The sequence below is a fragment of the Alkalicoccus luteus genome (genome assembly GCF_012034335.1).
Taxonomy (GTDB): Bacteria; Bacillota; Bacilli; order Bacillales; family Salisediminibacteriaceae; genus Alkalicoccus; species Alkalicoccus luteus_A.
Map to the genome: position 1 here is coordinate 1 of NZ_JAATHJ010000009.1, position 57671 is coordinate 57671.

General features: G+C 46.4%; 60 protein-coding genes and 2 pseudogenes (1 of these 62 running past the window's edge). 44 read left to right on the top strand and 18 right to left on the bottom strand.

All coding sequences use genetic code 11. The features are described from left to right. A partial coding sequence (locus HCN83_RS07695) for a transposase (protein ID WP_168006037.1) occupies window positions 1-97 on the top strand: 97 nt, incomplete at its 5' end. Window positions 98-114: 17 nt separating this feature from the next. Continuing rightward, window positions 115-699 (top strand): SAVED domain-containing protein, encoded by a 585-nt coding sequence (locus HCN83_RS07700; RefSeq protein ID WP_205774547.1) that lies wholly within the window; start codon window positions 115-117, stop codon window positions 697-699. A 233-nt stretch (window positions 700-932) separates the two neighbouring features. Here HCN83_RS07700 and HCN83_RS07705 read toward each other — a convergent pair whose 3' ends face one another. The 3 genes from HCN83_RS07705 to HCN83_RS07715 all read right to left on the bottom strand — a co-directional run bounded on the left by HCN83_RS07705 (window position 933) and on the right by HCN83_RS07715 (window position 2278). After that, window positions 933-1313 carry a type II toxin-antitoxin system HicB family antitoxin gene (locus HCN83_RS07705; protein ID WP_168006039.1) on the bottom strand — a complete coding sequence of 127 codons (381 nt, stop codon included), beginning with the start codon at window positions 1311-1313 and terminating at the stop codon, window positions 933-935. Further along, the gene (locus tag HCN83_RS18850; RefSeq protein WP_168006297.1) at window positions 1310-1504 is read right to left on the bottom strand and encodes a type II toxin-antitoxin system HicA family toxin; all 195 of its coding nucleotides are present in this window, start codon (window positions 1502-1504) and stop codon (window positions 1310-1312) included. Before HCN83_RS18850 ends, HCN83_RS07705 begins: the two co-directional genes overlap by 4 nt. Before the next feature lie 162 nt (window positions 1505-1666). Further along, a complete protein-coding gene (locus HCN83_RS07715; protein ID WP_168006041.1) occupies window positions 1667-2278 on the bottom strand; it encodes a recombinase family protein in 612 nt (203 codons plus the stop codon). Window positions 2279-2642: 364 nt separating this feature from the next. Here HCN83_RS07715 and HCN83_RS07720 point away from each other — a divergent pair, with 364 nt between their 5' ends. The 6 genes from HCN83_RS07720 to HCN83_RS07745 all read left to right on the top strand — a co-directional run bounded on the left by HCN83_RS07720 (window position 2643) and on the right by HCN83_RS07745 (window position 11082). Then, on the top strand, window positions 2643-3011 hold the full coding sequence (locus HCN83_RS07720; protein ID WP_052256044.1) for an ArsR/SmtB family transcription factor: 369 nt from the start codon (window positions 2643-2645) through the stop codon (window positions 3009-3011). After that, window positions 3004-5238, top strand: coding sequence for a heavy metal translocating P-type ATPase (locus HCN83_RS07725; protein WP_168006043.1), 2235 nt, complete (start codon window positions 3004-3006; stop codon window positions 5236-5238). The genes HCN83_RS07720 and HCN83_RS07725 overlap by 8 nt, the downstream gene beginning before the upstream one ends. After that, entirely contained in the window at window positions 5235-5855 is a 621-nt protein-coding gene (locus tag HCN83_RS07730; RefSeq protein ID WP_168006045.1) for a CadD family cadmium resistance transporter, read from the top strand. Before HCN83_RS07725 ends, HCN83_RS07730 begins: the two co-directional genes overlap by 4 nt. 280 nt (window positions 5856-6135) lie before the next feature. Next, a complete protein-coding gene (locus HCN83_RS07735) occupies window positions 6136-6582 on the top strand; it encodes a CopY/TcrY family copper transport repressor (RefSeq protein WP_168006047.1) in 447 nt (148 codons plus the stop codon). A 120-nt stretch (window positions 6583-6702) separates the two neighbouring features. Beyond that, window positions 6703-8940: a heavy metal translocating P-type ATPase gene (locus HCN83_RS07740; protein ID WP_343033675.1), complete on the top strand. Its 2238-nt coding sequence runs from the start codon at window positions 6703-6705 to the stop codon at window positions 8938-8940. Between the two features lie 129 nt (window positions 8941-9069). Next, window positions 9070-11082 (top strand): copper-translocating P-type ATPase, encoded by a 2013-nt coding sequence (locus HCN83_RS07745; RefSeq protein ID WP_168006049.1) that lies wholly within the window; start codon window positions 9070-9072, stop codon window positions 11080-11082. 970 nt (window positions 11083-12052) lie between these two features. On the opposite strand, the gene HCN83_RS07750 is transcribed toward HCN83_RS07745, so the two are convergent. Together HCN83_RS07750 and HCN83_RS07755 are read right to left on the bottom strand one after the other, a co-directional pair. Continuing rightward, window positions 12053-12745, bottom strand: a complete 693-nt coding sequence (locus HCN83_RS07750) for a sulfite exporter TauE/SafE family protein (protein WP_168006301.1) — start codon at window positions 12743-12745, stop codon at window positions 12053-12055. 367 nt (window positions 12746-13112) lie between these two features. Then, window positions 13113-13790, bottom strand: a complete 678-nt coding sequence (locus tag HCN83_RS07755; RefSeq protein WP_246238148.1) for a TVP38/TMEM64 family protein — start codon at window positions 13788-13790, stop codon at window positions 13113-13115. 809 nt (window positions 13791-14599) lie between these two features. Here HCN83_RS07755 and HCN83_RS07760 point away from each other — a divergent pair. Further along, window positions 14600-15421 (top strand): annotated as a pseudogene (locus HCN83_RS07760) (cytochrome c biogenesis protein ResB); the annotation flags it as partial. Between the two features lies 1 nt (window position 15422). After that, entirely contained in the window at window positions 15423-16607 is a 1185-nt protein-coding gene (ccsB, locus tag HCN83_RS07765) for a c-type cytochrome biogenesis protein CcsB (protein ID WP_168006053.1), read from the top strand. A 1021-nt stretch (window positions 16608-17628) separates the two neighbouring features. On the opposite strand, the gene HCN83_RS07775 is transcribed toward ccsB, so the two are convergent. Next, window positions 17629-18477 (bottom strand): ferric reductase-like transmembrane domain-containing protein, encoded by an 849-nt coding sequence (locus HCN83_RS07775; protein WP_168006055.1) that lies wholly within the window; start codon window positions 18475-18477, stop codon window positions 17629-17631. A 115-nt stretch (window positions 18478-18592) separates the two neighbouring features. Beyond that, window positions 18593-18757 (bottom strand): hypothetical protein, encoded by a 165-nt coding sequence (locus HCN83_RS07780; protein ID WP_168006057.1) that lies wholly within the window; start codon window positions 18755-18757, stop codon window positions 18593-18595. Window positions 18758-19340: 583 nt separating this feature from the next. Here HCN83_RS07780 and HCN83_RS07785 point away from each other — a divergent pair. From HCN83_RS07785 to HCN83_RS07795, 3 genes are all read left to right on the top strand, one after another. Then, window positions 19341-19985: a YdhK family protein gene (locus tag HCN83_RS07785; RefSeq protein ID WP_168006059.1), complete on the top strand. Its 645-nt coding sequence runs from the start codon at window positions 19341-19343 to the stop codon at window positions 19983-19985. Between the two features lie 507 nt (window positions 19986-20492). After that, complete coding sequence (gene lgt, locus HCN83_RS07790) at window positions 20493-21353, top strand: prolipoprotein diacylglyceryl transferase (protein ID WP_168006061.1); 861 nt, start codon at window positions 20493-20495, stop codon at window positions 21351-21353. A 788-nt stretch (window positions 21354-22141) separates the two neighbouring features. Further along, entirely contained in the window at window positions 22142-22330 is a 189-nt protein-coding gene (locus HCN83_RS07795) for a hypothetical protein (RefSeq protein WP_168006063.1), read from the top strand. Here the strand turns inward: HCN83_RS07795 and HCN83_RS07800 are convergent. Next, on the bottom strand, window positions 22327-23241 hold the full coding sequence (locus tag HCN83_RS07800) for a F510_1955 family glycosylhydrolase (RefSeq protein WP_168006065.1): 915 nt from the start codon (window positions 23239-23241) through the stop codon (window positions 22327-22329). The genes HCN83_RS07795 and HCN83_RS07800 overlap by 4 nt on opposite strands. A 480-nt stretch (window positions 23242-23721) precedes the next feature. Between HCN83_RS07800 and HCN83_RS07805 the strand changes: the two genes are divergently transcribed. Continuing rightward, window positions 23722-24972 (top strand): cell wall-binding repeat-containing protein, encoded by a 1251-nt coding sequence (locus tag HCN83_RS07805; protein ID WP_246238149.1) that lies wholly within the window; start codon window positions 23722-23724, stop codon window positions 24970-24972. Between the two features lie 312 nt (window positions 24973-25284). Then, on the top strand, window positions 25285-25611 hold the full coding sequence (locus HCN83_RS07810) for a four-helix bundle copper-binding protein (protein ID WP_168006069.1): 327 nt from the start codon (window positions 25285-25287) through the stop codon (window positions 25609-25611). Window positions 25612-25864: 253 nt separating this feature from the next. Here HCN83_RS07810 and HCN83_RS18600 read toward each other — a convergent pair whose 3' ends face one another. Continuing rightward, the gene (locus HCN83_RS18600; RefSeq protein ID WP_281351703.1) at window positions 25865-25999 is read right to left on the bottom strand and encodes a hypothetical protein; all 135 of its coding nucleotides are present in this window, start codon (window positions 25997-25999) and stop codon (window positions 25865-25867) included. Between the two features lie 36 nt (window positions 26000-26035). Between HCN83_RS18600 and HCN83_RS07815 the strand changes: the two genes are divergently transcribed. Beyond that, complete coding sequence (locus HCN83_RS07815) at window positions 26036-26182, top strand: hypothetical protein (RefSeq protein WP_168006071.1); 147 nt, start codon at window positions 26036-26038, stop codon at window positions 26180-26182. A gap of 201 nt (window positions 26183-26383) precedes the next feature. Here HCN83_RS07815 and HCN83_RS07820 read toward each other — a convergent pair whose 3' ends face one another. Further along, a complete protein-coding gene (locus HCN83_RS07820) occupies window positions 26384-26635 on the bottom strand; it encodes a hypothetical protein (RefSeq protein ID WP_168006073.1) in 252 nt (83 codons plus the stop codon). 201 nt (window positions 26636-26836) lie between these two features. Next, window positions 26837-27703 carry a DMT family transporter gene (locus HCN83_RS07825; RefSeq protein ID WP_168006075.1) on the bottom strand — a complete coding sequence of 289 codons (867 nt, stop codon included), beginning with the start codon at window positions 27701-27703 and terminating at the stop codon, window positions 26837-26839. A gap of 444 nt (window positions 27704-28147) precedes the next feature. On the opposite strand from HCN83_RS07825, the gene HCN83_RS07830 reads away from it, so the two are divergent. The 7 genes from HCN83_RS07830 to HCN83_RS07860 all read left to right on the top strand — a co-directional run bounded on the left by HCN83_RS07830 (window position 28148) and on the right by HCN83_RS07860 (window position 35856). Continuing rightward, complete coding sequence (locus tag HCN83_RS07830; protein WP_425483604.1) at window positions 28148-29689, top strand: AbgT family transporter; 1542 nt, start codon at window positions 28148-28150, stop codon at window positions 29687-29689. A gap of 84 nt (window positions 29690-29773) precedes the next feature. Further along, window positions 29774-30958, top strand: coding sequence for a M20 family metallopeptidase (locus tag HCN83_RS07835; RefSeq protein WP_343033676.1), 1185 nt, complete (start codon window positions 29774-29776; stop codon window positions 30956-30958). Beyond that, on the top strand, window positions 30955-32259 hold the full coding sequence (locus HCN83_RS07840; RefSeq protein ID WP_168006079.1) for an amidohydrolase: 1305 nt from the start codon (window positions 30955-30957) through the stop codon (window positions 32257-32259). The genes HCN83_RS07835 and HCN83_RS07840 overlap by 4 nt, the downstream gene beginning before the upstream one ends. After that, the gene (locus tag HCN83_RS07845; RefSeq protein ID WP_168006081.1) at window positions 32256-33482 is read left to right on the top strand and encodes a M20 family metallo-hydrolase; all 1227 of its coding nucleotides are present in this window, start codon (window positions 32256-32258) and stop codon (window positions 33480-33482) included. The genes HCN83_RS07840 and HCN83_RS07845 overlap by 4 nt, the downstream gene beginning before the upstream one ends. A 5-nt stretch (window positions 33483-33487) precedes the next feature. Then, on the top strand, window positions 33488-34795 hold the full coding sequence (locus HCN83_RS07850) for a hypothetical protein (RefSeq protein WP_168006083.1): 1308 nt from the start codon (window positions 33488-33490) through the stop codon (window positions 34793-34795). A gap of 54 nt (window positions 34796-34849) precedes the next feature. Next, window positions 34850-35554 (top strand): AzlC family ABC transporter permease, encoded by a 705-nt coding sequence (locus HCN83_RS07855; protein WP_246238150.1) that lies wholly within the window; start codon window positions 34850-34852, stop codon window positions 35552-35554. Continuing rightward, the gene (locus HCN83_RS07860; protein WP_168006085.1) at window positions 35551-35856 is read left to right on the top strand and encodes an AzlD domain-containing protein; all 306 of its coding nucleotides are present in this window, start codon (window positions 35551-35553) and stop codon (window positions 35854-35856) included. Before HCN83_RS07855 ends, HCN83_RS07860 begins: the two co-directional genes overlap by 4 nt. Window positions 35857-36202: 346 nt before the next feature. Here the strand turns inward: HCN83_RS07860 and HCN83_RS07865 are convergent, their stop codons facing one another. Then, entirely contained in the window at window positions 36203-36985 is a 783-nt protein-coding gene (locus HCN83_RS07865) for a formate/nitrite transporter family protein (RefSeq protein WP_168006309.1), read from the bottom strand. Between the two features lie 329 nt (window positions 36986-37314). Between HCN83_RS07865 and HCN83_RS07870 the strand changes: the two genes are divergently transcribed. From HCN83_RS07870 to HCN83_RS07880, 3 genes are all read left to right on the top strand, one after another. Beyond that, a complete protein-coding gene (locus HCN83_RS07870; protein WP_168006087.1) occupies window positions 37315-37845 on the top strand; it encodes a thermonuclease family protein in 531 nt (176 codons plus the stop codon). Between the two features lie 224 nt (window positions 37846-38069). Continuing rightward, window positions 38070-38375: a P-II family nitrogen regulator gene (locus HCN83_RS07875; protein ID WP_168006089.1), complete on the top strand. Its 306-nt coding sequence runs from the start codon at window positions 38070-38072 to the stop codon at window positions 38373-38375. A 247-nt stretch (window positions 38376-38622) separates the two neighbouring features. Further along, window positions 38623-40098 (top strand): potassium/proton antiporter, encoded by a 1476-nt coding sequence (locus HCN83_RS07880; RefSeq protein ID WP_168006311.1) that lies wholly within the window; start codon window positions 38623-38625, stop codon window positions 40096-40098. 44 nt (window positions 40099-40142) lie between these two features. Here HCN83_RS07880 and HCN83_RS07885 read toward each other — a convergent pair whose 3' ends face one another. Continuing rightward, a complete protein-coding gene (locus HCN83_RS07885; RefSeq protein ID WP_246238151.1) occupies window positions 40143-41195 on the bottom strand; it encodes a GGDEF domain-containing protein in 1053 nt (350 codons plus the stop codon). A 131-nt stretch (window positions 41196-41326) separates the two neighbouring features. Here HCN83_RS07885 and HCN83_RS07890 point away from each other — a divergent pair, with 131 nt between their 5' ends. The 10 genes from HCN83_RS07890 (at window position 41327) to HCN83_RS07935 (ending at window position 46287) form a co-directional block, all read left to right on the top strand. Beyond that, on the top strand, window positions 41327-41869 hold the full coding sequence (locus tag HCN83_RS07890) for a GNAT family N-acetyltransferase (RefSeq protein ID WP_168006091.1): 543 nt from the start codon (window positions 41327-41329) through the stop codon (window positions 41867-41869). Beyond that, the gene (locus HCN83_RS07895; RefSeq protein WP_168006093.1) at window positions 41866-42786 is read left to right on the top strand and encodes an AEC family transporter; all 921 of its coding nucleotides are present in this window, start codon (window positions 41866-41868) and stop codon (window positions 42784-42786) included. Before HCN83_RS07890 ends, HCN83_RS07895 begins: the two co-directional genes overlap by 4 nt. 10 nt (window positions 42787-42796) lie before the next feature. Next, on the top strand, window positions 42797-43693 hold the full coding sequence (locus HCN83_RS07900) for an arsenic resistance protein (RefSeq protein WP_168006095.1): 897 nt from the start codon (window positions 42797-42799) through the stop codon (window positions 43691-43693). Between the two features lie 5 nt (window positions 43694-43698). Next, entirely contained in the window at window positions 43699-43887 is a 189-nt protein-coding gene (locus HCN83_RS07905) for a hypothetical protein (RefSeq protein ID WP_168006097.1), read from the top strand. 50 nt (window positions 43888-43937) lie between these two features. Beyond that, window positions 43938-44309, top strand: coding sequence for a DUF4181 domain-containing protein (locus HCN83_RS07910; RefSeq protein ID WP_168006099.1), 372 nt, complete (start codon window positions 43938-43940; stop codon window positions 44307-44309). A 214-nt stretch (window positions 44310-44523) separates the two neighbouring features. After that, window positions 44524-44871: a DUF4181 domain-containing protein gene (locus tag HCN83_RS07915; RefSeq protein ID WP_168006101.1), complete on the top strand. Its 348-nt coding sequence runs from the start codon at window positions 44524-44526 to the stop codon at window positions 44869-44871. Window positions 44872-44893: 22 nt separating this feature from the next. Further along, on the top strand, window positions 44894-45280 hold the full coding sequence (locus HCN83_RS07920) for a hypothetical protein (protein ID WP_168006103.1): 387 nt from the start codon (window positions 44894-44896) through the stop codon (window positions 45278-45280). Between the two features lie 21 nt (window positions 45281-45301). Further along, window positions 45302-45763 carry an ASCH domain-containing protein gene (locus HCN83_RS07925; protein ID WP_168006105.1) on the top strand — a complete coding sequence of 154 codons (462 nt, stop codon included), beginning with the start codon at window positions 45302-45304 and terminating at the stop codon, window positions 45761-45763. A gap of 184 nt (window positions 45764-45947) precedes the next feature. Next, window positions 45948-46130, top strand: coding sequence for a DUF2207 domain-containing protein (locus HCN83_RS07930; RefSeq protein ID WP_168006107.1), 183 nt, complete (start codon window positions 45948-45950; stop codon window positions 46128-46130). Window position 46131: 1 nt separating this feature from the next. Then, entirely contained in the window at window positions 46132-46287 is a 156-nt protein-coding gene (locus HCN83_RS07935) for a hypothetical protein (RefSeq protein WP_168006109.1), read from the top strand. Window positions 46288-46384: 97 nt separating this feature from the next. Here the strand turns inward: HCN83_RS07935 and nagE are convergent. Further along, a pseudogene (gene nagE / locus HCN83_RS07940) lies at window positions 46385-47817 on the bottom strand (N-acetylglucosamine-specific PTS transporter subunit IIBC). Window positions 47818-47986: 169 nt separating this feature from the next. Here nagE and HCN83_RS07945 point away from each other — a divergent pair. From HCN83_RS07945 to HCN83_RS07975, 7 genes are all read left to right on the top strand, one after another. After that, window positions 47987-48817 (top strand): MurR/RpiR family transcriptional regulator, encoded by an 831-nt coding sequence (locus tag HCN83_RS07945; RefSeq protein ID WP_168006111.1) that lies wholly within the window; start codon window positions 47987-47989, stop codon window positions 48815-48817. A gap of 15 nt (window positions 48818-48832) precedes the next feature. Further along, a complete protein-coding gene (locus tag HCN83_RS07950) occupies window positions 48833-50215 on the top strand; it encodes a YjiH family protein (RefSeq protein WP_168006113.1) in 1383 nt (460 codons plus the stop codon). Between the two features lie 12 nt (window positions 50216-50227). Then, complete coding sequence (locus HCN83_RS07955) at window positions 50228-51319, top strand: amidohydrolase (RefSeq protein WP_168006115.1); 1092 nt, start codon at window positions 50228-50230, stop codon at window positions 51317-51319. Beyond that, window positions 51316-52107, top strand: a complete 792-nt coding sequence (locus HCN83_RS07960) for a GNAT family N-acetyltransferase (RefSeq protein ID WP_246238152.1) — start codon at window positions 51316-51318, stop codon at window positions 52105-52107. Before HCN83_RS07955 ends, HCN83_RS07960 begins: the two co-directional genes overlap by 4 nt. Next, complete coding sequence (menC, locus tag HCN83_RS07965; RefSeq protein WP_168006119.1) at window positions 52097-53209, top strand: o-succinylbenzoate synthase; 1113 nt, start codon at window positions 52097-52099, stop codon at window positions 53207-53209. Before HCN83_RS07960 ends, menC begins: the two co-directional genes overlap by 11 nt. A 134-nt stretch (window positions 53210-53343) precedes the next feature. After that, on the top strand, window positions 53344-53646 hold the full coding sequence (locus HCN83_RS07970; protein ID WP_168006121.1) for a hypothetical protein: 303 nt from the start codon (window positions 53344-53346) through the stop codon (window positions 53644-53646). A gap of 309 nt (window positions 53647-53955) precedes the next feature. Then, window positions 53956-55458, top strand: coding sequence for a UDP-N-acetylmuramoyl-L-alanyl-D-glutamate--2,6-diaminopimelate ligase (locus HCN83_RS07975; RefSeq protein WP_168006123.1), 1503 nt, complete (start codon window positions 53956-53958; stop codon window positions 55456-55458). A gap of 91 nt (window positions 55459-55549) precedes the next feature. Here the strand turns inward: HCN83_RS07975 and HCN83_RS07980 are convergent, their stop codons facing one another. The 4 genes from HCN83_RS07980 to HCN83_RS07995 all read right to left on the bottom strand — a co-directional run bounded on the left by HCN83_RS07980 (window position 55550) and on the right by HCN83_RS07995 (window position 57553). Beyond that, window positions 55550-56428 (bottom strand): hypothetical protein, encoded by an 879-nt coding sequence (locus tag HCN83_RS07980; protein ID WP_168006125.1) that lies wholly within the window; start codon window positions 56426-56428, stop codon window positions 55550-55552. 84 nt (window positions 56429-56512) lie between these two features. Further along, complete coding sequence (locus tag HCN83_RS07985; protein WP_168006127.1) at window positions 56513-56860, bottom strand: cupin domain-containing protein; 348 nt, start codon at window positions 56858-56860, stop codon at window positions 56513-56515. Next, a complete protein-coding gene (locus HCN83_RS07990; protein ID WP_168006129.1) occupies window positions 56857-57078 on the bottom strand; it encodes a hypothetical protein in 222 nt (73 codons plus the stop codon). Before HCN83_RS07990 ends, HCN83_RS07985 begins: the two co-directional genes overlap by 4 nt. A gap of 19 nt (window positions 57079-57097) precedes the next feature. After that, on the bottom strand, window positions 57098-57553 hold the full coding sequence (locus tag HCN83_RS07995) for a hypothetical protein (protein WP_168006130.1): 456 nt from the start codon (window positions 57551-57553) through the stop codon (window positions 57098-57100). A 104-nt stretch (window positions 57554-57657) separates the two neighbouring features. On the opposite strand from HCN83_RS07995, the gene HCN83_RS08000 reads away from it, so the two are divergent. After that, window positions 57658-57671: the 5' end (the start) of a hypothetical protein gene (locus tag HCN83_RS08000; protein ID WP_168006131.1), read on the top strand. 148 nt of this gene lie beyond the right edge of the window; the window shows 14 of its 162 coding nt (coding positions 1-14); it begins with the start codon at window positions 57658-57660; its stop codon lies off the right edge, out of view.

Sequence of the window (57671 nt, forward strand, 5' to 3'; positions counted from 1 at the left end):
TACGAAGATCAAACTCATTAAGCGCCGCGCTTATGGCTATCGAAACAATGAACACTTTAAAATACGTATCAGTTTAGAAACTGGCCGAGCAAACTAGCTCGTCAACTACACTTTATGGTGAAGAGCCAATTTAATGAAAAAATTAAGAATAGACTCCATTTAGAGCAAAATAAACACCTTTCTATTTTTGCTTTGGCCCCTATTCCTTTGTTAATCTACTTTGGCCATTTATTGTCGGACATTCCGACAGCAGACGTTTATCAGCTGCATCGAGAGCCACAAAGCTGGGAGTGGCAACCACATCCTGAAGAATTTGAATTTACAATAAGAAAGTCTAAAAATTATTCTTCTGTTGTTGCACTGAATATTTCTTTGAGTGCCACCATTAATAATGAAAGAATTACAGATGTTCTTGGAGAGGACATATCAATATGGACCATTACAATCGATCATCCCTATAATGATTTCCTCAAAAGCAAAGAACAACTGCAAATGTTTAGAGAAACTTTTAGGAAAGCATTGAATGAAATAAAAGCTGTTCATGACAGCGCAAAAGAATTACATGTATTTCCGGCATTACCTGTTTCAATTGGCATAGAAATTGGAAGGATACGTATGCCTAAAGCGGATCTGCCATTTGTTATATACGATGAAAATAAGAAAAATGGTGGTTTTAAAAAAACGATAGATTTAGTTTGAAATAAATAGCAGACCTATAGATGGAAGCGTCCATCAATGATTTATGGTTTAATTTTAGTCTTTTATCTTTTGATGCACTAATTTAGTTTAAACTGCTTTTAACGACCGTCTAATTTTAGAGTTTGAGTCTCTTATATTCCAATATTAGTAGATATATTTTTCTAAAACAATAATAGGCTCTAAACTAAACATTCTTAGCTCAGAGCCTACTACCACAAATTTTTCTAATTCAATTACACTTTTTCTAAATCATTTTTCTCGTGTCTCTCTACCTCTTCCAACTCATCGAGTGCAGCTTCCATTAATTTTTTAGATGCCCATACATTTATACTTTCCCCTGAATGTAAGGCCGCTTTATTGATGAACTTGTGGCGTCTTGGGCCTACTCGCAGCATAAAATTACCTGAAAAAGGTTTCTCTGGTTGTACGCCTTCAGATGCACAAAAATCAAGATAATCATCCACAGAATCATGAAACGCTTTTTTCATCTCAGGAATAGTTTCCCCTTGAAAGGTAATGGTATCTTTCAGGTCTACAACTTCTCCATGCAATATGCCTTCATCAACATCAAGGTCAATGACGCCGGTATACCCTTTATAAGTCAATATAGTCATTCTGTTACACCTGCTTCCTCTAAAAATTTCCTCACAGATTTGACGGCACCTTTATCAGTCACTCTTTCCGGATGCGGACGATGGAATACAGCAAATCGCCCATTCAACTTCACGCGAACACGAGAGCCGCGACCTTCGCTGATTTCGCCTCCAGCCGCTCGAAACAACGATTCGATGTCTGACCATGGGATGTCTGATTAGACGGGATCTGTGAAAATTTTTTGGAGTGTTTTCGAGTGTTTGTTATTTAATTTCTTAGGGGCCAGTGATATCACCTCTTGATATCATAATATTGGATCAATCTCTTATTGTCAATTGATCCAATCAAGTTTCCTCTATATAAAGAGAAATCATTATTTGTTTTTTAATTCTTCGATTTGTTTCACTAATTTATAGAATGTGGTCTTCTTTACCCCTGTTTCTCTCATAGCACGGGTAGCAGTCACGTGACCTTGTTTCCAGCTTGCATAAACTTCTAGAAAATCTTCTGAAATTTCGACTGTCGGTCGTCCATAAGGCTTTCCATTATTTAATGCTGCATCAATGCCTTCTCGCTGCCGCTTACGAATACGTTCTCGTTCATCTTGAGCGACCCAGGAAAGAATCTGCAAAACCAAATCCGCAATAAATGTTCCCATGCTGTCTTTATACTGGGTGGTATCCAGAAGAGGCATATCAAGAACTACAATATCTGCTTGAATCTCTTTGGTGATTTCGTTCCATTCCCCTAAAATTTCCTCTTTGTTTCTTCCAAAGCGATCCAAGGAATGAATATAGAGCACATCTTCTTTTCGAAGCACTCGTTTTAATAATTGATACTGTTCTCTTTGGAAATCTTTCCCACTCGCCTTATCAATAAAAATATCTCGACTGTTAATACCTAATTTTTCCATAGAAATTATTTGTCTGCTTTCATTTTGATCTTTACTACTTACTCGTATATATCCAAATTTTCTTTTTTCCATAAATTTCTATCATCTACCTTTTAGTATAGTCTTATTGTTAAATTATACCATAATATGTCCGTAAATATGTTGGTAAAATCGCGAACGTTCATAAAGTCATTTTACACTTTTGCGAACGATAAAACAGGCATATTTTCTATACGGAGTAAGCGTTCGGAAAAGTGTACTTTTAAGAACGAATAAATTATTTATCACAATAAAGTTCACTTACGATATCGTAATTTCTTTCAGCTTTATATCAGAAAATTCTTTCTATGTCGCGAAAAACTTATACAAATTTATTATTATTCAAACATCTGCTTGAATAAAGAAAACAAGATGATATACTATATTCAAACAAATATTTGAATGACGAGGTGTATGTATGAATAAGAAAGAAACATGTGAAGTTTTTTGTTATGACGAAGAAAAGGTTAACCGGATGCAAGAGAATTTACAAACTGTCGATATTGCCGGTATATCACAGATGCTTAAGGCTATTGCCGATGTGAATAGGGCAAAAATCACCTATTCCTTATGCAAGGAAGAGGAATTATGCGTCTGTGACATCGCAAATATACTCGGTGTGACTGTAGCAAATGCATCTCATCATTTACGCACGCTCTACAAAGAAGGCATCGTTACATTCAGGAAAGAAGGGAAACTCGCGTTCTATTCTCTGGAAGATCAGCATATTAAAGAAATCATGACGATTGCATTAATACATAGGAAAGAAGTGATAACCAATGTCTGAAGGGATTGCAGAGCTGACTGAAGAAGAAAAAAAAGTTTACCGTGTTCAAGGGTTTTCCTGTGCGAACTGTGCAGGGAAATTTGAGCGCAATGTGAAGAAACTACCTGAAGTTCAAGATGCGAAGGTGAATTTTGGCGCATCAAAAATTTCTGTATATGGTTCTGCAACAGTTGAGGAACTGGAAGAAGCAGGGGCATTTGAAAACCTCAAAGTGGTGCCTGAAAAATCTCGAGAAGAAAGTGGACAAGACAAAAAAGAAAAGGAAGTAACCGTTCCATTTTATAAAAAGCACAGCACTCTGCTCTATTCGCTACTATTTATCGCTTTTGGCTTCATTTCAATGTTGGTGAATGGTGATGACAATGTTCTTACACCGCTGCTATTCATCACTTCCATGATTGTCGGAGGGGCTTCAATGCTGAAAACGGGTCTCCAGAATTTAGTCCGGTTTGAATTTGATATGCGAACCCTGATGACAGTCGCAGTGATTGGCGGTGTCATCATCGGAGAATGGGCCGAGGTCGCCATTGTTGTCATCTTGTTTGCCATCAGCGAAGCGTTGGAGCGTTTCTCGATGGATCGAGCAAGGCAATCCATCAGTTCATTGATGGATATTGCTCCTAAAGAGGCACTTGTCAGACGCAACGGACAGGAAATGACAGTGCACGTCAATGATATTGCTGTGGGCGATATCATGATTGTTAAGCCTGGACAGAAAATTGCTATGGACGGCGTAATTGTCAATGGCTACTCTGCAATCAACCAGGCAGCAATCACAGGTGAATCAGTGCCGGTTGAAAAATCGCTCGATGATGAAGTATTTGCAGGGACACTGAACGAAGAAGGCTTACTGGAGGTTAAAATCACTAAATTGGTTGAAGATACGACCATTGCCAAAATCATTCATCTGGTGGAAGAAGCACAAGGTGAGCGTGCTCCTGCCCAGGCATTCGTTGATAAATTTGCAAAATATTATACGCCTGCCATTATGGGTGTCGCAGTGCTGGTTGCGATTGTACCCCCGTTATTTTTCGGTGCGAGTTGGTCCACTTGGGTGTATCAAGGGTTAGCGGTTCTCGTTGTAGGGTGTCCATGTGCATTGGTGATTTCCACGCCGATAGCGATTGTTTCAGCAATCGGAAACGCTGCCAAGAAGGGAGTCCTTATAAAAGGCGGGGTCTACCTCGAAGAAATGGGTGGATTAAAAGCCATTGCATTTGATAAGACCGGCACACTCACAAAGGGCGTCCCGGTTGTAACCGATTATCGTTTAATCGACAATGCAATTGATGAAAAGGAAATGCTGGCAGTCATCACAGCATTGGAAGATCGTTCTCAGCATCCATTGGCATCCGCGATTATAAAGAAGGCAGACAGTTATAACCTTCCTTATTCTGATATCTTTGTCGAAGACTTTTTTTCCATTACAGGCAAAGGGATACGGGGCAAAATCAATAATGAAATGTATTACGTTGGCAGCCCGGCATTATTTGAAGAGATAGAGGCAGATAATTTCAATGATGCAATTAAAAGTGATGTCAAAACACTTCAAGAACAAGGTAAGACCGTTATGGTTGCAGGAACGAAAAATACAGTTCAGGCAATTATTGCAGTCGCGGATGAAGTCCGCGAATCAAGTAAAGCGGTAATCCAGAAGCTGCATCAGGTAGGCATCGAAAAAACAGTCATGCTTACGGGGGATAATCATAGTACTGCCCGTGCGATTGGTTCACATGTCGGTGTCACAGATATTCAATCTGAATTACTCCCGCAGGATAAACTAGACGTAATCAAGCAACTAAAAACTGATTATCATCATGTAGGCATGGTCGGCGATGGGGTCAATGACGCCCCGGCGCTGGCAGCTTCCACCGTTGGCATCGCTATGGGTGGCGCCGGTACAGATACCGCTCTTGAAACAGCAGATGTCGCCTTAATGGGCGATGACCTGAAGAAACTGCCTTTTACCATCAAGCTCAGCCGCAAAACATTGAACATCATCAAAGCGAATATCGCTTTTGCCATTGGAATCAAACTGATTGCTCTATTGTTGGTCATCCCAGGATGGCTGACACTATGGATTGCGATTCTCTCGGACATGGGTGCCACTTTAGTGGTGGCCATGAATGGTTTGAGGCTTATGCGTGTGAAGGAAGATGAATTAAGCTTGGGTTCTTCCCAGATAAATAAAAGTACTGATGCTGAAAAATTGGAGTTGGAACTATGATTGTAACGGCATTTACAGCTGCTGCCGTTTATGTAGCGACAGGAATCGACTACCTCGTTATATTGATTCTTCTGTTTTCGCAAATCAAAAAGAGTAATCAAATAAAACATATTTGGATTGGACAATATATAGGGACAGTCATTATTATAGGCGCAAGTCTTCTGGTCGCATTGGGAGTAGCCAATTTTATTCCTCAACAATGGATGATCGGCCTGCTTGGATTGCTGCCACTTTACCTGGGTATCAAAATATGGATCAAAGGTGAAGAAGACGAAGATGAAGGCAACATTCTCTCCCTTTTCTCTTCAGGCAGATTCAATCAATTATTCATAACGGTCACTTTCATTGTACTGGCTTCCAGTGCGGATGATTTCGCTATCTATATACCGTACTTTACGACTTTAAATATGATGGAAATCATTATTGCCGTCATTGTTTTCATGATCATGGTTGGTGTTCTATGTCTAATCAGCTATCGATTGGCTTCCTTGAATTTTGTTTCAGATAAAATCGAAAAATATGAACGTTGGATCGTTCCAATCGTCTTTATAGGATTAGGAATTTATATCCTATTTGAAAATGGCACATTCAACGCTCTGTTCTCATTCCTATTTTAATAGAAAATTTTATAAGCCGATATCTCTCTTTTAATGTGAGATATCGGCTTAATTTTAGTGCAAAATATCACTTAAATAAGTGCAAAATAAAGTCAAAAGTCACAGTTATATCAGGATTTTTAAAATACCTCGACTTGCAGGTTTAGAGTGTACTTTTACGAACGTTTGATTTCTGTCATCCACATTCTTTAGAAACTAGTAAAATACTTTGACATTAATCGTTTACAATTGTAGACTAAATATAACGATTACAAACGTAAACGAAAAGGGGGATGAAAACATGAATACGCAAATAGATTATAATATCACTGATGCAGAATGGGAAGTAATGCGTGTCGCCTGGGCTCACGAAAAAGTCACGAGTAAAGAAATCATCAACGTGCTCCAGCAAAAAATGGATTGGAAACCAGCTACAACGAAAACCTTTATTGGCAGACTTGTAAAGAAAGAAATGCTTCATACGGAAACAGAAGGAAAGAAGTATATATATTCCGCCAATGTCAGTGAAAGCGAAATAACCAAAAAAATGCTTCATGAACTTCTGGAACGTATGTGTGACAAGGAAATTGGCAATACGATTGTGGATGTAATTTCCAAAGCACCTTTAAGCTTCAAGGATATAGAGAATTTGGAAAAAACATTGGAGAGTAAGAAAAAAGATGCTGTAGAGGAGGTCCCGTGCAGCTGTGTTCCAGGACAGTGTAAGTGTCAGAATCATCACTGCTAGACAGAAGGTTATTGATCAATGAGGTTAGCCGCTGTTCAGGAAAAAACAGCCGGCCATCTTTTTTAACTATTTATATACTATACCCAGGTATTGTACAAAACAGGTAGAGGAGGAATTGCTGTGAATAAAATTAATGTCTCTGTGAGTGGTATGACGTGTGCTTCATGCGTCAACCGGGTGGAGAAATCTATTTATAAAGTAGATGGCGTTGAAGAAGCCCAGGTAAACCTTGCTTCGCACAGCGCGCAGGTTTGGGTAGAGGACGATGTGACGAGCGAGCAGATTATTCAAGCCGTCGAAAAGCTTGGATACGGGGCAGAATTGCAAGGAAGTGACGAGGTGAAGGACCGTTCCGGGGAAGAGAAACTGGAGACGGATTCTCTTAAGAAAAGTGTGTTTTGGAGCAGCCTGGTAACAGCCATCGTTCTGATAGGGAGTATTCCGCACATGATGCCGCACTGGGGGGACTGGGTACCGGCGTTTCTTGCAAGCCCGTTCGTGCTTCTTTTGCTTACCTCCTATGTGCAGCTCGGTCCGGGGCGCCGTTTTTACACCAACAGCTATAAAGTATTAAAGAGCGGTTCGGCAGATATGAATGTGCTTGTCGCAATGGGAACGACAGCCGCATGGTTTTACAGTGGGGCACTGACGCTTTTCCCAGCCTATTTAACAGGACTCGGCTTTCCAAATGAGTTGTACTACGATGTCACCACGGTCATCACTACACTTATTCTCGTGGGCCGTTATCTCGAAGCAAAAGCAAAAGGAGAAACGTCGACTGCGATCAAAAAGCTCATGAACATGCAGGCAAAAACGGCGCGCGTAATACGCGGGGGAGAACAAAAAGAAATTCCAGTAGAGGAAGTGCAGATCGACGATGAGATCCAAGTGCGTCCCGGGGAGCGTGTTCCGGTAGACGGTCGGATCATCAAAGGGACCTCCTCTGTCGATGAGTCTATGATTACGGGCGAGTCCCTGCCAGTGGAAAAACAGGTGAAGGATGAGGTGATCGGTGCGATCCTCAATAAATCCGGAAGTTTTACGATGAAGGCTTCCAAAGTCGGAAAGGATACGATGCTTTCGCAGATTATCCGGATGGTGAATGAAGCGCAGGGTTCTAAAGCACCAATCCAGAGAATTGTCGATGTAATTGCTGCTTATTTTGTGCCGGCCGTAGTGCTGATTGCTCTCGGCAGCGCGGTTGTCTGGTTTCTGTTCGGACCGGAGCCGGCTATGATTATGTCGCTTACGACCTTTATCGCTGTGTTGATCATTGCTTGTCCGTGTGCCCTTGGGCTTGCGACACCGACAGCGATTATGGTGGGAACGGAAAAAGGAGCAGAAAACGGCATCCTGATCAAGGACGCGACGAGCCTGGAGCGTATAAAGAAAGTGGATACTGTCGTTTTTGATAAAACAGGTACGATTACGAAAGGAAAGCCTGTCGTCACAGATTTGATACTTTCCGGCATGCTGCCGGAGGAAGAACTGTTGCAGATGGCAGCTTCGGTGGAAAACAGCTCCGAGCATCCATTAGGGGAAGCGATTGTGGAAGCAGCCAAAGAAGAGGGTCTTTCACTGATCGAACCGGAACGTTTTCAATCGATTACCGGTCATGGAATTGAAGCCGTGTGGAATGGAAAAAAAGTTCTGATCGGCAACGAAAAGCTGATGCAGGACCGCGGGGTGGATACAGCTTCTATCAACAGCGAGAGCGTGGAGCTTGCAAAATCTGGCAAGACACCGATGTTTGCGGCAGTGGACGGGCAGATAGCAGGTATTGTTGCCGTAGCAGACACTTTGAAAGAAAATGCAAAACAATCTGTGCGAACGCTCCAGGAAATGGGGCTGGAAGTTCTAATGATCACTGGAGATCATGAAGATACGGCTGCGGCAATCGCGCGAGAAGCCGGAATTGATGATTATATTGCACAAGTGTTACCCGAGCATAAGGCAGAAGCGATTAAAAAGCTGCAGAAAGAAGGAAAAATTGTCGCTATGGTCGGCGACGGAATCAACGATGCCCCGGCACTTGCGCAGGCGGATGTCGGCATGGCGATCGGTACCGGTACAGACGTAGCGATGGAAACCGCAAACATCACTCTGATGAAGGGGGACATTGCAAAAGTCGCTACAGCGATCAAACTTTCCAGAACTACCATGCGTATGATACACCAAAACCTCGGATGGGCATTTGGTTACAATATTGTGCTGATCCCGGTAGCTGCTGGAGCGTTGTTCCCGGTGTTTGGTCTTCTCCTCAATCCTATGCTTGCCGGCTTAGCGATGGCGCTCAGCTCCGTTTCAGTAGTGTTAAACACTTTAAGACTGAGAAAATTTAAGTCAGTTACTGCGTAATTTATAACAAAGTTGATGTTCATGATTTTAACAGGATCTAATTAATAAAAATGTAAATGAAAGAATAAGGAATGTTGCACCTTGTAACGATAATAGAGAAGCAAAACACTTAGAAAGGAGCGGAATTCAATGAATGATCATCAGCACCATCAGCATGAGGCATCAGAAGATCATGCTCACGAAAATCATTCCGAAGGGCACGCACATCACGAAAACGAATTTAAACAGAGATTTTATGTTTCTCTGATCTTTATGGTCCCTATTTTACTTCTTTCTCCCATGATACAGTCCTTTATCGGAGTAGATTGGCGCTTTCAGGGAGACATGTTCATTCTTTTTGCGCTTTCCAGTGTGGTGTACTTTTACGGAGGATGGCCGTTTTTAAAAGGGGTATTCCAGGAAGCGAAACAAAAAGCGCCTGGGATGATGACGCTGATCGCTTTTGCCATTTCCGTCGCGTATTTTTACAGCACAGCGGTTGTATTCGGTGTTCCAGGGCACGAAATGTACTGGGAGCTTTCTACCCTCATCGTGATTATGCTGCTCGGCCATTGGATAGAGATGAAGTCGATTATGGGAGCATCCAATGCTTTGGAAGAATTAGTGAGGTTTATGCCCTCCACCGCTCACTTGTTAGAGCAGGATGGGAGCACGCGGGAAGTAGCCGTTTCTGATCTGCATCCCGGCCAGCAGGTGCTGATTAAACCCGGGGAAAAAGTACCGGTAGATGGAGAAATCATCAAAGGCTCTTCTGAAGTAGACGAATCCAGTCTGACCGGAGAATCTGTTCCTATTCTCAAAGAAATGGAAGATCAGGTCATTGGAGGATCCGTAAACGGAGAAGGATCACTGACAGTTACAGTGAATAAAACGGGAGAAGAAAGCTATCTTTCTCAAGTCATTACCATGGTGCAAGAAGCGCAGGAGTCCAAGTCCCGTGCACAGAACCTGGCGAATCGCGCTGCAAAGCTGTTATTTTATGTAGCAGTGCTTGCTGGCTCCGCTACGCTCGTTATCTGGCTGACTGCCGGATTTTCCGTACAGTTTTCTATTGAACGAATGGTCACCGTGATGGTCATTGCCTGCCCGCATGCATTGGGGCTTGCGACGCCTTTAGTTACGGCAGTATCAACAAGTCTGTCTGCGAAAAAAGGACTGCTGATACGAAATCGCACCAATTTTGAAGAAGGCCGGTATTTAGACGCGGTGGTATTTGATAAAACAGGCACGCTGACCAAAGGGGAATTTGGGATTACAGATTTTCTGACAGCAAACGATGGAGAGAAAGAGGAAATTCTTTCCCTGGCGGCTTCTGTGGAATCACAATCGGCACATCCGATTGCAAAAGGAATTGTCGAAGCAGCAAAAGATAAGCATGTATCGTTTTCTTCTCCTGACGACTTTACTTCTTTGACTGGGAAGGGACTGCAAGGCACGGTGAACGGGAAGAAAGTGATGGTGGTAAGTCCGGGATATATGGAGGAAGCGGACATTACTTATCCAAAGGAAGAATTTGAAGCATTATCCGAGGAAGGAAAGACAGTAGTGTTTGTGCTTATTAATGACAATTACGCTGCCATGATCGCCCTCGCCGATCAAGTACGGGAAAGCTCTAAGAAAGCCGTGGCAGCATTAAAAGACATGGGGATTAAATCAATCATGCTCACCGGAGATAATCAAAAGGTGGCAGAATGGGTAGGAAGACAGCTCGACCTGGAAGAAGTATATGCCGGCGTGCTTCCTCATGAAAAAGCGGAAAAAATCAAAGAAATTCAAGCAAAAGGTTGGAAAGTAGCAATGACAGGAGACGGGGTGAATGATGCACCTGCGCTTGCCAATGCGGATTTAGGCATTGCCATCGGGGCAGGAACCGATGTAGCGATGGAATCGGCAGATGTCATTTTAGTGAGAAGTGATCCGCAGGACGTAGTCGCGTTATTAAAATTGTCTCGCGCCACATATCGCAAAATGATCCAAAACCTCTGGTGGGCTGCGGGATATAATATTGTCGCACTCCCACTGGCAGCGGGTGTTCTCTATACATTTGGCATTCTGCTCACTCCCGCAGCTGGAGCAGTATTAATGTCGCTCAGTACCATCATCGTTGCGATTAATGCAAGATTATTAAAAGTTTCTTCATAAACAAAAGACTTTGCAGATTATGCTGGAACATACTAGTGCACAATTGTTGAATTCCTCCATCACCTCCATGTTACCTCGAATAGAGAATTATCAATATGGGGTGATAAGAATGGTCGTACGACAAGCTGCAACCATTGAATGAAGTGAAAACAGCATTATATTCTTGATGAACTTATGGCAGGGACCAAACCTCACTTCATCTTAAAACCCGTGCATTGATTATCATGAAAGCGGCAGAATGAATAACAAACAAATCGCGTTAAGAAATGGCGTAATCGTTAGGAAGAATCCGCAGAAGCTTTACCGCGTGAGGCCGAAAGGATTCACGCGGTAAATATCCCCATTTATTCCGTGATCAGTGATAGTTAGCTCCGGCAAACCAGGTTTCTTCTCAGACAATTAGAACACCGCTAGAAAAAGGGCTTCCCTTCAGCCACTGAACACTTGGAAAACACGCACGGCAAGACGAAAACGAAGGGATAGTAGAAAATATTTCCGCGAGCAGTGTTTTTCGTTTTTAAAAATCAGCGGATTTGAAACCTCCTCAAAGTAGGGTTTGATTACATCCAATCGTGGAAGATCCGGAAAAATATCAAGAACAGGTCAGGCAAGTATGCCAAGTTTATCAGGAAGCTTTAAACGAAAAATTTAACGGAGAGGGAGCATCGTCGTATCCGTGTGATTTATACACCGAAATAATGTTCCGGACTCCAACAAATTGCATGATGATTTAGCATTCTCTGCCGTGCATTAATCAATCCGAGAGCCAGCTTTCTTTCCGTGGAAGACCTAATCCATCAATTAAGTGAATCCATCGCATTTTGTAATCAACACCTGGCTAAACCATTTCTTTGGACTTATAAAGGAGGACGATTGGAGGTGTAACTATTTATTTGCGTCACGAAGCACTAGTGAAAATTAGTAGTTGATTCAACAAGTTGAGAAAGGAGAGAAAATCATCTTTTTCGCATTACCAAAATGTCATCATATCTAATATGCCGATGAAGATCATGAATCCCCCCGCGAGACGTTGCACTAAGCTACCTAACTTTCTTCCCTGTTTTAATATAGCGCCTCCAATTCCCAAATACCAAATGATAAATATTACTATCAAGAGAGGCAGCGTGGTGCCTATAGCGAAAATTCCTGGTAAAATCACTCCATATGCAGTGGAAAAAGTAACAGGCATAAGTAACACGAAAAATAAAATGAACATCGTGGGGCAAAATCCAAGTGAAAAACTAAAACCCAACATAAAAGCGCCCCAATTTCCTTTTCTTTGTCTCTTACCCGCCTCATAATTTTGCGATTTCCACAATTTCATTGTCCAACGCATCGTAAAAAATCCAAGCATATAGAGTCCGACGAATATTAATATGGGCCCTAATATCCTTCTGATCCAAGGGAAATAGGGTGTCAACTCTCTTTGGAATTCTTGTCCAATTATCCAAACGATGCTTCCGAGCAATGTAAAAGCTGTAATTTTTCCGAGCGTATAAAAAAATGTATTGGACCAAGAGATCCCTTTGTTGAGAGACTTTGAACCGTAGAGAGTAATCGCACTTACATTTCCTGAAAATTGACAAGGTGCTAAAGCTCCTACAACCCCTAGCGCTAAGGCAAACAATAGGGGGATTGTTTCAACGCTATTTGCCGCATTCATAAAAGGTTCTCGAAAAAATGCGCTGATTTGCTCCACTAATTGGTAAAACAACGAATCCCCACCTTTAATTGTATATTTGAAATTAATATATTGAAGTAATAGCCATTACTATGATACATAAATGTGTTGCATTTGTACTATTTCTGGACGTTTAATCAAAGCTACGGGAAGAAGTATACTGTAAAAGGAAGTAAAACATATCTGATGTCGCTTTTATAAAGTTGATAGATCAAGGAAGCAAAAAGTGATAATAGAATATATTTAGAGCCCTCCATTAAAAAGGAAATAGTTGAATTACATGAGGGGGTATCTGTTAAAAGCACAGAAGAAAAAACAGAGTTTTTAATTTATCTTAACTTGTAAAGACTTAAAGGTTTAAAAAATAACTTTTACATTGTTGTCTCTGTTTATCTTTTCTTTTTAATACTGCCTTCCTTACTTGAGCACTACCAATTAGTATCAGAAATATAGTTAAAACTATGTAGATAGTATATTGGTATTCTAATGCGATAACTCCTTCTGAAAATAAAGCAAGCATAAAAACGAATATAGTATTTCCAATAAAGGTAGCTGTAATATAATCTTTTGCTTTTATATTACTCAAACCACACCCAATATTAATTACACTAGCAGGCATGAACGGAAAAAGCCGCAACCACAGTACAAATTTAAACCCATTGTTTTCAATTTTCTGTTTGATTGTGAGATGGTTATATTTCATACCCCATTTATGAAAACCATACCTGCCCAAATAAAAAACCAATACAGATCCTAAGAAATTTCCTATTAAACTCCATATATAACCATAAAAGAAACCGAATAACCAAATGTTAAACATTGTAAGCAATAAAAAGGGAAGAATAGAAAAGATATTTTGCATCATCATAAATCCAAAGGTGATAATCAGTATGGTTAATAAGTTCTCACCCATCTTTTTTTGTAAAATCTCCCAATCACCAGAGTGGAAATAGACAATCCATTCTTGTTGATAAATAAAGCCTGCCCCAATGAATAAAACTAATAGAAAGAAAAAAAATAATTTCAACGCAGAGCCCCTTTCATCTTTAAAAAACCCAGCACTTTAACAAATTCAATAAGACCTCGGCGCTTTCTCATTATTCCACTATTAAAGTGGATTTTATATCCAAGTGCCCCCTCCCCATGAAAAGCTGAAGTAAATTGTAAATTCTCTCGGTGCCAATTATTGTGTACACTCCTAGACGTAATATTTTGCCCGGATATTATTTTTCCTTTTCTTGTTTTCTATGGATGTTTCTATACATGACTCTCGGAATGTGTAACAAGGAATGGAAGTATCAGCGTTTTCATGTCACAAACAACCGTTCTTCCCTAGATAAATAATTATTGGTTCTCCTATTAAAGGGGGATGTCTTAGCTTTGAATGTTTTCTACCCCTCGTTACATATTTAGAAATGCACGTTTAAAATAGAAAAATCCACTAGCCAACCAAGATAATAAAAGGTTAGAATTTCATTATATATATATCCATAATTATCCAATTTAGAGGAGTGAATTATTCCCACTTTCTTACTCGAAATGAAAGCATCCTTTCTTTTGAAAGACAGTCGAACTCTATAATCTGATTTGCAATGGTTAAACATAAAAATATTATACCTGAATTTATTGAAGAAAGTATGAAGGAGTAGCATGTAACAATAATGAATATGCAGGGGAGTCAATTTTATAATGTAGTATTCCTGTGATTTAACAAGTATTTTTGAAAAAAGAAGAAGATGCTCTTCAAAGAAAACGGATGAAGTGGAAATTATTCACAACATTTGGATGTTACTTTGTAATAAAGATTTATGAAATTGATTCAATTATCAAACGAACGCTACTTTGTATAAGCGGACCTCTGCAGGGAGTATCGGCAGTGAAACAGAACTGGAAGAAGTGAGGGATCACGCTATTCGGGTAAATGAACCGCTCACTTTTGAAGGAATATCTTTATACCAGGTCGATTATCGTTTAAACGAGCTTGCTACCTTTACTTTTGGGGTGGAAGTGGAAGATGAAGACGGAGAAGCAGAAGCATTGGAAGACGTAGTATTTGAAGTTGACCTGAATGACCCGGAGATGTTTTACGAGTTTGATAATGGTTACCAGATTGAAATTATAGAATATTTTCCGAATTTTTATATAGATGATGATGGGGAGCCGACTACGATGAATCGAATTCCTGATAATCCACGGATTATATTTGAACTATTTCCACCAGACGCTGATCCTGCCGTTGATACAGGAGAAATCAGCCTGATTGGAGTGCAGGTAAATGAAGCGCTGAACGGGGAAGGCGATCATACAATCCGGATGCTGGGTGTTGAAATGCTTGATCTTACAGGCTTAACAATTCGAAGAGATCATACGCTGCCGATTATTATGGCTGGCGGTGTGATTTTTATGATTGGACTTGTTCAAGGTTCCTACTGGTTCCACAGGCGTATTTGGATTCAACAAAAAGATGGAGAGTTCTTCGTAGCCGGTCATACGAATAAAAACTGGCATACGCTCAAAAAAGATATTGATTATTTAGGAGGCAAAGTTGCGCTTCCTGAAGTGGTTGACCAAGCAGATAAAGAACAGGAAGAAAAAGAACTAAAAGAGAAAGAAGCGAGAAAGCAAGAAGAGCAATTGAATGAAGGAGGCAGGAAATAGGATGTTTGAACTCAGCAGTACATTATTATATATTGCTTTCGGTCTGTATTTAGCTTCTACTATCTTTTTTACAGTTTCAATCACCGGTAAAAAGTTCAAAAACAAAGCGGGAGAGGAGCAGAATAAAGCAGGGTTACTCGGCTACCTCAGCGCGATAGTGGCTCTCATAGCAGCGATTGCATATTTTATCACCCGCTGGATGGCGACGGGGCATGCTCCGGTCAGTAATATGTATGAATATACAATTGCACTGGGAATTGCAATGTCACTCGCATTTGTAATCATGTATCCTATGTATAAAAATAATTACCTGGGACTGTTTACGATGCCGGTGGTCATGCTGATTATTGCCTACGGGTCCATGTTCCCTGGTGAAGCACAGCCGCTGATTCCTGCATTGCAGACGAACTGGCTGTTCATCCATGTAATCACGACAGCGATCGGTCAGGGGATTTTAGCGATTGGGTTTGCTGCCGGCGTATTATATCTTGTGCGCATGATTGACTTTACCAAGGCTTCAAAGAAAGTTAAAGGCATTGAGTTCATTATGTTTACCCTTCTTGCCACGGTTGCTTATATTGCAATAGGGATGGGCTTTAATGCTGCAGGATATACGGCTACGTTTGACTACGTAAATGAGTTTGGAGAAGAAGCTGCGATAGATTATTACCTGCCTCCGCTTGTAGGACCGAATGAAGGAGAGCTTGTCTCAGAGCAGGGGTTCAATCCTATCATTAACATGCCGGAATTTGTGCGCAGTGATGATGTGAACACTGTCGTTTGGTCAATTATTGGAGGATTGTTTTTATACGGTGGTCTCCGGTTTGGATTCCGAAAGCCTGTGGCAGGTCTCTTACAGCCGCTCGTCAGAAACGTGAATCCCCAGACAGTAGATGAAATCAGCTACCGTGCGATTGCGATTGGATTTCCTGTATTTACATTAGGAGGATTAATTTTCGCTATGATCTGGGCGCAGATTGCCTGGACTCGCTTCTGGGGATGGGATCCAAAGGAAGTATGGGCATTAATTACCTTTTTATTTTATGCGGTGTATCTCCATCTGCGCTTATCTAGAGGATGGCAAGGAGAAAAAAGTGCCTGGCTTTGCGTGATAGGCTTTGCGCTGATCATGTTTAACTTAATATTTGTTAACTTAATTATTGCCGGTCTTCACTCTTATGCGTAACTTCGATAGAATATGAATATCTAATGAAAAAGCTGTCCATTATGTATACTGGACAGCTTCCTAGTAGAGGTTTTCTTTTATTAGCATGACCCAATAATTGAAATACCTTCTCATTTCAATGTTATCGTTGGGTCGCAACCATTGGTCATTGCTCAAAATCCTGAATCCGCTGAACACCTCCCAATCTGAATCTTTGGTTCGCTTTGTCGCAGAACAAGAGGGTCTCCTATACGTCAAAGCACCATTCCTGGATAAACCAAATTGCGTGCTGATTCCGTATCCTTGCTTATGATTTTTAATCGAAGAACTACATTTCACTTGGTACAATAGCCTTTAGAATGGCTGACGAGTATATTGATTACTATAAATAACGCCTTGCCAAGCCAATTCGAAGGAGGTTTAAAAGGGGACTATTGAAAAGAGGATGTTCTATTTAAGTCATAAGGCACTAGGAATTCAGCATGGCATGCCACTTCTTTTGCGGGTTATTTCTACTTCAGGCTATTTCTTTACCAGCAGCTGCACATTTTTTTACAGTGATCATGATTATGCTTCTTACTTTCATTGTCTATGCTTCGCAAATCTTCGCACAGGCTGCTTTTAAATCAGAAGTAAATGGTGCGTTCCTAGTTAACGCTTGTTCTAAAAATGCACAGATATCTGCACCTTCACAATTCAGACGCATACACTCTCCCATCATTTTTACCTCTTCTTCTGGCAAGCAGGCATCGAAACAATGATTACACGCCTCCCCACATGCAAAGTTTGAATCAATTTCTAATGCTGTTCATGAGCCATTTATAAATCCCTCCTATATAATTGTACCTGCCATATATCTTTTATAAATAAACTGATATATAGATCCCATAGAAACTGCACGAAATTTTAATATTAATGTGCAATTTTCTTTACTGTCTCGAATTTTGAGAGTTGCAGCGCTAGTGAAGCGGAAGTTACTAGCAGTTCGCTATTAAGAGAAGATTTTGCAGGGCACAAGGCTCTTCCAGACACACTATCTGATTCAAAGAATTTCCAAAGCAATGGTATCAAAATAGATCACGGCTACGAGAAGAAGTAGCATGGGCAAAATATATAGGAAAGAAACGCCAAGAACGAATCCTATTTGCACCCAGCTTTTTTGTTGCTGGTGGTTCCGATTTTGTAGAGTTTTTTTAGTGAATGCTGCAGCTTGCAAAACCACCACAGTTAAACCCATGCCTAGAAAAACGTATAAAAACCAGATCGGTGGATAGGGTATCCAGTCCGGAGGTGTCGTTTGAAAAAAATAAAACAAGTATAAGATACCTCGTAACATCACGATATAAAAAATCACATGAACAAGAGTTCTGTGAAGCCATTTCCAGGTTGAAACTCCGAGAAGTTGAATGGATTTGTCAAATGAGGTGGCGGCTAACAGAATGATCATAGGGGCTACAATCAAACCCATTATGTTCATGATGCCGACTTCTGGTCTCATGAGCACATAACTTCCGATTTCTTCTACGTATTGGAAGCCAAATAATACAGCAAGATCCCATTGGGCCCAGCGATCCAGGATAGCATAACCGTGTCCAGCCGAGAGAATGGCAAACCATATCCCTATTTCACGCCTCCATGAAAGGAAACGTGCAGCGGGTGGCCAAAGAACGGCAATTGGAGAAAGAATGAGCGTGATAAATAACAGTATAAAGGCGGCATGCGCCCATGCGCGCCAAAAAGGGTGATCTGCCCCCCAGTCAGGCCAGAGAGCAAGTTCCACCCCCCAGGAAGTATAAGAAAGATAAAATAAGTAAACGAGAAGCAAAGATGCAGTTCCTGAAACTATGTGACGGAATATCAGTTCTTTTTTGCGGTGAAGGGGGCGGCCCATAGGTTCACACTCCTGTAGAAAATTTTGTGATTGCTATTGTCTATGTTTTATTAAAGGAAAAGGAGCTGAAAATCTGCCGAAACTTATTTTTATAGAGAAACAAGTTTCAATTGTTTTACTCTTTTTCCTTTTCTTCCTGTTCTAGTTTTTTGTTCTGATTCTTTAATAGAATAACGATGAGCTGAGCAATGATAAATGCTACGCTCATCAGTGCGAATGTGTAAATATAATCTCCTTCTTCAAGGCTGGGTAAATGTACAATTGATTCAGTGATGCTCATGGTTCTCCTCCTTCTTTTCCTAAAATTCTTTCGTTATAATAAAATTTGTTTGTTAAGGATAACAAAAAACCATGAAGTTTTTATGAAGATTTCTCCGATTTTCGTCGTCGAATCGAGAGCGACATAATTGCCATAACTGCGCCCATTTTACTTAAAAACGGACGCTCACCTAAGCACCCGATGAGCGAAGGGAACACTCAGACTAACAGAACGTGTCCGACTTAAGTGTCGTGGAATATAAGGTTGATGAAACCCAATGAGCCTATGGGTTTAATTTTTATTCGGTCGATCTGAAGATCCTGCATTTGAACCTAGCCAAGGTGCTGCGGGAGCTTCCCGCCTTTTGATCCCGGTTTTCTGCACGACGATCTAGCCTATATAAATGAATAACTAGACACCCAAGACCTAATTGGACGGGATAGACATATAATAGGTGTTCGGTAATCTCTACATAAAAATTTAATGCTTTTTTGAAACTATTTCCTTTCCCATCACTCCATACATTAATTTTTATCTTAACTTCATATAAATTTCACACCTTTAGACTATGCTGTTTAATAGTAAAGAAATTGGAGGTGAAAATATGAGGAAAAATAAAATGACATTAGGATCCCTTCCTTTGCTAGCGGCAGTTTTGTTAATGGGGTGCGCTGATGAAGAGTCTCCAATCAATGAGAGTGAGGAGCCTCAGAACTCTGAAACAGATGCAACTGGGGAAGAAGAAATGAATATGAACTCCGAGTCGAATTCTGAGGAAGAGATGAACCACTCAGAAATGGATCACTCAGCTGAAGAAATGTCTAGTTCCGGTGAAGTACCTGAAGGTCTGGAAGAGGCAGAAAATTCTACGTATGAAGTAGGAAGCCAAGCGATTATTCAAGCAGACCACATGCAGGGCATGACAGACGCTGAAGCAACAATATCCGGCGCCTTTGATACCACCGTTTATACGGTTTCGTATATACCTACAGACGGGGGAGAACCTGTAGAAGACCATAAATGGGTCATTCATGAAGAATTTGTAGATACAGAGTCAGCACCGCTGGATGCAGGTACTGAAGTCATACTCGATGCAGAGCATATGGAGGGTATGGATGGTGCAGAGGCCACTATTGACACAGCGGAAGAAACAACCGTATACATGGTGGATTTTGTTATGACAGATACTCAAGAAGAAGTCTCGAATCATAAATGGGTGACAGAAAGCGAATTAGCTGCTGGGGAATAGATTCAAATATTCTCAGCAATTAATATAATAGACTGAATAAAACAATCGCTCCTATAAAAAACGCTTTCGAAACTAAAAGGATCGAAAGCGTTTTTGATTCTGGGAGGAATACTGCGCTGCTTTAATCATTTAATTTATAAATTATATAAAGGAATTATCAATATCGTAATTCTATATATATCTATACCTCTTTTTAATATGATAGCCTAAAGCAAAACTATAAGAAATTCGACCAAATTGGAATAACATTAAGTGGCTCGAGCATTAGTACGCGAGTATAATATCGTAAATTTCATTAAAAATGGCTTATTTTCGATTATGTACAATTTTGGTGCAGCAATTTTGATAATCTTACAGGCAAAAGGAAGAATGAAGCAAAGCGATCTAGACATTTCGTCTTTCTTCAATAAATTTTCATAATAAAAGGAAGGATAGGTAGTAGCCTTCCTTTTATTATGAAATATGCTCAAATGAACAATAGACTGAAATAAGTAGAGGAGAGTAACGATGGTTGTCACTAATCAAATAATAGATCCAGTGGCATTTGATCTTGGACCAATCACTGTCCAATGGTATGGAATAATTATTATGCTTGGAGCAGTATTGGGCTATTTGATCGCGGCTAGTGAAGCAGATAAACGTGGCTTGCCGAAAGATACGCTCACTGATTTATTACTATATGCGATTCCCATTTCTATTGTATCGGCCCGCTTGTATTATGTGATTTTTCATTGGGAACATTACACTGGTGATTTAGGAAGAATACTTGCGGTTTGGGAAGGCGGTCTAGCCATTCATGGCGGGCTTATTGGTGCAGTGATTACTACTGTAGTATTCGCGAAAAGAAGAGGGTTATTGTTTTGGAAAATTGCCGATATTACCGCACCTGGTATTTTGCTCGGTCAAGCTATCGGGCGCTGGGGAAACTTTACGAACCAAGAAGCTCATGGAGGGGAAGTAAGTCGGGAATTTTTAGAAGGTTTACTGCTTCCTGAGTTTATCGTTAATCAAATGTTTATTGATGGTGTGTATTATCATCCAACATTTTTATATGAGTCGATTTGGAGTTTAATAGGGGTTGTCTTTCTACTATGGTTACGGAGCGTGAACTTACGTCGAGGAGAACTTTTCCTTACCTACGTCATTTGGTATTCCGTTGGACGTTTTTTTATCGAATCATTGAGAACCGATAGTTTAATGATATTTGATTTACGGACAGCGATGATGCTTTCAGTCGTTCTAGTCATTGTCGCAGTGGGTTTAATGGTATACCGTCGTAAAAAGGGATTATCGAAAATACGATATTTGGATGAAGAATCTTCGCAAACGAACAATCATTCAAAAGAGAAGAAAAAAATAAAGAAATAAAGCGCGGATTTTTTTGATTGGAACAGCTGCAGTCATTAATGCAGTGGTAAATACTAGAATATCGATTCACTTTCAATGAAATCAAATGCTATTCGCAAGGGTTATTATTTAATGGATTAGGGATTATCTTTGGAACAATTCATTTTAGAAGAACTTTTTAATAGAACACGCGTTAAGCGGCAATTAGGAGCAAAAACTGAAGAGCAGATGGTGGCTTCACTGGACGATCTCATTCCATAAATTTACCAGGAGATACTACATGAATAAAATAACCTGCGAATGTGGATGTCAAAATCCGTTTGGTACTTACTTATGTGAATCTTGCGGAAAACCAATCAAAGAGGATAACAAGCTTGCTAATATGAGTTAGGAGGGGACTAGCTCGATTTCCTATTTTTCCAGTGGAGAAGTCATCGTACCATCTGGCACTCGGATGACCACGATCTACAGGTAGCGAAACACCTTTAAAAGCAGCACTGGCTTCGGTTTAATGAGTGTGCGGCCACGAACCCCCACGTAAAGAAGAGAAGGGAATGGTCCGGTCGAGCTTCTCATCTTACTTCTGCAGTAGTTCCATTGTTTCCTAATTCCATGATATTTCCGTCTGCTTTTTCCTTATAGTAGTGTTTAGACTGGGAATAAACTTATTTGTTATGTAGGCCCCAGTGTTTTTAAAAATCCTTATAGAAATTTAGTTTTTAGGAGGAGCTCTTGGTCTCCTCCTATGTTTATTTCAGAAAAATGAGCAAAGTTCTAAACTATTTAAATTTGATAATAGGAGGGGAAAAATGAGTGTAGCAGAATCAATCGTACATCTTCCAAGTTGGGAGGATGGGGGGTACGGATATACTTTTTTTATACTTGCAGTGATGTGGTCTTTAGCTTTTATTGTTATAAATTTGTTGAAAAAATCCGAAAAAAAACAAAGGAAGTTAGAAAAAGAATTGTACGTGGAAGAAAGTAAAAGAAGGGATTAGGGAGCTATGGGCTCCCCTTTATCAATCCAAATTTCCCAAGAGGCTCCTCCATCAAAAGAAAGATAGAGGGAATCCTCAGTTCCTCCCGCAGCAATGGTGTCTCCATGTCTATCAAATGCAATAATAGGTTCATCGGGTAGTGCCATGTCATATGCTTCCAACGTCTCTCCTAAGTCTTCTGTATAAAACCAACCTTCCTGCTCTCCCACGCCATAAACTAAATGACCATCGTCATAAGGAGTACTACTTAAAGCAGTCGTTTCTTGTTGTATATGCTCCCAGGATCCCCCACCATCTTCAGAGCGGTAGATTCCATACGGGGAAGCAGCAGCCAGAACTTCAGAATCCTCCGCATCTGCAAATATTTCTAAGATTTCCTGGTCATTAAAATCTTCTTCATTTACTATTGTCCACTCCTGGCCGGCATCTCTTGATGAATAAAGATGTCCATTGTAAGCGTCAAACCCATAAAGAATGGAAGCATCTGCGGGACTTTCAACAAGGTGATGAAAATCAACCTCTTCATAAAGTACATCTACTTCCCACGATTCTCCCGCGTCTTCACTGCGCATAGCGCCTAAAGGATTACCTAAGTCAGAGGCAGGGGACGGATGGCCACTACTAATAAAGACTCCATCCTCTAAAATAGTAAGTCCCATAAAATCGTGGCGTTCTTCTGGAGACCCCTCCCAAACCATCGTTTGATTATCAATATTTACATGCAGAAGGCCGTGGTGCGTACCGATATATGGATCTCCATTTCCGGACGTATGAAAAGATATATCATGCATATGCATGATTTCTTCTGCTTCTTCTCGTGCTTCTTGCTCTGCATCAGTGCTGCAAGCGGTGGTTACAAAAGCAATCGTAACCGCTAGAATAGAAATATTCTTATTTGACAAGTTGCTCATCTCCTTACAAATTTTCTATGTTACTCTATTCAATCATTATGCAATCTAAATATGAAGAATGTATGAAAGCAGTATTCTCCAAGTTTATTTTTTCTTTTACATAAGGAGTTTTCTCTTTTTAAAGCGAAAAACAAGATCTCCCAGTAGGAGAAGCTAAATGCTCGTTTTGATTCCTGGTTAATCGTATGCTATAGAAAGAAGTGTAACTGGTAAGGTATCTATAAAAACGAGCAATAATATCTGTTCCATTCTAGGTTATAGGATTAAATAACCTTATTCAAAAATAAAAATTCATAGTTTCTTCAAATTTATTTTTTATACTAATGGCAGGACGAAATTTTAAAAAGATATAGAAGAAAGGGAGTAATAAAAATGAATAGGAAAAAATCAACGATTTCTGGAGTGGTGCTGGTTTCTTCTGCTTTGTTGCTAGCAGCTTGCAATGAAAGTGAGGAAAATACTTCAGCAAATGAGAATAACATGAACCAAATCAATGAGGAAAATATGAATGAAAATGACATGAACGATGGGGACATGGATCACAATAACATGAATGAGAACAATATGAATCATCATGACATGAATGATGAGAACATGGATCAGGAAACGAATGAGGCAAGAGAAGACTTTGAGGAGGAAGCAGCAGAACTTCCTGAGGATTTTAATGAAGGAGCGAATGAAAATCTGCAGACGCTGAATACGAAAAACGTTACGAGACTGGATGCCTCCAGCATAGAAGAAATGACAGTTACGGCAGCGCAAACGATCTGGCCGGCGACGCATGAAGCAAATCAGCCGGGAGCGGTTATTCTGGCTGATGCCGCAGAGTGGCAGCACGCACTTGCAGCTTTAACGCTCGTTCACCACCCAAATGATGGTCCGCTCCTCTTAATGGAAGATGGGTTAACGGAAGAATTAATAAGTGAAATCGAACGACTCAATCCTCTGGGGAATGAAGAGGGGATAGAGGTCCTTGCAGCAGCAGAACTTACAAGTGAGGAAGAAGAATTACTGGAAGGTTTTGAAGTACACAGTATTTATGAGGAAGATCCTGCTGAATTTGCAGGAGAAGTAGAAAATCAGTACGCAGAAACCATTGGAGAATTGCCGGAGAGTGTGATCATTGGTTCCATGGAAGAGGAGCATCAGGCTTCTTCTTTGCTCGCTGGAAGCTGGATCGCTCACATGGACGAATCTCTGCTTTATGTGAACGAAGAAATTCCGGAAGCGACAGCAGAAGCCTTGGAAGCAAGAGAGGGAGAAGCGAATATATATCTGCTTGGAAATGAGGAAGCTATCTCCGAGGAAATAGCAGAAGAGCTTCAAGAATATGGTAATGTTGAAAGAATCGAAGGAGAGACGCCAGTAGAGCTTTCTATTGCCTTTGCTTCGTACCAGGATGATAACTTCGGATGGGGAATTGACGAACCGGGTCATGGGCTTGTGTTTGCATCTCCGGAAGAATCAGGTATGGTACTACCAGGTTTACCGCTCGCTCATTTAGGAAAGCACGCGCCACTGATATGGGTGGAGGAGGATGAACTTGAACAAGCGCACGCCGATTACCTGGCCCAATTAAAACCTTCTTTCGAAGAGGTTCCAATGGAAGGACCTTATAATCATGCTTATATTTTAGGAAATGAAGATACGATTTCTTATCAAAATCAAGGGATTATTGATCAAAAGCTTGAAATTGAAGCACTTGGTGACGGAGGGCATGGGGGACACTAATCCTCTGCTGCAATTACTTCCACCAGCTTCTTTACAAAATACACGGGCTATCGTCCTTCTACTTTACACACAGAAGGCAATTTCTTGATAAGAGAAGAAGAGAGCAAGAATTCGATTTGATTTTACTGCATATAATGATGCCGGTGAAAGACGAATGGTCATTACTAAAAGAAACAAAAATGATTTAACAAGCGACGCCAGTGATTATACTGATAGTATTCGGCAATACAGAATAACAGGAATATCTTCAGTGTTTGAAATACACGCGAGTGGGAAGAGAAAGATAACTTTAAATGGAAGGGAGTTTTACACATGGCACACGATCGTCACGAAGAACTTCTACAGGCATTACATGAATGTATGGAAGCGTGTAATCATTGTTTTGATGCATGTCTTCAAGAAGACAACGTAAAAATGATGGCAGAGTGCATCCGATTAGATCGGGAATGCGCGGACTTATGCGGATACTTGGAGCAAGCGATTTCAAGAAATAGTCTTTATGTAGCGGATTTAGCCTCGCTTTGTGCTAAGATTTGTGAAGACTGTGGGAATGAATGTAAGAAACATGATCACGAGCATTGTCAACGCTGCGCAGAAGCATGCTTTAAATGTGCAGAAATTTGTAAAAAAGCTGCGTAACCAAAGGAATCTCAAATGATCTTACCTAGCTGTGAACTCCTCACAGCTAGGTTTTTAAGTGTGCTACATTGAAACTAAAGGAAAGAACGTAAACTTTAACCTCATTCCTAACCCTGCTTCTACAAATTATCCGGTTCTTTTCATACTTTCTTCATGTTTTTCTTATACATTGATAGATATATTGGATTATTTTAAAAAGATGAAAATAAATATTTTATCATTAAGAAAGGGAGGCGGTAGCATCGTTTTACCTTCAGGCAATCATAGCGAAGGCGAGAAGCTGATACATAAATGGATCGGCCGCAAGGCGTTTAAAGATCGTCATCCGGTTTTTAATGCCGTCGATATGTTGATCGGGATCGTCTACGCAGGATTTCCAGTCTTTCACTATCTGAACCCGAACGTCTTCCAAGCCCCGGTAGCTATGTGGACATTGATATTATCGAGCTTTTTTGCCGCAAGAATCATTGAAGCTGTCCAGGAGGAAAACAACCTGCAGCGAAACGTGTTTGCAGGATTCTTTGCGCTCGTGCTCGTCGGTGCGCTCTGCTTTTGGATCATTGGGCTTTAGTGAATAACGCGATAGCAAACGCTCCGGACAACAAGGTCCGGAGCGTTTTTCAAAGTGTCGATAAAGAATTTTTAAGTGAATAACCTTACACCTGCTTTTGTCTGTGGACACTCGCTTTCCTGAGGGAAAGGCCTCGGCTTTCGCCTCGTTCTGATCCTTCTAGAGTCGAGGTTTTTCGATGTCTACAGCTGGCAGTTCGGTTCAAATGCCTGGATCTGATTGGCACGAGCTTATAAGATTCAGATGGAGCGTATTGTTATGTGACGTTTCGAAGTTGAATAGGCAGCCCAGTACGTCATGAAATTCACCATTAGAGCAAAAAAGCAGTCGCGTTTGCCTGTCGCGACGTTGTTTTCCAACAAGCAGAGCCGTTTCCTCGATGTGTCCGGCGGGGACGCCTGTGGATTCAGCGCAGTCTAAAGATTCTGTGCCGTTCAGATCTGCGAACGGCATCAACGCACGAGCGGAGCCGGACTGGGTCTTGAAGGCTTCTTGTAAGAAGCCTGTGTCCGAGTGAAGCCGTGCCTTTCTTCTCTTCATACAGGGGTCACCCTGAGAAATAGCTGAAGACAAGCCCACGGCAAGCTTCCGCCGGTAAGCAGAGAGGAAATACAACCAAACGAATAAAGATTTAAATTGAAAGGCTTTTTTGTCTTATGCTTGTTTCACACTTAAAATCGTAACGGTGATGAGGATGACGCCCATGCCGACTGCCTGAATCAGCGTCAGGACATCGCCGAGCAGGAGCAGACCGAAAAGCGTTGCGGTAACCGGCTCGACCATCGCCACCATCGATGCGGTAGAAGGTGCCGTTTTGCGGATTCCGTATAAATAAAAGATAAACGATACACCTGCTCCGACCGTACCAAGCAGGATAAACCAGCCGATATCAGCGGACGTCCAGACGGCTAAAAGTTGGCCTGGGTCTGCCAGGAGAAACAGCACAATACAAAACGCAGAGAAGGCGACTGCCAAAATCGTTTCCGGATTGCCAAGCTTGGAAGCACGCTTAAATCCGAAGATGAACAACGTGTAGGCCATGCCTGCACCTAAGCCTGTGATCACACCCAGCGCACTGACCGCTACTTCATCCGGATTATAAGCGCCCGTTAACAGCACAATTCCGGCTACGACGCTTGCCACACAGCTCCATTTAAAAATCGTGGACTTCTCGATCCGCAGTACAAAGGAAATGAGCAGCACAAACACCGGCGCTGTATACATGAGCGTCGCGGCAACCGGCACGCTGGATGCCTCAATGCTCGTATAGTAGAGCGTAAAGTTACCGGCTACACCAAGCCCGGCAAGCACCGCCCATAAGTAAAAACGGCCGGATCGTTCGCTCTTGGAAGACGAACTGACGACAAGCCATATGAGAAAGAAGATGAGTCCGATCGCGCCACGGTAAAACGAAATCACGATTGGATCCCAGCCTCGCTCCATTAAAATATCACCAATTCCGCCGCTGAGACCCCAGCCGATGGCGGCAAGTATCACGAAAAGAATGCCTAAACCTCTCATTCTTTCACCCCTCTGCATGTAACATCGTTCTTATGGGTCACGATCGACCCGGACTGGTAAAGGATACCTTTTTAAAGTGTAAAATAAACCTAAATAGCAAAATCGTTTTAGGTCATTGGATGACAATTTCTTCTAGCGAAGGAGTCCGGATGCGCTGTTTCATACGTGAAATCCCTCAAGTTTTTACGATTTTTCTCTCTATGTCCGAAATTACGTTCAACAAATCACAAATACGAAGAATGGATGTAATCGCTTTCGTGACGAGGATTAGCAGCTATTGCGCCGAATAGGTATGGGCCTAACATGCAGTCTTTGTCACGTTATCTGACACGAAAAACTAATTTTCTGAAAAAAGGGGGCTTTCAAATGTCGAAAACTGTGGTAAAGTACGTTTAACGGAATAAAAAAAGATAATGTCCGTTAATACATACGTGCTGGAGGGATATGATGTCCACCGAAGAAACGGAAAAGAAAGGCTTTTTCCTTAAGTTTCTCGACAACGTCGAGCGTTTAGGGAACAAGCTTCCTCATCCATTTATGTTGTTTATTTATTTAGCGGCCGGGGTGATTCTCCTGTCGTGGGTGCTGAGCGCACTCAACCTATCCGTTGTGCATCCGCAGGACGGTGAAACGGTTGCCATCGAGAACATGGTGACCTTGGAAGGGCTCGAGTTTATTTTGTCCTCGATGCTTGATAACTTCACCGGCTTTGCGCCGCTTGGTCTCGTACTTGTCATGATGTTCGGGATCGGGCTTGCGCAAAAGGTCGGACTGATCGAAACGTTTATGAAGCGGACGATTTTGAATGCACCCGCAAAACTTGTCACCTACGTCATTATCGGAACAGGTGTTATTGGAAACCTGGCGTCCGATGCGGCGTTTGTTATTATTCCACCGCTTGCGGCGATGGTGTTTTATTCACTCGGCCGTCATCCGCTCGCCGGTATGGCTGCTGGTTTCGCCGGGGTAGGTGCCGGATTTACGGCAAACGTGCTGATCACGGGTACAGATGCCCTGCTTTCGGGTATCAGTACAGAAGTGGCCCAGACGGTAAATGAAGACCTCGTCGTTACCGTGGTAGATAACTATTTCTTTATGGCGTTCTCGGTCCTCATGCTCATGATCGTCGGAACATGGATCACCGAACGCGTCGTCGAGCCACGTCTTGGTAAGTTCAATGACAAGTACGCAGATCCGGATACCGTTTCCCAGACGGCGGAACAGCCGACTGCACAGGAACTGAAGGGGCTTCGAAACGCCGGTATTACAGCGGCTGTATATATTGCCATCGTTGCTGCCGGGATTGTGCCACCAAACGGCATTCTCCGCGGGGAAGATGGAACGGTCGTGCCGTCGATTTTCCTGGATAACATCATTCCGATCATTTTGTTCTTCTTTATTGTCGTTGCCATTGCTTATGGTACGACGGTGAAAGTGCTGCAATCGACTGCTGACGTACCAGAGCTGATGGGGAAAGCAATGAAGGACATGAGCGGCTTTATCGTCCTCATTTTCGCTGCTTCCCAGTTTATTGCATATTTCGAGTGGACAAACCTCGGCACGTTTATCGCCGTCACAAGCGCAAACGGGCTGGAGGCGATTAACTTCACCGGAATGGGACTGATTGTCGGCTTTATCCTGCTCGGTGCTGTACTGAACCTGTTCATCTTCAGCGGCTCGGCACAGTGGGCACTGATGGCACCGATTTTCATTCCGATGTTTTATTTCTTGAATTACGATCCGGCGTTCGTCCAGCTGGCCTACCGTATCGCGGATTCATCGACGAATATCATTACCCCGATGAACCCGTACGTGCCGATGGTGCTCGCCTTCATGAAAAAATACGACAACCGCGCAGGCTTTGGAACATTGTTTTCCATTATGCTGCCTTACGCGATGACTTTCCTGTTCATCTGGATTGCAATCTTCGTCGTATGGAACCTGATCGGACTGCCGATCGGACCTGGCATCACGCCTGGTCTTTAAGCGAGACAGGCTGTTCCCGCGGGGCGCAATTCGTGCTCCCGGGGGCGGCCGTTTGTCGTGTATCAGATAGAGAGGATAATGTGTATGTTTATAGGACTTGGAGAATCAATCAAAGAAGAAACGATCGCGTTCCGGCGCGAGCTGCATGAAAATCCAGAGCTTTCGCACGAAGAAAGCCGTACGTCCAGACGGGTCCAGGAGGAACTCGATAAAGCCGGAATTCCGTTTCAAACCGGCTTTGCCGAACACGGGGTGCTTGGCATCATCAGCGGGGCCCATCCCGGAAAAACGATCGCGCTGCGCGCCGACATGGACGCCCTGCCGATCGTCGAGCAAAACGAGCACGATTTCGTATCTAAAACGAAGGGAGCGATGCACGCCTGCGGGCACGATGCACACACGGCGATGCTCTTAGGAGCGGGCAAGCTGCTTTACGCTAACCGTGAATCCCTATCCGGCACGATTCTGCTCGTGTTTCAGCCGGCAGAGGAGAACGCACCTGTCGGAGGAGCTCAGGCGATGATGGATGACGGCGTCTTTGCCGACTACATTCCGGATGAAATTTACGCGCAGCACGTCTGGCCGGATTTGCCGGTCGGTTCATTCGGCGTCCGCCCTGGTGCGATGATGGGCAACTCGGACCGCTTTGAAATCCGCGTCACTGGTGCATCGGGCCACGCATCGATGCCGCACCAGACGACCGATGCCGTTGTGATTGCCGCGCAGCTCGTCAATGCGCTGCAGACGATCGTAAGCCGCAGCACGGATCCATTGAAATCAGCGGTTGTCACTGTCGGTACGATTAACGGCGGTTCCCGTTACAACGTGATCGCCGAAGAGGTTGTGCTGGAAGGAACGGTGCGGACGTATGATGCGGATGTCAAAGACAGCATAAAAAAACGAATGGAAGCGATCGCGACCCAAACGGCAGATATGCTCGGCGGAAAGGCTGAGCTCACCTACCACGACGGCTATCCGGCAACGCGAAACACTGAAGAAAGCGCGGCACTCGTCGCAGAAGCCGTGCGCGATGCCTACGGCGAAGAGGCACAGCCGGAGATACTTCCGAGCATGGGCGGAGAAGACTTTGGCCGCTTTCTGGAGACGTATCCGGGCGCCTATTACTGGCTCGGGACGGCCATTCCATCGCGAACGGTACAAAAGCCGTTGCACGACCCGCAGTTTGATATCGATGAGCGCGCGATTCCATATGGCGTGGAAATGCTAGCGGAAACGGCATACCGCGCGGCAAAAGGAGGAAACGCATGAGCTGGTCGGATGCGATCGCAGCAAAAACAGAACAACTGACAGCGCTTCGCCGGAAGCTGCACCAGATCGCCGAACCTGGCTGGTGTGAGTATCAGACGACAGCGGCAATTGTTTCGGAGCTTTCCGAGCTGCCGGTTACGATCTATACCGGAACGGACGCAGTAGAGAGCAGTGCTCGTATGGGCCTGCCGTCGGCTGAAGAAGATGCTTATTTTTTTCAGCTCGCAGAAAAGGCGGCCGTTGAACCGGCTCTGCTGGAGCGAATGCAGGGCGGACACACTGGTGCAGTAGCGGTGCTGGATACGGGGAAACCAGGTCCGGACACGGCGCTTCGATTTGACATCGACGCGCTGCCGATAACAGAAGCATCAAGCGATCATGTTCCTGCCGATGCAGGCTTTCCGAGCAAGCACGAAGGCTTCATGCACGCCTGCGGGCACGATGGGCATACGGCGATAGGGGTAGAACTTGTGAAGCTGTGCGTCGAAAACGTCGATCAGCTTACCGGCACCTTTACATTTCTGTTTCAGCCGGCGGAAGAGGGCAGCCGCGGCGCGTATGCAATGGTGAAAAAAGGCTGGCTGGACGGGAAGGACTACTTTTTCAGCGGCCACATCGGCATTCATGATCTGGAAGTCGGCACGATCGCTTGCGGCACGGAACGATTCCTCGCGACGACAAAGCTCGATGTTACGTTTACCGGCGTATCTGCACACGCAGGGGTCGATCCGGCGGCAGGAAAAAACGCACTGCTCGCAGCTGCGTCCGCTGCGATTCAGCTGCAGGCGATACCGCCGCACCGGGACGGGATTACGAGACTGAACGTCGGTAAGCTGACAGCAGGCGAAGGCCGCAATATCATACCGGAACGTGCGGATATCATGATGGAGACGCGCGGAGAAACGAATGAGCTAAACGCTTATATGGAAGAAGAAGCAAGGCGCATCCTCACCGCCTGTGCCGACATGTACGGGGTTGAGGTCTCGATCGACGTCACTGGACGCGGAAGCACGACCGAGTCGAGCAAAGCAATCGGTGCCAAGCTTTCCACGTGGGGTGAGCAGTTTACGAAGCGCGTCATCGGACCGCTTCCACTCGGTGGCTCAGAAGATGCGGCGCTCATGATGAATCGTGTACGCGAGCAGAATGGGGAAGCGGCCTATCTCTTATACGGCACACCGCTTCCATATGGTCACCATCATCCGAAATTTACGTTTGATGAAGGGGTGCTTCCGGCTGCTGTTGAGGCGCTGGCGCAGCTCATTACGACCTATCACGAGAAGGAGGGGATGAGCCGATGATTGCAGATTGGCTGAAAACACGACTACTTGCACTGAATCTGACGGATGCGATGACCCGGCCGGAAGGATTTACGAGACTCAGCTTTACAAAAGAAGAGCTGGAAGCGCAGCGTGTCTTTAAAGAGGAGGCAGAAGCGCTCGGCATGACGGTGCGAAGTGATGCAGTCGGTAATGTCATCGCCCGGCTCGATGGAAAGTCGGACGGGCCGGCGCATGCGTTTGGCTCGCATTTGGATACCGTCACGAACGGAGGCGGCTATGACGGCACCGCTGGTGTTCTTACCGCGCTCGGTGCAGTCAGGCTCTTACAGGACGCGGGTATCACGCCGGAGAAACCGATCGAAGTAATTTGCTTTGTGTCAGAGGAATCTTCGCGCTTTTCCATGTCAACGGTCGGCAGTAAAGCGATGGCAGGTATGCTGACGCGCGAACAGCTCGATACGATCACCGATCAAGACGGCGTCACGCTCGGAGAAGCGATGCGTGACGCGGGCTTTAATCCGGACGCGTTTAAGGAGGCGGAACGCGGCGAAACCGAGCTGCTTTCCTTCACCGAGCTCCATATCGAGCAGGGGATGCGGATCGAGCACGCCGGAAAAGAATACGGTGCGGCAGCTGCCATTGCCTGCCCGATTCGCATGCACGTGACGATCAGCGGAAAAGCAGGTCACACCGGCACGACGCCGATGGACCAGCGAAAGGATGCGCTGACAGAAGCAGCCGGTTTGATCACGTTCGTGCAGCAGGCAGCGCTCAAGCTGAACGACTACGATGACTACCCGCTTGTTGCGACTGTAAGCACGATAGACAGTCGTCCGAACGCGATGAACGTGATCCCGGGGACCGTCGTTTTAGGCATCGACATTCGCAGCGTATCGGATCAGCAGAAAAAGCGGATGGAAGCGGCAATTGACGGCTGGATGTCCCAGTCGCAGTTCGATATCGAAAAAGACGTCATCGTTCGCAATGCGTCGGTGACGCTCGACGCAGACATCTATGATAAACTGAGGAAACTGGAAGAAGAAACCGGTTATACATGCCTCGGGATGGAGAGCGGAGCAGGGCACGATGTCATGAACATGCAGACAAAATGGCCGTCCGGGCTTTTGTTCATTCCATGCCGCGACGGACTCAGCCATCATCCGGATGAGCACGCCTCGCTTGAGGACCTTGTGAAAGGCACGGAGCTTCTTTTCCACCACATGAAATCTGTCAGTAGGTGATGTCTGTGAAAATACGTTTAGGGCTGCTCGGTCCTAAAGATTCGGTAACGATGATGGAAGAGGTCGTGCGGCCATTCCCTGATTTTGACTGGACGAGCTTTCATTATGAAGCAACGGAAGAAACAGAAGCGCTCGTGAACGGCGCGGCCGGAAAGGTGGACTGCTGGCTTTTTTCCGGTCAGGCCCCTTACGCGTATGCCGTGGAGCAGGGGCTCGTGAACCGCGAGAATGCGTACTATCCGCCGCTTCACGGGGCGAGCCTCGTGGGCGCGCTGCTTGATATGTTTTTCAGGGAAGAAAATCCGACCCGGGTCTCGCTCGATACGATCGACGAAGCCGAGTTCCAGCAGGTGAAACAGGAGCACGAACTGGATGGTCTGCAGGTCACAACCTACCCTTATGCGGGCTATAAATCAGCTGAGGAGATTATTCAGTTTCATGCAGCGGAGCATGAAAAAGCACCGGAGACGATCGCGTTAACGTGCATCCGCCGCGTGTACCAGGAGTTAAAAAGAAGAGGCATCCCGGTTTACCGGATTACGGCATCACGCTTTGATGTCAGTGAAACGCTAAAATTTATCCGCGAGCGCCGATCGGCGGACTGGTACCGCAGTCACCAGCTCGCTGTCATCGGCGTCGAAGTGCGCGAGGAAGCAAGCCTTGAAGAGTATCATTCGTTCAGACGAAAGCACCGTGAGCTGGATTTGAAGCGAATATTGCTACGCTATGCCGAGGAAGTAAAAGGCTCCTTCGTGCAGATCGGAGACGGTTTGTTTCACCTCTTTACAACGCGTGGTGAAGTAGAGCGCCGCCCGCTTCCGTTTACGGTGATGGAAGAAACGGAGCTGCAGGCGAAGCTGCACATTCGCATGGCAATCGGCTACGGCAACAGTGCAATGGAAGCAGAAGTCCACGTGCAGGAGGCGCTGCAGCAGTCGCGCCGCACAACGGAACGCGTGATTTATGCGGTCGACGAAGAAAAGCGTCAGACGGAGCACTTCCCGGAGGCAGGATCACTCAGCTACTCGGTGCAGAGCGGACACCTGCGTGCGGTCGATCAGCTGCGCGGCCGTGTGTCGCCCGGTGTTGTCTCGAAAATTCTCGCGTACGCCCGCTATCACCAGCAGCGGGAAGTGACGTCGAAGGACCTCGCAGGCTGGCTCGCCAGCTCCGAGCGAAACGCAAGGCGCATTTTGCACGAGCTGGAAGAAGCGGGCTTTGCAGAAATTGCCGGAGAAGAGCAGGGAGTCCGCCGCGGACGGCCCCGCAAACTGTTCCGCCTGAAGCTGGAGGAAGCAGAAGGAAACGCTTGACAGCTCTGCCTGCTCCTGTCGTAAACTAGGAGAAGTGAGAAGGAGGAGAGCGTTTTGGAACAAGCTGCACCTGCACCAAATACGAACGAGCTCCGCCGGGGATTATCGGCGGGGCTTTCCATTGCGTTTGGCTACATGCCAGTTGCGATTGCATTCGGCCTGCTTGCCGGCTCGACCGGCCTCACGGTTTACGAAGCGGTGCTCATGAGCATGCTCGTGTTCGCCGGAGCGGCCCAGTACATGGCGCTGTCGATGATTGCGGTCGGCGCCGGCATGATTGAAATTGTGCTTGCTACGTTTATCGTGAATTTCCGACATCTGCTCATGAGCGCCTCCATCAACGAACGGGCAGAGCCGACGTCGAAACGGTACCGCGCTCTATTTGGATTCTTTTTGACCGATGAGGTCTTTGCGGTCTCGTCGGTTCACAAAGAGCCGGTCCCGGGAGGATACATATTAGGAACAGGCATCGCCGCTTACTCCAGCTGGGTCGGATTTACGGCTGTCGGCTATTTTACCGGAGCGGTTTTACCCGCGATATTACAGGAAAGCATGGGCATCGCGCTCTATGCGCTGTTTATCGCCCTGTTAGTGCCGTCGATTAAAGACGCAGGCCGGCCTGTTGTCGTGCTCGCTTTGCTTGGCGGAGGCTTCAACTGGATATACGCTTTTGCACTCGACACCGGCTGGGCCATTATGGCCGCGGTGATTACGGCAGTTGTCGTCTATGAGCTGCTGATCAGGAGGCGGATCACATGAGAGAAGAATTCATCTGGATGATCATCGGCATGGGACTTGTCACGTACATCCCGCGGATCCTGCCGCTGATCGCCCTCTCAACGGAAAACTGGCCTGACTGGCTGCGCCGCATGCTCTCGCACGTACCGTACGCCGTGCTCGGTGCCCTCATCTTTCCAGGTATTCTGTATGCGCAGGAAACGATCTGGTACGGCATGTTAGGCGGCGTTATCGCCTTTTTGATCGCTTACACCGGCGCACCGCTTCTAGCGGTCGTTGCAGGGACGATCCTGCTGTTAACCGGCGTGCATATCATCACGTAAGCTCCCTGAGATGGGAGCTTTTTTCGTTGGGAAAGCAAATCCGCTGGTCCTATATGCAGGGGAGAGTGAGTTATGCGTTTGGAAAGAGCGTTTATGCGTAAGTGGCGGAACTATCTGCGTATGAGAGGTGCGTTTATGCGTAAGTGGTGGAGCTGTATGCGCATGGAGAGTGCGTTTATGCGTAGGTGGCGGAGCTGTCTGCGTATGGAAAGAGCGTTTATGCGTAATCGAAGGAGCTATATGCGTAACAAAAGCACAATTATACGTACGTACAGCAACTATTTTCCGTACGCAAAACGCACGCATAAAAAGCAAAAAGCCGCTTCCATCCCGAAGCGGCTTCCAATCAGCTGTCTTTAATAAACGGCCGGTTAATGTAGTAATAGACAAGCCCCATAAAGATGGCGCCGCCGATAATATTACCGGCAGTGACGGGGATCAGGTTGCGGACGATGCCTTCTGGAGTGACAGCTCCGGGATTGTCGAGCACGAGCGCGATTGCGAAGGTGCACATGTTGGCGATGCTGTGCTCATAACCGGAGATAAAAAAGCAGAACACAAACAGCACCATCGCTGCCATTTTCGCAATATCATCCTTCATCGACATCGGCACGAAAAAGGCCATGCAAATCAGCCAGTTACAGAGCACCGCGCGAAAAAACAGCTCGGACACCGGATCGGTCATTTTACTGTCGGTGACCGTCAGCAGAAAAGCACTGATTTCCGGATCGCTGAACAGGCCGGTCGTGTAAATCAGCAGGGCGAAGGCAGCAGCACCTAAAATGTTGCCGATATACGTATACGTCCACAGCTTTCCGACGACGCCCCACGCCATTTTTTTCCGGATGGCGGCGTAAGTGTGATAAAACGTGTCCCCCGTAAATAAATCGGCACCGCCGTAAGCGATTAAAATGATCGCGACGCTGAACGTAAGCCCGGCCATTGGATAGGCCCACGGAGACTCAGCCAGATAAAAGTAGCTGCCTGTACGGAACGCGACGATGACACCAAAGCCGATAAACATGCTTGCAAGCGCCGCCCGTATTAAATAACGAATTTTTCCTGTATTAAATATCTTTTCTTTCTTTTGGGAGACCTGCTCGACTTGCTCCAGCGACTGGCTCTCCATCATACGCAATCCCTCCATCTCTGTATTCCACTTTACGACGTGAATAGAGAAAAAGAAAGAGGGATATGAGTACATTCACAAGTGACAGCCCTTACATGAAAAGAAATAACGATAAGGGGCAGGAATAGGCGACGTACCCCATCTTTTGACGATAAAAAACCATAAAATATGTGACTGATGTCCAGGAGCAGAACAAGTACAACGACGAAGATAAGCATCATCATTCCCTTTCGTTTTTAACCATAGCGGCGATATAGAAAATCGATGGAGCCTTCTATCATGGCGCGCAAGGTCCGCATTCGCTACAATAAGAAAAAGGGGAGATGCGAATGAAACGACTGCTTGTGCTTGTTTGGTTCCTGACAGCCTGCGGAATCAACACGGAAGAAGAAACGTTTGAGCTGGAGTTTGAGTTACATACATATGTGGATCGGATCGAACAGGGGGATATTCGCGAAGGAACGGTTACCCACGTCGTAGACGGAGATACGTTTGATGTCGTCATTGCAGGAGAAGGGGAGGAACGAATTCGTCCGTACATGGTCGATGCGCCGGAAATTTGTCACGGACACGACCCGCCAACCTGTGAATCAGAGCCGTGGGGCGATGAGGCCGCTATTTTTGCCAGGCAGGAACTGCTTGGAGAAACCGTCTATTTAGAGCAGGATGAAACGCCGGTTGATCGGTTTGACCGGACGCTCGCCTATGTTTATTTAGAAGACGGTACGATGTTTCAGGAGAAACTCCTCGCACTCGGTCTCGCCGAAGTTGTCGTTTATCCGCCGGACGACAAGTACGAAGCAGACTTGCGTGCGGTCGAGGAAGAAGCGAGAGAACGCGGGATACGAATGTGGGAGTAACGATTCAGCTAAAGCTGTAAAATCGCACAATGGATACAGCGGATTTGAGGCCACCCATTCAAGTTGCGGGTGTGATGATTGAAGGAAGTATTCTCATAAATGACTTTATTAACAGCCCAAGTACGATGGATTGTTTTGCTTAGGGTTCTTTCACTGTTTTCAAAGTTTATATGCCTTTAAATTCGTGAATAGGAACTGAAAAGAACAGGTTAGGAGGAGTCAGTATGGATGGAGCAGCTGTTATAGCGGTACTCGATCGCAGTATTACAAAAGACGTGTTAGCTAAGCTTGAAAAAGAGGAAGGGGTGCAGTCGCACACGCACTGGAAGGCCTCTGGACACAGTTCCAGGGATGGCAGCCTGCTTGGGATGAAGATTCATCCCGAAAGAGACTGCATTTTACTAATTATAGATAAAGAAAAAACGAAATCTGTGATCAAGTGGATTAATGAGACAGCTGCTCTTGATGAACCAGGAAACGGAGTAGTTTTCTCGGTTGATTTAATGGAGGTAGCAGGTTTGCGAAGCTGACAAAATGAGTTTTCTTTAGGAAGAGAACAAAAGGGTTTATCTACAATTTTTTACATTATTTCTATAAGACTTCTCTTTAAAAAGGGGAGTTTTTTAGTTTGAATAAAATGGAATCGTCTTTCTACGAAACTACGTAATTTTTAACAGTAAGGACGTGTACTTTTCTGTAAAAGAGTGGGTAAACCTGATAAGCTTAATAGAAGATACATAATAATTGAGGCGGTGTCTGTAATTGTCTATAGAAGATATGTTCTCCACTGATCAGTTTCTTATGCTGATCGCATTCTTTTTCATCATCGGCGTTCTTACCACGAAATTCTCCAGTCGTTTTGGTATACCTGCCCTTATTTTGTTTATCGGAATAGGCATGCTTGCCGGAAGTGACGGGCTTGGCCTCATTTACTTTGATGATGCCTCGCTGGCACAGCTGATCGGTATTTTTGCGCTGGTTATTATATTGTTCGAAGGTGGTCTCTCAACAAAATGGACAACGATAAAGCCTGTTGCTGTACCTTCTCTTCTGCTTGCAACTGTCGGCGTTATTTTAACCTCGCTGATTGTCGCAGTTGCGGCGCGTTTTGTACTGGACGTAACGTGGCTGGAGGGAATGCTTTTCGGTGCTATTGTAGGTTCAACTGATGCGGCTGCTGTATTTGCAGCATTGAAGAATCACAATATCAGCGAAAAGCTCGGAGCAACCCTGGAGGCAGAATCGGGAACAAATGATCCGATGGCGATGTTTTTAACGCTCTCTTTTATTACGCTTCTTACCACGGATCATGCAGGCTTTCTGTCAGTTGCAGGGGATTTCTTTATTCAGATGGGTGTCGGATTAGCGGCAGGGGTGTTATTGGGGAAAGCAGCGTCATGGCTCATTAATCGCGTTAACTTAGAATCAAGTGGCTTGTACCCGATCATTGCGATGGGTTTTGCGCTGCTTACGTACAGTCTGACAGCTGTCGTAGGAGGAAGCGGACTGCTCGCTGTCTATATCGCTGCTCTTGTGGTCGGCAACAGCGATCTTACCTACCGGCACACGATCTTCAGCTTTAACGAGGGATTTGCATGGATGATGCAGCTTGGTATGTTCGTCATTCTGGGTCTGCTTGTCTTTCCAAGCGAACTGTTTCAACTGGAGATTATTATTCAGGGGCTATTTTTATCAACGGTGCTGATTCTCTTAGCTCGTCCAGCCGCGGTTTTCTTAACATTGATCGGCTTTTCATATAGTTTAAGAGAAAAGCTGCTCGTTTCCTGGGCTGGGCTGCGAGGTGCTGTTCCGATCGTACTGGCAACCTTTCCGCTCATAGCTGGTCTGCCGAATGCCCAGCTGTTTTTCAACGTCGTGTTCTTCGTTGTATTAACATCAGCTTTAATTCAAGGAACCTCTATTTCACCAGCTGCAGAGAAGCTCGGACTGACCGGTCCAAAAAAGGTGACTCCGTTTCATTCTCTCGAGCTCGTGTCGATCGGAAAGGCGAATGCGGAAATCATCGAGTATACAGTGAACGAAGAAACCAGGGTAATCGGTCAAACGCTCTCTGACATTGATTTTCCGCCGGACGTCCTCATTAACGCCATTATCCGCGGGGAAACGCTCGTGACACCTTATGGGGAAACGACAATTGAAAACGGGGACATCCTGTATATTCTCGTGTCAAAAAAGCGTAAGAAAGACTTAAAAACGCTGCTCGGAGAAAGACGCAGCGTTCCGGAAGACTAAGTTAGAATACTTGCATGGCCCGCACGGAACTGGTGCGGGTTTTGTTACGTCCGCTCCGCTTCGTAGAGCGCTTCGTCGGCGTCGGCAGTGAGCGTTTCCGGAGCAGCAGAAGTTTCCGGAAACGCAGCAATTCCGATTGAGAGCGTCACGTGAATGACGCTGCCATCGGAGAGAACAAACGGATGTGCTTCGACAGCTTTCCGAATGCGTTCTGCAATTTCCTGCGCATCGTCCTTAGCACAGCCAGGGAGCAGCACCGTAAATTCTTCACCGCCATTACGGCTAATGATGTCAACCGGGCGGACGTTTCTGCCCATAATAGCAGCTATTTCTTTCAGGACGAGATCGCCCTCTTTGTGCCCGAACGTATCGTTTACTCGTTTGAAATGATCGATATCGGCAAAAAGCAGCGCGAGCGGCTTGTCTGCTTCTTTCGCCTCTTCAGAAAAGGAGCGCAGGTGCATGTTGAACTGCCGTAAATTGTTAAGGCCGGTGAGACCGTCTGTGAGCGATTCTTCACGGTACCGCTTCAGCAGATGCTGCGACCGCCTCGTATATTCGACCGTATAAAACGCAGCAGCGACACCGACGTAAGATACAACCCAGTAGAACGGCACAAGTCCGGTTAAGATGGACCAATCCTGAAGCAGATAAATAATGACTGCCGTAAAGATCATGTTTGCAGCGGTTGCCATCCAGAACACACAGAACGTTTTCGTAAGCTTGCAGCGGGCGATCCACACCGCTGCGAGCGTCACGGCAATGATGAGTGCACTTCCGGCTATGGCAGATACGGTCATGCCAAACAGAAAGCGGCCTGTAATAACGAACAGCATGGCAATGCCAGCAGGGACGGCGCCGCCATAGTAAGCAAGCAGCAGGACAGGTATATGCCGCAGATCGACGATTGTTTCGCCATACTGCAGACTGTAAAACATCAGCACGTTGGCGAGCAGCCCGCCCATCACACCGGCAAACAGCTTCAGCTTTAATGGTGAAGTCTGGTGCAGCGCATAGCGGCCAGTAAATTGCGTATATAAAAATAATAAGGTAGTTAAAACAGCGAGATTGGCACCAAGCTCTTTGATCATCGACATAAAAAGGTCCTCCGGGAGGGTGTGGCGTATTGATGTTAGTTTAGCATAGTAAAGGAAGATTCAGGAAAGTTTATTTTTTCTGAAAAAAGGCGTAAACTGGAAACGACAAGGAATTCTAGGGGCGTGAGCCGATGATAGTGAGAAAAGCAGCAAACCTTCATCTGAAAAAACCAAACGAAGCTGAAATACGTTCCCTCTACTGGTGGAAGTACATCGAAGAAAAGCAGCCTGCCAAGCAGTGGAACGGTCCATACATACCGGAAGAGATAATTGATGAGAAAACCTATTTTCAAATCTGGCAGGAAGAAATCGACGTTGGCATTCCAGCTGCAGCTTCAATCGTGATCAATGGAAAAGCAGTCGGCTATACAGGAGCTTACTGGGTGGACCGGAACACCGACTGGCTGGAGGCTGGCATCGTCATTTACGACCCGGATTACTGGAACGGCGGATATGGAAGCACCGCTTTCCGCCTTTGGATCGACTATTTGTTTTCAGCTGTGGGGATTCATCGGATTGGTCTTTCCACATGGTCGGGCAATACCCGCATGATACGTGCTGCTGAAAAAATGGGATTTACAGAAGAAGCACGAATTCGTGAAGCCCGCTTATGGAAGAACAAGCGGTATGATGCGATCAAGATGGGAGTACTGCGGCAGGAGTGGGAAGGATGATTCTCGATATTGCCGTCCAGGTGATGTTTCCGATCCTTTTTCTTGCTGCAGCAGGCGCGTTTTTTCAGCGGTGGTTTCAGCTGGATCTTGGCACGCTGTCACGGCTGCTGACGTATTTCTTTCTGCCCGCTGTCGTCTTTACGACGATTTCCACACAGGAAATAGAGGGGGGCCTGCTGCTGGACGTCGGCGCGTTTCTGTTCATTCAATTTTTGTTGCTGGCTGGAATGTCGAGCCTGATTTGCCGACTGACCGGCATGGATCCGAAGCTTGCTCCGACGTTTAAAAACAGCGTTGTGCTCATGAATTCCGGAAACTTCGGACTGCCTGTAAGCCAGCTCGTGTTTGCGGGCACAGCCGGTGTCTCCGTTCAGGTCATCGTTCTGCTATTTCAAAACTTCTTAACGTATACATATGGATTGTTTCAAGCGGCTTCTTCTTCAGCCGATACGATGAAAACAGCGGTGATGCAGCTGCTGAAAATACCGGTGCTCTATGCGTTGGCAGCGGCCGTTATCGTGCAGCTGACCGGTATCAGTCTGCCTGATCCGGTGGTGATTCCGCTTGAGCAGACGGCAGATGCGTTTATTGCGCTTGCCTTGTTTACGTTGGGGGCCCAGGTCGCCTACCCGGCGCTCAGACAGTTATCGCTCCTCTTTTTCACAGCGGTTGCTGCGCGCCTGATTTTCGCCCCACTGCTCGGATTAGGCATCATCTTTCTCCTCGGACTTGATGGCGTCACCGCACAGGCATTGCTAATCGCGAGCGCGTTTCCAATGTCCCGGAACAGCGCACTGTTTGCGCTGGAATACGACAACCGTCCGGAATTTGCCGCACAGGGCGTGCTCGTCTCCACGATTCTGAGCATTTTCACCGTCAGCTTTTTCATCTATCTGGCCCAGCTATTATTTGCTTAGGAGGGGACCGATGACCTGGAAACATGCAGTCGATCCGTTTTTACTCCTTGCAGCAGCTGTATGTGGGCTTTTGATAAGCGGTACAGCACCTGACTGGACATTGGAGCCGGTTATTTACCTGCTGCTCGCGAGTATGTTGTTTTTCGTCTTTTATACGATGCCGGAAGGCCGGCAGAAAAGCGATAAACCGTTCCTCTGGACTGTGCTGATGGTAAACGGTCTGCTTGCACCGATAGCAGCCGTATTGCTTGGCTGGCTGTTTCTCGGCGGTGAAACAGCGCTGTTTATCGGTTTTTTGATGCTGATGGTAACGCCATGTACCGACTGGTATTTGCTGTTTACGAAGGCAGCCGGAGGAAACGTGAGGCTTTCAGCCGGTTTGATACCCATTAATTTAATTCTCCAGCTCATTTTCTTGTCTGCAATTGTGCTAATTGCAGGAGGGGCATTCGGTTTCAGCGGCGTAGCCGTTTCTTTGATGCAGGCGCTGGCTGTGGTTCTGCTTCCATTGAGTGCTGCGGTAGCTGCCCGTGCAAAGCAACCAGGCAGGAGCGTCCCGGAAAAGCTGCCCGTATTCTTGCTGGCAGGTGCTGTTCTGCTGATCTTTATGGCTGAAGGAGAGGCGCTCGGACAAGCGTGGGAACAGGCCGGTATCGTCTTCGTGCCTGGACTGCTTTTTTTCCTCACGATGAGCGGAGCCGGGTACGCCATTGGAAAATGGCTGCACATGGAGCGCACGGCGCACATCAGTCTCGTCTTTACCGTCTCCGCCAGAAATGCACCACTCGCTGTAGCGTTCGCTGCAGCAGCATTTCCGGATGAGCCGCTCATCCTGCTCGTACTGCTGGCTGTGCCGCTGTTGGAGCTTCCTTATTTAAGTCTGCTGACATTTTTAATAAAGAGGTGATTACCATGAACCGTTACATGATTGCGCTGCTTACAGCCGTTTTAATGCTTGGCATCGCCGCAGCTTTATTTATCACGATGCAGTCCCAGCATCGCGACAATCTGCAGGTGATGCAGGCCTGTATCGAGGAAGGCGGGGTAGTGAACGTAGAAGAACGCTTTTTAGGGAACCAGGTGGAATGCCGGCTCCCCTGATGTGAAACGGGACTTCCATTGAATCGTATACATAGGTAAGGAGGGATAGCGTGCTCGTATCAGTTCTTGTAATCGCCGGTTTCGTTACGATCGTTCTTGTACTTCTAAAGGGGTTGAAGCTGAGGCGAAAAGAGGTCCAGCAGTATCATGGCGGCATGCACCTGATCAGCCTGCTGGTGATCGCGATGGCGATGATTACTCTGATCATTTGGAGCGGGAACTATGGGCAGGAAATGTGGCCCGATGAACCGATATGGACGAATCCTCTCCTCTATACAACTGTTGGAGTGACGCTGATGCAGCTTTTGCAGGCCGTGTACGATTACCGGTTTGCTGAAAATAGAAACGTACCCGTTTTCTCATTTTGCATGGTAGGCCTGCTGGCGATACTGTTCAGCACGATTCTATTTTTGACAGGTTGATTGGTATGATAAAACGTTCATCCTATGAACGTAAAGGATAAAAGAATATTGAAGTTAAAAGACGGATAGGACCTTGCATCTGGAATCACTTGCCTGCGTAATATTCAAAGTAATGAAGCAGGAATGGATTTATGAATAGAATGTACGGTGAACATCAAGCTTAACGAGGAGGCTTATTATCGCAAATCTACTACTTCTGGCAGCAGGGCTGTTCGTGCTGTGCATGTTATATTTCCCGTTCCACTGGCGTAAGAAGCTTGATCTGGAAAAACAAGAGATCAATCGCACGTGGGGAAGATCTCATTTCATCATCCAGCTTGTGCTGATTGCGGCGGGGATCGCGCTTCTCTTGTCTGGAGCCATCTTTTTCCGGGATCAACCGCCTGTATACCTTTCACCAATCATCATTCTGCCGGCTTTTTACACGCTTCTGGCTCTCGGACAGGCGTTCTTTGATTCTAAATTTGCCGAGAAGCCGGATGTGGTCGCGTATTCAAAACGAATGGCAGCACTGGCGGTGATGCTCATGACAGGCTGGTTCATGTTAGTAGCGTTCATCTGATGACGTTTGAGGAGGCAGGTACATGATCTGGATCATTTTTTCTATTGCAACAGCGCTGTTGTTCATGTCACTGTGGGGACTTCGCAAATGGGTAGGGCTTGAGCGGCACGAGGTGAACCAGGACTGGGGAAGGGGCTTTAAAGCTCTGCGCTTTGGCATCACAGCCGCTGGCATTGCGGCAATCCTGATCCGGGCTGGTTTAGGGGAGGTGCAGCTGATTGCAGGTACAGCTGTGGAGGTTTCACTGATAGCCGTCACCATGGTCATGCTTCAGCAGCTCGTTCAGCTGGTCTATGACGTCCGTTTTGCAAAAGACAAACGAGTGAAGTGCTATTCGGCAGGAGTCAGTATACTGCTTTTTTTGTATATACTAGGGATGGTAAGTATGATAGTTCTGTTTACTACATAACTGATAAAGGATGTGTCGATCATGAAAGAAGCGTTAGTAGAGGCATTTTGGGAGCGGGCCAAACGAGCGAAGGGAATTAAGGCGGACAATTATTACGAAGCCTTTTCGTTCGGGGGCAGTTCGGCGGATGAATTGGCGCGCCTCGTACTGGATCAGGAAAAAACTGCTACCTGCTCGGCGCTCCCGTTATACGAAATTGAGCAGCAGCCGCTTCCGGAGCCGGGGGCCTACAGCATCGTTCTCGCTGAAAACGGCTCTCCGCTCGCCGTCATTGAAACGACAAGAGTGTCGATTATGAAAATGGAGGACGTGCCGGAGGATTTTGCTTTGGCTGAAGGAGAGGGCGGATATGAAAAGTGGTGGGCCGATCACGAAGCCTTTTTCAAGCAAGAGCTCAGTCAATACGGACTGCGCTTTGATCCATCGTTAAAGCTCGTCTGTGAGCGGTTTCTGCTCGTTTACACAGAAGGACCGGCGCTGTAATGGACTGGCTTGGAAGCCTTGCTGCCACGATGCTGTTTTTTCTGACAGGTACGACGCTCGTTGCGTTTATCACCGTGCAGATTCTAAAGCGAAAGAAGTAGCGCAGCGGCATAGAACAGGAGAAAGATGGGTATAGAATAGGGAAGCAACCCTATTATGAAAAGAAGGTGATGAAATGCGGATCATGCAGCCAGTTAAACATCAGCTTATTGATATTATTCTGTTTTTTATCGCTGCCGTGCTCGTATTTGGCATTCTTTTTGATATGGCCGGGTTTGGAATCGGCACAGTCGGTCTGATTATCGTTTCCATTATCACCGCTGTCGTCATCGTGTATGGCAAGGCAGCATTAGGAAAAGAGGCATAACGTGAAGCAGCTTCGGTTTCAAACCGGAGCTGCTTTTTATTGTCTCATTTTGGAGCAGGATCTTCTTCGGTTCCGATTCTCGCTTGTTCATGTTGTTCATGAACACAAGCAGAACGATGAGCATCGCAAGCGGCAGGATCAGAACAAACAGGGCTGAAAACTGATAAATCAGATCCATATCGTCACCTCCTCAACGCCTTCAGTATAGCAGACATAGGGAAGAGGCTGAGGAAGCCCCAGCCTCTTACAAGTATTTACCGTTCCTTTTCCACCTGCTTGCGGACTTCTTCTTCAGTAAATTGTACGCTTGGGCCGATAATCACGTGGATGCTGTGTTTACCGACGATATTCGTGCCGGGAACGCCGGTGCGACGGATCGCATCTTCATCGACGGCGTCCATGTCGTGAACTTCGAGGCGCAGCTGTCGATCGCTGCAATATTTGCAGCGCCGCCGAGACCGGCGATGATGCGTGCGCTTTGAGCGGATAGCTTGCTGTCCGCGTCCGCCTCTCCAACACTCGTTTCTTCCGTTCCGGCTTCCTCCTGACGACCAGGCGTCTTCAAGTCAAACTTGATAATTAAAAAGCGGAACAAAAAGTAGTAAATGGCTGCAAAGACGAGACCCTGAACGATCAGCATGTACGGCTGCTGCGCAAGAGGCATAACGAAGCCGAGCACAAAGTCGACTAAGCCTGCGCTGAAACCGAAGCCTGCCATCCATTCAAACGATGCTGCAATAAAAAGGGACAGTCCGGTTAACGCAGCATGCACGACGAAAAGAAGTGGTGCGAGAAACATAAACGAAAATTCAAGTGGCTCTGTGACGCCGGTAAAGAAGGACGCGATTCCTGCTGCGAGGAGCAGGGCGGCAGCTTGTTTTCGCTGCGCTGTTTTAGCAGTATGGTACATCGCGAGCGCTGCAGCTGGCAGGCCGAACATCATAATCGGGAAAAAGCCTGCCATGTAGCGACCTGTCACACCTGGTTCCCCTTCACTGGACCAGTAATTTCCGATATCGTTTATGCCCGCGAGATCAAACCAGAACACCTGATTCAAAGCGTGATGCAAACCAGTTGGGATAAGCAGGCGGTTAAAAAATCCATACAGACCGGCTCCGGCAGGACCGAGTCCGCTGATCGCCGTTCCAAATGTGACGAGCCCGTTATAAACAACCGGCCATAGAAAGAAGAAAACAGCAGCCAGTCCAACAGATGCAGCAGCCGTTAAAATCGGAACGAGCCTCTTACCGCTGAAAAAGGCGAGTGCATCTGGTAACTTCACGTGGCTGAAACGGTTGTAAAGCGCCGCAGCGACAAGACCGACAATGATGCCGATAAAGACGTTGTCAATACCGGAATAGGCAAGCGGAGCATCGTCTTCGGCTACTCCCATCATGCCGGCCACGTTTTCACTGCTTAAAAGCTGTGTAATAACGAGAAAACCAACAAGCCCGCTAAGTGCTGCAGCGCCATCTTTCTCTCGGGACATACCGATCGCAACACCGACTGCAAACAAGATCGCAATGTTGTCGAGAATTGATGTGCCGGCGTTAATAATAAACTGGCCGATCACGCTGTCTTCGTTTACGGCCGTGATCCAGTTGCCGATTCCGGCGAGTATCGCAGCCGCAGGCAATACGGCTACAGGCAGCATAAGTGAACGCCCGATTGCTTGAATATACTTCATAAAAATACTTCCTCCTTCAATACATAATGAAGCGATTTCATACAAACAGAATAGCATGCATTCATATAGATGTCTAGACCACTAGATAAACTAAATCTTCTAAATTTTTGTTGTTTTTGCAGGATATCCTGCATTATACTGTGAAGAAGCAGGAAAAACTTCGTTTTAAATGGAGGTGGATGAGCTGTCACTAAAGGATTTGCTGCATGAACGGTACAACAGCTTTTCACGCGGCCAAAAGAAGGTAGCCGGTTTTTTTCTGACGCACGCGTCTGAAGCAGCGATGCTGACGGCCGGGCAGATCGGTGAACGAACGGACGTAAGTGAAACAACTGTCATTCGCTTTTCGCATGCGCTCGGATACCGAGGCTTCAGTGAACTGCAGGAAGCATGGCGCACGGAATGGCTAGGTGTGCAGGAACATGGACCGGTGTATGCGGGTGAAAGCATACCTGGTAAGGAAATCCGCATGCTGGAAGGCATCGATACAGAAGCGCTGGAACCGCTTCTCGCAAAGTGGAGCCGCAGTCTGCTTCAGGCTGAGCGAGTCGTTATTGCGGGTTTTGATGGTACTTATGCGGCGGCTTACTGGCTTGCTTTCTCGCTTCGCGGGTTGCGAAAGCGCATACATCTCGTCGGTCCGGAAACGATCCAGCCGGAGGATACGCTCGATTTGGATGAGGGCACTTGCGTTATACTGCTCTCTTTCCCGCGCTACCACCATCAGTCAAAAGCAGTCGCAGAAGCAGCCGGCGAGCGGGCAGGAGAGCTGCTCGTTCTGACCGATCATGCATCGAGTCCGCCTGCAGTCGCAGCTGACAGCGTATGGACAGCATCCGTTGCTGACGGCGGTGATTACCGATCTGCTGCCTACACCATTACGCTTTTGGAAATGCTGCTCGAGAAAGTCGAGCACGATGCAGATGAACTCGGTCAAGCTGCACCGCGCCGGAAAGAATTAGAAAAACTGTACGCTGCAAGCAGGCGTTATTTAGAATAGAGGGGGATCTTTACTATGAGTTCACTGCCGAATATCAACCAGGAGTTTTCACCAAAACCGAAGCCGACACGAAAGGACATCTTATCCTTTATTCTGCCTTCTATTCTGGGTATCCTCCTGTTTATTGTGCCGATCCCGCAGGATGACAGCATTACGATCCCGATCGCGTTTATGGCAGGATTCATTAACGGAGCGCTCGGCGATGTCATTCCATTTATCATCATTACTGTTATGGCAGTTTCTGTCGTCTTGACAATCGGTGCTCAGCTTCTGAAGCCGGCGTTTGTGATGGAACGCGAGAGCCTGCGCTCGCTGCTACTCGTCAAACCAGTCTGGACCGTCATCCGTGCAGCCGGACTGCTTTTTGCGGTGATGGTCGTATTCGGATTCGGAGCGGAAGCGGTTTACTCAGAAGATACCGGCGGACTGCTCATGTACGATCTGCTGCCGATTTTGCTGACAACGTTTTTACTTGCCGGCTTTTTACTGCCGCTGCTACTAAACTTCGGAATGCTTGAATTTATCGGCGTGCTGCTCATGAAGGTCATGCAGCCGCTCTTCCGGGTTCCGGGGCGAAGCTCGCTTGACTGCCTGACGTCATGGGTTGGCGACGGAACAATCGGCGTGCTTCTGACAACGAAACAGTATGAGGGCGGCTATTACACGAAGCGGGAAGCCGCTGTGGTAGCGACCACGTTTTCAGTAGTCTCCATCACATTTACCATCGTCATCATCGATTACATGGAACTGATGCATATGTTCCCGCAGTATTACTTAACGATCACGATCGCGGGTCTGCTTGCTGCTGTCATCATGCCGCGTATCCCGCCGCTCTCGCGTAAAGCGGACACAGCATTTGAAGGTCAGGAAATCAAAGGGGACGTTGAAGTTCCCGCTGGTACCTCCCTCGTAAAAATCGGATTCAGCGAAGCGGTAGCGAAGGCGCGCTCCAGCCGCAGTCCAAAGCTGTTTGTCCGGACTGGCCTTCAGAACGTGCTCGACATGTGGATCGGGGTGCTGCCGGTCGTGATGGCAATTGGAACAGTCGCGCTCGTCACCGCTGAATTTACGCCTTTCTTTTCAATTCTCGGACGGCCGTTTGAACCATTGCTTACGCTGATGCAGGTGCCGGAAGCAGAAGCAGCCGCTCAGACGATGGTCGTCGGATTTGCCGATATGTTTCTGCCGGCGATTATCGGAAGCGGCATTGAAAGCGACATGACGCGCTTTATTATCGCCTGTGTGTCGGTCACGCAGCTCGTTTATTTGTCAGAAATGGGTGGACTACTGCTTGGCTCCAAACTGCCGGTTAAATTCCGTGATCTCGTGTTCATCTTTATTCTGCGCACACTGATCACGCTTCCGATCGTCGTACTGATGGCCCATCTGATTTTTTAGGAGGAATGTTTCATGGATACGATCCTGCAAACGTATGAGGAGCTGCACAGGCTTGCAGAGCCCTCCTGGCAGGAGGAAAAAACGTCGCGCTACTTGCAGCAGCGTCTAAAGGAAGCCGGCTTTTCACTGACAACGTTTGAAGGACACCACGGATTTTTTGCGGAAATAAAAGGGGAGACAGAGGACGTGCTGATGCTGCGGGCCGATATGGATGCTCTCCCATATGAAACTGAGGACGGTACGGTTTACCGGCATACGTGTGGGCACGATGCGCACAGCTCCATCGTGCTTCATACGGCACTGAATATAAAAGATACCCGCCCCAAGCATACGATTCGCTTTCTGTTTCAGCCGGCTGAAGAAACCGCAGCAGGCGCACTGCAGATGATTCGGGATGGTGTGCTGGACCGGGTTGTTTTTCTGGCAGGACTGCACGTCAGGCCGATATCTGAGCTGACCGCAGAAGAAGCGTCACCAGGCATCCAGCATGGAGCGACAATCGCTGTTAAAGGTCGTGTTACCGGTGAAGCGGCCCATGCTGCTAGAGCATCAACCGGGGTCAATGCGCTTTACGCCGCAGGTCGGCTCATGCGTAAACTGGAGGCATTTTCAACAGACGGCCAATCGGCAGTGATGACGAAACTGAAGTCCGGAACGACTGTCAATACGGTGCCGGATAAAGCGGTGTTTGAGCTTGATTTACGTGCACCTGACAATGAAGCAATGGAGCGTATATGGGGAAAAATGCAGCATGCAGCGGACGATGTAGAAACAGAAACAGGCTCCCGCTTTACTCTTGAGGCAGCTGAGCATGCGCCTGCAGCAGTAATTGACCTACGGGCCGCAAGCTGTGCCAAGCGGGCGATTGCCGGTGTTTGTCACGTGGCGGACGTCCTTCAAACGCCCGGGGCAGAAGATTTTCATCACTATACGAATGTAAACGAGGCGCCGGCTGCCGTTATGATCGGGCTTGGCTCAGGATTAACACCGGGGCTGCACCATCCGGAAATGACATTTGATCTCAAAGCGCTCTCAAAAGGCGTGGAAATCATGACGGCGCTTCTCGCGGAAGCGGATCGGGTCGATTGGGGGGACGAAGCTTGAAGAACTTAACAATAAGAGAGTTAACGACAACGGCCGAACTGGAAGAGGTGTTTGAGCTGGAAGCATTCATCTGGAACCGGGATGACGCCGTCCCGCCTAACCAGACGATCACATCGGTTAAAAATGGCGGGTTCGTGCTCGGCATGTTTGCTGAGCATCGGCTGATCGGATTTCAGTACAGCTTTCCGGGCTTTAACGGCACAGACGTGTATCTATGCTCGCATACGCTGGTCGTTCATCCCGATTATCAAAAACAGGGTCTCGGTGAACAGTTGAAGCAGGCGCAGCGAAAGCTTGCTGAAGCGAAAGGGTATGAAACGATCCAGTGGACGTACGATCCGCTGGAGTCCGTCAACGCAAAACTGAACCTGCATAAGCTTGATGCGACAAGCAACGTCTATATCGAAAATGCATACGGCGAGCTGCATGATGACATCAATGCCGGCATGCCGACCGACCGGCTAGTCGTTTCTTGGTCCTCCAGGCCGGTTCCACGACAGCAGGTTTCGGTCGAGGGTGCAGAAGCAGTGTATCCGGTGGAAGAGCGTAACAGCATTCCAGTCCCGGGAACGATTCGGCATGCGGAAGCAGCCGTCCTGCTCGTGCCCGTTCCGGCTTCCATCCAGCAGATCAAGCATGTCAGCCAGGAGGCCGCGTTAACGTGGCGGCTCGTTCAGCGTTCCGTACTGCCGCCGTTATTTGCTAAAGGGTATTCCATTGTGGATTACCTGCCTTATGGGAGCCACTATGCTTACGTACTGACAAAGGAGCGTCCAGATGCAGATTAAAGAAGTCATCATCCGAGAATTAGTTATGAAGCTGAAGCACCCCTTTACGACCAGCGTTGGTACAGAAACCGAGAAAGCTTTTCTGCTTGCAGAAGTCCGTACGGAGAAAGGTGTATCCGGCTGGGGGGAAGGGGTCTCGATCACAGAACCAATATACAATGAAGAAACAGTCTCGACAAACTGGGCCGTATTACGCGAACAGCTTCTCCCAACGCTGTTTCATACGACCGTTCATCACCCTGATGATGCCGCTCGGGCGTTTCAGTATGTTCGCAGAAACTATAATGCGAAAGCTCTTCTTGACGGTGCGATCTGGGATGCCTATGCCAAAGAAGCCGAAAAGCCGCTTTATGAGGTGCTCGGTGGGGAAAAACGTCCGGTTGATGTAGGTATCAGCATCGGCATCAAGCCTTCGATGACGGACGTACTCGATACAATAACGAAAGCAGTCGATGAAGGCTATAAGCGGATAAAAGTAAAGGTCAAACCAGGCTGGGACATCGACCTGCTGAAGCTGATCAGAGCAAGGTTTCCCGATATTGCGCTTATGGCCGATGCAAACTGCGCCTATACGCTAGCCGATATCGATCATTTGAAACGCTTCGACGATTTTAAGCTGATGATGATCGAACAGCCGCTGGCAGAGGATGACATCATTGATCATGCCGGGCTGCAGCGGGAATTACGTACGCCAATTTGTCTTGATGAAAGTCTTCACAGTGACGAGGATGTGCGAAAAGCGCTGGAACTCGACAGCTGCCGTATCGTTAATATGAAAATCGGGCGTGTAGGAGGATTGTCTGAAGCGCGCCGAATACATACTAGGTGCAAGCAGGAAGGCGTACCGCTCTGGTGTGGCGGCATGCTGGAGGCCGGCATCGGCCGTGCACACAATTTAGCGCTGACCACGCTTCCCGGCTTTACGCTGCCAGGGGATACGGCCCCATCTTCTCACTACTGGGAACAAGATATTATTCAACCGGAGGTCGAGATGGCTGAAGGTCAGATTTTGCTTCCACAGCAACCGGGCATCGGTTTCGAGCCGGATATGGACCGCATTCATGCGCTGACTGTTCGTTCTCAAACGTTTGAAAATCGATAACGGCCAGCCCCTGAGACCGACAGCTGCACCAATCCCATGCAGACTTATCAGAAGCTGACTGGAAAAATGCGGATTGGATTTTTCCTCCCATTTTCTGCTAAGCTTATAGCAGAAGAAATGTGGGAGGAGATCGAATGAAGGGATTGCTGGAGCTGGTCCGAGTCATCTGCATCATGCTTGCAGCAGGTGCAGCTGCCTGGTGGATTGTGCTTGAACCGCTCTACAGCGTAAACAGCCAGGTGCAAAATTGGAGCTGGATCGGGGCAATGGCCGTTTTTGTATTTATTTTTGTGCTGTACCGGAACCGTTGGCAGTTTTCCGGCTGGTATACGGGACCCGGGAGAGAAAAGCTTTCACGCCCGATAACGACAGCACTCGTTGCTATTGCAGGAGTTATGATCATCATTCCATTTTTATCGTTGCTCGTCAGTAGTTGAAAGAGCCGCAGGGATCAGTGTCCCTGCGGCTCTTCATACATAGTACAATCAATCATTATATTAAGATAATGGGTTCATTTTCATGCATTCTGCCGCTCAATTGCGTATAATAGACTACACTATGCGTCCTGATAACCTTTACTTCTTACCTTTTCGGTATGATGTGCGTGCGAGGTCAGCGACTACATGCTTTTCAACGTTCGTGCGCTTATGAACGACCTGCAAAAGTGTTGACGATTGTCCCAGTTTTATGCGTAATTTAGCGGGGTAAAGGAATAGAGACTATTTTTATGTGATTGGAGCTGCATCATGAATCTTTACCCGATTTTACATCATCAGATTATTACACAAACGGGCCCTGAGCCGAATGGTATTACTCATATCTCCTATGATTCCCGAACAATCGGGAATCAGGGCTGTTTCATCTGCATTCGCGGAGAGCAGTCAGACGGCCATCGCTTCATTGATATGGCTGTTAACCAGGGAGCTGTTCAGGTCATCGGGGACGATGAAGAAGCGCTGCATGAACACGCGCTTCGGCATCCTCATGTTCAGTTTGTTCTCGTTCAAGAACCAAAAAAGGCAATGGCGCTGTATGCAGCCCATTTGGAAGAGGATCCGCACCATGAGCTGTCGCTTATCGGCGTCACTGGCACGCAGGGCAAAACGACGATCACCGCCTACGTACGTTCCTTATTAAATCGTTCCGGAATCAAAACTGGTTCCATCGGCACGGCAGGCGTATGGGATCACGAAAATCCACTTCCGCTGCCGAAAAGCACCCCTACCACACCGGAATCAGCCGATTTATTTGACTATCTGTCGAGGATGCGCCAGAAGCAGATTACGTCTGTCGTGATGGAGGCAACCTCAATCGGGCTCGACCAGGACAGGCTTCATGGCCTTCATTTTGATGTTGCCGTCCATTCGAACCTGTCTCCGGAGCATCTGGATTATCATGAAACGTTCGAGGCCTATAAACAAGCAAAGCTGAGGCTGTTCGATCATGCGGAAACGGCCGTCGTAAACGTGGACGATGATGGTATGAGCCAGGATATACTGGATGCATTTACTGGCCCCGTCTGGACATACGGGATGAACCGTGAGGCGGATGTGAAGGCAGAAAACCTTCGCTACACGAAGCAGGGAAGCCACCTTGATTTAATTGTGGATGGCGTTTCTCACGATGTCTTTCTGCCGGTATTTGGTCTTCATAACGTATACAATGCGATAGCAGCTATTACAGTGTGTCTTGCTAAGGGGCTCGGACTTCGAAGTCTGATTTCACGTCTCCCCAATTTGGAAGGGCCGCCCGGCCGACTACAGCTCATCCCGGAAGTATCAGACCGGCTGATGCTGTTTGACTTTGCCCATACCCCGCAGACGCTCACTAATTTATTTCACACGATTAAACCGCTTCGCTATAACCGTCTGATTGTGATGGTCACTGGCATCGGGATACGTGAAAAATCGCTGCGTGCTCCGATTGCGGAAGCAGTAGAGGGGAGAGCAGATGAGATCGTCGTTACAGCAGATCATCCCGGAGATGAAACAGCGGAAGCGGTAGTGGCCGATGTGATGGCGGGATTCCGATCGACGAAGAATGTCCATCCTGTCGCGTATCGCGGCGAGGCCATTCAAAAAGCGATGAGTCTTTCTTCAGAGGGCGACCTTGTTCTCATTACGGGAATTTGTATGGAGGATTTTCGGATCATTAACGGTGAGAAACAGCCGTATTACGATTATGATTACGTTCGTGACTTTCTCTGTAAGCATCCATGTTTGAAATCCAAAGTTGCTTCAGCAAACTGATCGATCATGAAGGCCTCAGCCATGTGTTGAGGCCTTTCGTATGCAGTAAACGATCGAAAAATGCCGTTCCGGTGAGCGGAACGGCAGATTGTTACTGGTTCAGCATCTGAACGGTTTCGAGCAGTTGGCCGATAATCTGACCTTTGAAAGGATCCGGCGCGCTGACGCCGTCCGGGTTGATCCACTCGTAGCGGTCCTTTTCGCTGCTGAAGCTGAAGCCGGCCTCCTCTAGAAATGCAGCAAGTGCTTCTGGAAAAGCGTCGCTGCCAGTGAACACACGGTAGTAATCCGTCAGCGAAACATAGAGTTCCACGTCGTCCGGACTGGAAGAGATGACGAGCAAATCATCCGGCTCCTTAATAATCCACTGACCTTTAGAGAAAATACCAACCTGAGCTCCTTCCAGACCGGATATCCCGTCGAGGTTAATACCGAATACGTAATTAATAAGCTGGCGGATCTCAGCGCCGCTTAAAGAATCGTTATAAAATCGAATAACTCTGTCCATCACGTGATTTTTCTTCATATTCATAATCGCTGCATCCTGACTGGTGTCATCTGCCTGCAGGCCGAGCGACTGTCGAACCGCTCCCATCACAAACGGATCATAGCGGACGAGCGTATTTCCGTACCCGAGCCTGGATACGAGTGAAATATCCACATCAAATACGAGCTTTACAGCTTCCCTGGCATCCTGACCCTTTACCCGGTTGTTCGTCTGCGTCAAATATCGATCCATCACTTCCACCTGAGACATGGCGCCGATCGACTCATCCTGACTTGAATCGTGTTTCGTTAACCCGAGTGACTCGCGCACAGCACGCATCACTTTTTTATCGTACATTGGTTCTGCATCCTCTACTGAAGCGATATCGAAATCTGTTTGATCTTCTGCAGCCGATGCCGGAGCGAACCCGATAAAACATAGTGCGGTAATAAAAACGATAACCATCATTAAACGTTCCTGCATAAAACCCCTCCTATGAATCGTGATCAACACTTCCTTAGTATACCGTAGAAAGGAAAAAGAAGGGGGAGAGATAAGAGGAAGCACCTATAGCTTGAAATCCTGTTCCTTAAGGACCGGACTTTCGAGAATAAGCGCGGTCATCCCTTCGTCGGAGATCGTTTCATGACGCTCACCTGTGGTCCAAAACGCAGCATCGCCTGCTTTTACCGAAGAAAAGCGGGAGTTAGAGCCGCATACTTCAGCTGAGCCGCAACATACGATCATCAGCTGAGGGACGCGTGCTTCATGCATGCCGATCGTACCTCCAGGAGGAAGGTGAACGAGCGAAACCGCAGCTTCCCCTTCGAAGCGGGTGACAAGCTGATGGACAAAATCGGATCCAAAATCGGTGATAAGCCGGCCGCTTTCAACTTGGAAGGACAAGAGCTTCATGCTTTTTCTCCATCTGTCCATTTCCCGACAATAAAATAAATGAGCATGACGATCACGGGTATAAACGGCGCGAACAAAAAGAGATCAAGGGAGAGAAACAAAGCGAGAAACAGGGCGCTGCCGCCGCCTAACGCAAAGAGCGGCCTGCTCTTACGCAGGCCGATTCCAAAATACCAGGCGCCGATGACAGCAGCGAGTGTTAAAAACAAGGTGTACATAGGCAGTCTCCTTTTTGGGTTAAGAACGGGAGCCGAAGGTCAGGCCATATCGTCTCGATTCAAGTTTGCGAAAGCTGATGATGAGAAAGCAGCCGGCGAGAAGACCGGAAATCATGCCAACCTCAATAGACAGCAGCGTTGTCGTAAACGCTCCGGAAGTCGGCGTCAAAAACGCCGGGCCAGCAAAATAAAGCGCTGGAAAAAACACGATGTACAACAGCGGAAGACCGACAAACACGAATAAATCCCAATCGAACTTCCAGCTGCCGGACTGACGGAACCGCCACAGTAAAACAGGAAATCCCAGTACAAGCCCGAGCGGTATGTAGTATAGCGGGAAAAAGAACGTTGGCGTCGGGTTACCAGTAACCGCCGCATTTTCGCGGATCGAGTATGTAAAATCAACCGTCAGAATAAACAAGCTGTAGAGCACGAAGGCATACGCAAGAAAACCGACGGAGCGCGACACAGACATACAAATCGCCTCCTTTTCTGAAAAATCTGATCATGAATGGTACCATTGTAACATAGAGATCGTACGCTTGGCGTAAGGCTTTTCTTTTGGAAGGAGGAGATGCTGTGCTTGCACTAGG

Bases quoted from the DNA above. Each gene is read 5' to 3' on its own strand.
- HCN83_RS07735 (WP_168006047.1), top strand. From the start codon at position 6,136: ATGAATACGCAAATAGATTATAATATCACTGATGCAGAATGGGAAGTA.
- HCN83_RS07970 (WP_168006121.1), top strand. From the start codon at position 53,344: ATGAAGGGATTGCTGGAGCTGGTCCGAGTCATCTGCATCATGCTTGCA.
- HCN83_RS07810 (WP_168006069.1), top strand. From the start codon at position 25,285: ATGGCACACGATCGTCACGAAGAACTTCTACAGGCATTACATGAATGT.
- HCN83_RS07825 (WP_168006075.1), bottom strand. From the start codon at position 27,703: ATGAGAGGTTTAGGCATTCTTTTCGTGATACTTGCCGCCATCGGCTGG.
- HCN83_RS07980 (WP_168006125.1), bottom strand. From the start codon at position 56,428: ATGCAGGAACGTTTAATGATGGTTATCGTTTTTATTACCGCACTATGT.
- HCN83_RS07720 (WP_052256044.1), top strand. From the start codon at position 2,643: ATGAATAAGAAAGAAACATGTGAAGTTTTTTGTTATGACGAAGAAAAG.
- HCN83_RS07780 (WP_168006057.1), bottom strand. From the start codon at position 18,757: ATGAGCATCACTGAATCAATTGTACATTTACCCAGCCTTGAAGAAGGA.
- HCN83_RS07955 (WP_168006115.1), top strand. From the start codon at position 50,228: ATGGATACGATCCTGCAAACGTATGAGGAGCTGCACAGGCTTGCAGAG.
- HCN83_RS07870 (WP_168006087.1), top strand. From the start codon at position 37,315: ATGAAACGACTGCTTGTGCTTGTTTGGTTCCTGACAGCCTGCGGAATC.
- HCN83_RS07985 (WP_168006127.1), bottom strand. From the start codon at position 56,860: ATGAAGCTCTTGTCCTTCCAAGTTGAAAGCGGCCGGCTTATCACCGAT.
- HCN83_RS07840 (WP_168006079.1), top strand. From the start codon at position 30,955: ATGAGCTGGTCGGATGCGATCGCAGCAAAAACAGAACAACTGACAGCG.
- HCN83_RS07835 (WP_343033676.1), top strand. From the start codon at position 29,774: ATGTTTATAGGACTTGGAGAATCAATCAAAGAAGAAACGATCGCGTTC.
- HCN83_RS07830 (WP_425483604.1), top strand. From the start codon at position 28,148: ATGATGTCCACCGAAGAAACGGAAAAGAAAGGCTTTTTCCTTAAGTTT.
- HCN83_RS07860 (WP_168006085.1), top strand. From the start codon at position 35,551: ATGAGAGAAGAATTCATCTGGATGATCATCGGCATGGGACTTGTCACG.
- HCN83_RS07895 (WP_168006093.1), top strand. From the start codon at position 41,866: ATGATTCTCGATATTGCCGTCCAGGTGATGTTTCCGATCCTTTTTCTT.
- HCN83_RS07715 (WP_168006041.1), bottom strand. From the start codon at position 2,278: ATGGAAAAAAGAAAATTTGGATATATACGAGTAAGTAGTAAAGATCAA.
- HCN83_RS07820 (WP_168006073.1), bottom strand. From the start codon at position 26,635: ATGCCGTTCGCAGATCTGAACGGCACAGAATCTTTAGACTGCGCTGAA.
- HCN83_RS07815 (WP_168006071.1), top strand. From the start codon at position 26,036: ATGTGGACATTGATATTATCGAGCTTTTTTGCCGCAAGAATCATTGAA.
- HCN83_RS07750 (WP_168006301.1), bottom strand. From the start codon at position 12,745: ATGAATGCGGCAAATAGCGTTGAAACAATCCCCCTATTGTTTGCCTTA.
- HCN83_RS07900 (WP_168006095.1), top strand. From the start codon at position 42,797: ATGACCTGGAAACATGCAGTCGATCCGTTTTTACTCCTTGCAGCAGCT.
- HCN83_RS07865 (WP_168006309.1), bottom strand. From the start codon at position 36,985: ATGGAGAGCCAGTCGCTGGAGCAAGTCGAGCAGGTCTCCCAAAAGAAA.
- HCN83_RS07875 (WP_168006089.1), top strand. From the start codon at position 38,070: ATGGATGGAGCAGCTGTTATAGCGGTACTCGATCGCAGTATTACAAAA.
- HCN83_RS07805 (WP_246238149.1), top strand. From the start codon at position 23,722: ATGAACCAAATCAATGAGGAAAATATGAATGAAAATGACATGAACGAT.
- HCN83_RS07705 (WP_168006039.1), bottom strand. From the start codon at position 1,313: ATGACTATATTGACTTATAAAGGGTATACCGGCGTCATTGACCTTGAT.
- HCN83_RS07730 (WP_168006045.1), top strand. From the start codon at position 5,235: ATGATTGTAACGGCATTTACAGCTGCTGCCGTTTATGTAGCGACAGGA.
- HCN83_RS07975 (WP_168006123.1), top strand. From the start codon at position 53,956: ATGAATCTTTACCCGATTTTACATCATCAGATTATTACACAAACGGGC.
- ccsB (WP_168006053.1), top strand. From the start codon at position 15,423: ATGTTTGAACTCAGCAGTACATTATTATATATTGCTTTCGGTCTGTAT.
- menC (WP_168006119.1), top strand. From the start codon at position 52,097: ATGCAGATTAAAGAAGTCATCATCCGAGAATTAGTTATGAAGCTGAAG.
- lgt (WP_168006061.1), top strand. From the start codon at position 20,493: ATGGTTGTCACTAATCAAATAATAGATCCAGTGGCATTTGATCTTGGA.
- HCN83_RS07995 (WP_168006130.1), bottom strand. From the start codon at position 57,553: ATGTCTGTGTCGCGCTCCGTCGGTTTTCTTGCGTATGCCTTCGTGCTC.
- HCN83_RS07885 (WP_246238151.1), bottom strand. From the start codon at position 41,195: ATGTCGATGATCAAAGAGCTTGGTGCCAATCTCGCTGTTTTAACTACC.
- HCN83_RS07700 (WP_205774547.1), top strand. From the start codon at position 115: ATGGTGAAGAGCCAATTTAATGAAAAAATTAAGAATAGACTCCATTTA.
- HCN83_RS07920 (WP_168006103.1), top strand. From the start codon at position 44,894: ATGATCTGGATCATTTTTTCTATTGCAACAGCGCTGTTGTTCATGTCA.
- HCN83_RS07905 (WP_168006097.1), top strand. From the start codon at position 43,699: ATGAACCGTTACATGATTGCGCTGCTTACAGCCGTTTTAATGCTTGGC.
- HCN83_RS07725 (WP_168006043.1), top strand. From the start codon at position 3,004: ATGTCTGAAGGGATTGCAGAGCTGACTGAAGAAGAAAAAAAAGTTTAC.
- HCN83_RS07785 (WP_168006059.1), top strand. From the start codon at position 19,341: ATGAGGAAAAATAAAATGACATTAGGATCCCTTCCTTTGCTAGCGGCA.
- HCN83_RS07795 (WP_168006063.1), top strand. From the start codon at position 22,142: ATGAGTGTAGCAGAATCAATCGTACATCTTCCAAGTTGGGAGGATGGG.
- HCN83_RS07845 (WP_168006081.1), top strand. From the start codon at position 32,256: ATGATTGCAGATTGGCTGAAAACACGACTACTTGCACTGAATCTGACG.
- HCN83_RS07880 (WP_168006311.1), top strand. From the start codon at position 38,623: ATGTTCTCCACTGATCAGTTTCTTATGCTGATCGCATTCTTTTTCATC.
- HCN83_RS07945 (WP_168006111.1), top strand. From the start codon at position 47,987: ATGGAGGTGGATGAGCTGTCACTAAAGGATTTGCTGCATGAACGGTAC.
- HCN83_RS07890 (WP_168006091.1), top strand. From the start codon at position 41,327: ATGATAGTGAGAAAAGCAGCAAACCTTCATCTGAAAAAACCAAACGAA.
- HCN83_RS07930 (WP_168006107.1), top strand. From the start codon at position 45,948: ATGCAGCCAGTTAAACATCAGCTTATTGATATTATTCTGTTTTTTATC.
- HCN83_RS07775 (WP_168006055.1), bottom strand. From the start codon at position 18,477: ATGGGCCGCCCCCTTCACCGCAAAAAAGAACTGATATTCCGTCACATA.
- HCN83_RS07745 (WP_168006049.1), top strand. From the start codon at position 9,070: ATGAATGATCATCAGCACCATCAGCATGAGGCATCAGAAGATCATGCT.
- HCN83_RS07990 (WP_168006129.1), bottom strand. From the start codon at position 57,078: ATGTACACCTTGTTTTTAACACTCGCTGCTGTCATCGGCGCCTGGTAT.
- HCN83_RS07800 (WP_168006065.1), bottom strand. From the start codon at position 23,241: ATGAGCAACTTGTCAAATAAGAATATTTCTATTCTAGCGGTTACGATT.
- HCN83_RS07925 (WP_168006105.1), top strand. From the start codon at position 45,302: ATGAAAGAAGCGTTAGTAGAGGCATTTTGGGAGCGGGCCAAACGAGCG.
- HCN83_RS07950 (WP_168006113.1), top strand. From the start codon at position 48,833: ATGAGTTCACTGCCGAATATCAACCAGGAGTTTTCACCAAAACCGAAG.